We start from the raw sequence: 57,671 nt of genomic DNA, 5'->3' as shown, positions 1-57,671 counted from the left end.
TGTGCCGTCATCGCGACTTTCCAAGCAGCGGTCGTCTCATTGCCGTCCGCCGGTCGGATAATGGAAATCCCCGGCATCGCGCGTAAAGAAGCAAGATGTTCGATCGGTTCGTGTGTCGGGCCGTCTTCACCGACGGCAATGCTGTCGTGAGTGAAAACATACGTGACCGGCAATCCCATTAACGCAGACAAACGCACCGCTGGACGCAAGTAGTCGGAGAATACGAAAAACGTGCCGACGAACGGTTTCAAACCGCCGTGCAAAGCCATTCCGTTTGCTGCCGCTGCCATTGCGAATTCACGAACGCCGAACCAGACGTTTCGTCCATCGTAACGGTCCGCACTGAAATCATCCGAACCTTTCATCAATGTCTTCGTCGAGGATGCAAGATCGGCAGATCCGCCGAACAGTTCGGGCACTTGTTTTGAAAGAGCGTTGATGACTTCGCTGCTTGCAGCGCGCGTTGCCAGTTCATCAACACCGGCTTCGTAAGCGGGAAGCTCTTCCTTCCAGTCACCCGGCAATTCCCCGTTCATGACTCGACGCAATTGAGCACCTAGTTCCGGATAACGATCGCAGTAGTCATTGTACTGTTCATCCCATTGGTCGTTCGCGCGTTTTCCATTTTCCGCAGCCGAGCGGAAATGGTCATACACTTCATCCGGTACATAAAAAGGATCGTATGCCCATTGATAATGTTCTTTCGCGCCTTTTGCTTCTTCAGGTCCGAGCGGGGCACCATGAGAATCTTTCTTGCCCGCTTTCGTCGGGGCTCCGTATCCAATCGTCGTCTTCACTTCGATGAATGACGGACGTTCCGTGTCGGCTGACGCTTCTTCAAGTGTTTTGTTGATCGCCGACAAATCGTTCCCGTCTTCAACGTGCAACACTTGCCATCCGTAAGCTTGAAAACGGTCCCGTGTTTTTTCGGAAAACGATTTGTTCAAATCGCCGTCAAGCGAAATGTCGTTGGAATCGTAGAGCACGATCAGCCGCCCAAGGCGCAAATGCCCCGCCAACGAAGCAGCCTCCGCCGAAACGCCTTCCATTAAGTCGCCGTCACCGCAAATGCAATACGTGTGGTGGTCAATCAACGGAAAACCTTCCTTATTGTATGTCGCCGCCAAATGCCTTTCCGCCATCGCCATCCCGACACTCATCGCAATTCCTTGCCCGAGCGGCCCCGTCGTTGCTTCGACGCCGACCGTGTGGCCGAACTCGGGATGCCCAGGCGTTTTGCTTCCCCATTGGCGAAATTGCTTCAAATCCTCGATCGTAAGACCGTAGCCGAAAAGGTGAAGCAAACTGTACAACAACATCGATCCGTGCCCGGCAGAAAGAACGAATCGGTCGCGGTTGAACCAGTTTGGATTTTCCGGATTGTGACGCATATGGTTTGCCCAAAGCTGATACGCCATCGGGGCGGCGCCCATCGGCATCCCCGGGTGTCCAGAATTCGCGTTCTCGACACTGTCCAGAGACAATGTGCGGATGGTATTCACCGAAAGCTGTTCGATTGAATCTTTCAACAGTCTGTCATCCTTTCCCTCAGTCACTTTTTCAACTTCTTAAGTTTAACATAAAACGAGGTACGCCATCACAAAAAGCGACTGGGTTCGCGTCCTGTCATCCTTTGTGTTTTCGTTTACTCTTGTTCAACTTGTCCGGTGTGACGTCGCTTCCTTCCGGGTCAACCACCTTAATCGAATGCAGCTGGCGGTCGAACGATTTGCGAAACGCTTGCAAATACTCGTTCCGCAAATCTTGCTGTTCTTTCTTCTCCTTCTTCGATAAGCCGTCCGCTTTCGATTTTCGCGAAAGTTCATTGATGCGGTTCAATTTATCTCTCGTTAACATCGGCCATCCCCTTCATTGCGTTTTCTTTCATCTTAACGCAAGAACGGAATCGGAAACAAACGATCGCTTTTCGACGGGAATGAGCAATGTTTGTCCGGGAATCAACTTTCGGCTTCTTACGTGATTCATTCGTTCCGTCCATGCAATAAACTGTTCATGCGGCAAGGATGTGAATGCCTCATATTGTTCGGAGATTTCCCACAGCGTGTCACCTGGCTGCACGGTGATCTGAATGTATTTGTCCGGATCGGCTGCGGACACGGAAGTTCTCAATACGAAAAACGCGAGTATTAATAATGCAATAAATAAAAGGATATAAGACCAACCGGTTTTGCTTTGCGAATGTACGTTCATCGTTCGTTCACTCCTAAATACGAATTTATGTTCTCGTTTTATCATAAGGCGAACAAACATTCTTGTCAACTAAAAATTCGAACTTATGTTTGTCTTTTTTTTCAACCTTTGATATAATTTTTTTAAATTGAGCGATACGACGATGAGGTGAATCTATGAAGAAGATGTCGAAACGACAAAACGATATTTTACAATTTATAAAATCAGAAGTTTTGAAAAAAGGGTACCCGCCTTCGGTAAGAGAGATCGGAACAGCTGTCGGTCTCGCTTCCAGTTCAACCGTACACGGCCATTTGGACCGATTGGAGAAGAAAGGACTGATCAGACGCGATCCCACGAAGCCGCGCGCAATCGAGGTGCTTGACGACGATCTCAATTCGAACGTGCGGAAAAGCGGTTCCGTTCAAGTGCCGGTTGTCGGAAAAGTAACGGCCGGTGAACCGATTACGGCCATCGAAAATGTTGAGGAATATTTGCCGCTGCCGGAACGGTTTTTCTCGGAAGATGACAATGTATTCATCTTGAACGTCGTCGGCGACAGTATGATCGATGCGGGAATCCTCGACGGCGACATGGTCATCGTCAAGCAGCAGCCGAACGCAAACAACGGCGATATTGTCGTTGCAATGACGGAAGATTACGAGGCGACGGTGAAACGGTTTTACAAAGAAAAAGACCATATTCGTCTGCAACCCGAAAATGAAGCGCTCGAACCGATCCTTTTGGACAACGTGACGATCATCGGTAAAGTGATCGGCGTCTTTCGAGCGGTTTATTGATGGAGGCTGTACGGCGAGTGGAATGAGAAAAACGCAAAAAGCGCGGCCGCACGGCCGCGCCTTTCATTTATTGATTTCGTCGCCGAAATTCGTCCATGAAATCCCGCAATGTTTCGCATTGTTCCGGAGAAACGGCATTGTATAGAGAAACGCGGCAGCCTCCGACCGAACGGTGGCCGTTCAAACCAACAAATCCGTACGATTTGGCTTCCTGCAGAAACTGACGTTCGAGCGCTTCGGATTTGAGCCGGAACGTAATGTTCATGAGCGAGCGGCTGTTTTCTTCCGCATGACCGGCATAAAAGCCGTCACTTTCATCAATCGCGTCGTAAATAAGACTCGCTTTCCATTCATTCCGTTTTTCGACCGCTTCCAGCCCCCCTTGCCGCTGCACCCACTCTGCCATTAATCCGAGCATGTAAATCGAAAACGTGGGCGGCGTGTGGTACAATGAATTTTTTTTCGCATGCGTACTGTATTTTAAAATGTTCGGCGTCTCGTTCTTCTCTTTCGTCAACATCTTTTCATGCAGAATGACCAATGTTACGCCGGATGGACCGAGATTTTTTTGCGCCCCTGCATAAATGAGCGAAAACTTGTCCACCTCTATTTTTCTCGATAAAATATCGCTCGACATGTCGGCTACGAGTGGAATGTCCTGCGTATCTGGGAATTTCCTCCATTGTGTACCGTAGATCGTATTGTTTGATGTCACGTGGACATATTCGGGTTTTCTGTCCTCGGCGAACAACTTCACGCGATCGGGAATGTTTCGGTAGCTGTTCTCTTTCGATGAGCCGCCGACAAACGTTTCCCCGACGACATTCGCTTCCTTCTGTGCTTTTTCCGACCAGCTTCCGGTCAACAAGTAGTTGGCATATTGCCCGCTTCCTAGAAAATTGAGCGGAATCATGCCAAACTGCAAACTTGCTCCGCCTTGCAAGAAGAGGACCTTATACTCGTCACTAATGCCGAGCAATTCGCGAAGCCTGCGGATCGCCCCGTTGTGAATCTCTTCGTAAACGGCACTGCGATGGCTCAATTCCATCACCGACATGCCGGTGTTTCGGTAGTTCATGAACTGTTCCCGTGCTTCACGAAGCACCTCCGGCGGCAACGCCGTCGGGCCCGGATTAAAATTCAAAGCTCGGTTGATTTGTTTATCCATTCACTCCACTCCTCGTTCTCTGTTATGTTTTTGTATCTCAATTGTATAGAACATTCTTGAAAATGAAAATAACGCCTACCGATTTTTTTATTTTTTCCGGCAAACTACACTTCCAATTTTTCATTGGGAGCCGATGATTCGTTTCCGTCCTTCACCGCGAATAACCTGCTTCGCTTTCAATCATTAGCCAATCCTTCCCCTCGTTCGTACGTCAATCTTTATTTTAGTGAGTGAATCCATTGCCGCAGATCGATTTATAAAATAAAAACCCCTCAACACCAAGGGTGTCAAGGGATTCAAAGCTTAATAAGAAGTCAAATACTGTTCGCGTTCCCACGGATGCACTTGCGTGCGGAACATGTCCCACTCAATTTCTTTCGCTTCGATAAAGTGTTCGGAAGCATGAGCGCCTAACGCTCTCAACAGCACTTCGTCTTTCCGGAAATGCTCCAATGCACCTTTCAACGTCGCAGGAAGCTGCTTAATGCCTTCCTTCTCGAGTTCCTCGTCGTCCATGACGTAAATGTTGCGGTCGACCGGTGCCGGCGGTGTCAACTTGTTTTCGACACCGTCAAGACCTGATGCCAACAAGACAGCCATCGCCAAATACGGGTTAGCCGATGGATCAACGCTGCGAACTTCGATTCGCGTGCTCAATCCGCGCGAGGCCGGAATGCGAATGAGCGGGCTTCTGTTTCTCAGCGACCAAGCGATATAGGACGGCGCTTCATAGCCGGGAACCAATCGTTTGTACGAATTGACGAGCGGGTTCGTAATCGCGGTGAATCCTTGGGCATGCTTAATGATGCCAGCCAAAAATTGCATCGCGGTTTCGCTCAAACCGAGCTCGCTCTTCTCGTCATAGAAAGCATTTTCCTTTCCTTTAAATAGCGACATGTTTGAATGCATGCCCGATCCGTTAACGCCGAACAATGGTTTCGGCATGAACGTCGCATGCAAGCCATGCTTGCGAGCGATCGTTTTCACGACGAGTTTGAACGTTTGAATGTTGTCGCATGTCGTCACAGCATCCGCATATTTAAAATCAATTTCGTGTTGTCCCGGAGCGACTTCATGATGAGAAGCTTCGATTTCAAAGCCCATGTCCTCAAGCTCAAGCACGATGTCGCGGCGGCAATTCTCGCCGAGATCCGTCGGCGCCAGATCGAAATAGCCGCCTTTGTCGTTCAACTCAAGCGTCGGTTCCCCGTTCTCGTCCATCTTGAACAAGAAAAATTCCGGTTCCGGTCCGATATTGAAATCGGAAAACCCGAGTCTTTCCATGTCTTTCAGTACTCTTTTCAAAATGCCGCGCGGATCCCCTTCAAAAGGCGTTCCGTCCGGATTGTGTACGTCGCAGATTAAACGGGCGACTTTTCCCTTTTCCGGCGTCCACGGAAATATGACCCATGAATCGAGATCGGGAAACAATTTCATGTCGGATTCTTCGATACGGACGAAGCCTTCGATCGATGATCCATCAAACATCATTTCGTTGTCGAGTGCTTTCCCCAATTGATCGACTGGAATTTCCACGTTCTTAATGATGCCGAGCATGTCCGTGAATTGCAAACGAATGTAACGAACGTCTTGCTCATCGGCAATTTTCAAAATGTCTTCCCTTGAATAGTTACCCATCGGCAGGTTTCTCCTCCTTAAATTTCATACATCTCGTCCTATTTTCATTAATGAAAAAACCTAGACAATTCACCTTGAATGAGCGAAGCCTTCCCTTGTTTCCCTGCATGGATTAATTCTTTCTTCAAATACTTCATTAACTGTTCGTCACTCATCTTTTCTTTCGTCGTTTCCACTGCTGCCGGCAATGCTTCAGCCTCTCTCTTCATGTTGAAAATTTGTTTAATGCCTGCCAAGTTTACCCCGTCTTCAACGAGTTTCTTGATCTCAAGCAAAGTATCAACATCACGGAAAGAAAACAACCGTTGATTGCCTTTCGTTCTTGTCGGGTGGATTAATCCATGCTGTTCATAATAGCGAATTTGCCTTGCAGAAAGCTCCGTCAGTTGTATAACGGTTCCGATTGGAAAAAGCGGCATGTTACGGCGAACTTCATCATTCACGCTCTATCCCTCCTTCCGTTTGCTATGTACCGCATGCCCTTTTCGCTTAGTTACAGTTTACGACAACTCCACTTACTTGTCAAGAGATGTTAGGAAAGCTTACATTCCAAACAACATTTGTTTAGCGGCTTCCGTAACAGCAATTTTTACATGTTCATAGGTCAATCCGCCTTGAACATAGGCAGTGTACGGCTGTCGGAGCGGCCCATCCGCGGACAATTCGATGCTTGATCCTTGGACAAACGTACCGGCCGCCATAATAACTTCACTTTCGTATCCAGGCATCGGACTCGGCTGAGGATTCACGTATGCGTTAACCGGTGAAGCGGCTTGTACGGCTTGACAAAAGGCAATCATCCGTTTGCGATCATGAAAATGAACGGCTTGAATTAAATCCGTTCTCGGTTCGTTGTATTTCGGGCTCGTTTCAAACCCGCAATGTTCTAACAAAGCAGCTGTGAAAACTGCGCCTTTTAAGGCTTGTGCAACGACGTGCGGCGCCAAAAAGAAGCCTTGAAACATATCCGGAAGCGCAGCGAGCGTCGCTCCCGTCTCTTTTCCGAGTCCGGGTGCGGTCAGGCGACACGCGCATCGCTCAATCAACTTCGCCTTGCCGGCGAGATAACCGCCGGTTTTTGCCAGACCGCCTCCGGGATTTTTGATCAACGAACCGGCCATTAAATCAACGCCCACATTCGTCGGTTCCAAAGGTTCAACGAATTCGCCGTAGCAATTGTCCACAAATACGACGATGTTCGGATGTCGCTCACGAATCCCTCGTACGGCCGTTTCGATTTCCGCAACCGTGATCGAAGGTCGTTGATCGTACCCGCGTGATCGTTGAATCGCTACCATTTTCGTGTTATCGTGAATCGCATCATTCACCGCCGGCAAATTGATGCCGCCCTCATCATTCAATTCGACGATCCGGCAATCGATTTGAAATTCCCGCAATGAACCGCTCGCCGTACCACGAAGTCCAATAATTTCTTCGAGCGTGTCATAGGGTGTGCCGGAGATGAACAACAATTCGTCGCCGGGCCGGAGTACGCCGAACAGGGCTGTCGTGATCGCATGGGTTCCCGATACGATTTGCGGCCGGACAAGCGCCTCTTCCGCTCCGAAAATATCTGCATATACCGCCTCGAGGGTATCTCTTCCTGCATCATCATAGCCATAGCCGGTCGACGGGTGAAAATGCGATTCGCTCACTTTTCGGCGCCGGAACCCGTCAAGAACTTTTTTTTGGTTGATTTCAGCGATCCGTTCAATTTCACGATGGATGGGCGCAATTTTATGCTCCGTTTCGCGTAAAGCTTGGTCGAAATTTTTCTTCTTCATCTTCCATGCTCCCGAATGAATGGTTTTAATTGCTCATGCAGCGGTCGATCCCGAAACGTATACCCTTTCACGCTGATCGTTTCACGTTCCTCGTTCGTCGTCTGTTCCGCAACGACGGCGCGTGTCCGCAGTTTCGCTAGAAATTTTCCGTTTTCGAGCGGGATCGATGCCTCAAAATAAACCATTTCATCTTTCACGCACCGTTCGATTTCGTCCTTCAGCCGTTCGACATCCCGGTCACTTTTGGCGGACATTCGGATCGCTTTCATGCCCGGCGAGGGAATGAACGTTTCGTCCACCTTATCCGTTTTGTTGTATACCGCCAATGCTGGCAGATGGCCGGCATCTAGATCGTCCAGCAAATCGAGAACCGTCTTCTCGTGTTGGAGGAAATCCGGATGCGAAGCGTCAATGACATGTAAAATAAGATCTGCTTCTTTCACTTCCTCGAGCGTGGACCGAAAAGCAGCGACGAGAGAAGTCGGCAAATCTTGAATGAAACCGACGGTATCGCTTATGACGACTTCAAGGCCGGAAGGCAGTTGAAAGCGGCGCGTCAACGGATCCAACGTGGCAAACAGCTGATTTTCCGCCGTGCCGCCAGCGTCTGTTATCGCATTGAACAACGTCGTCTTTCCGGCATTCGTGTAGCCGACGAGTGCGATTTGAAAAAGCTGGTTGCGCTTCCTTCGTTCTCGATACCGTTCTCGATGCCGCACGATCGTATCGAGTTGACGTTTAATATCGGCAATCCGCCGACGAATGTAACGGCGGTCTTGCTCAAGTTTCGTTTCGCCCGGACCTCTCGTTCCAATGCCGCCTCCGAGCCGTGACAATGCTTTGCCTTTACCCGACAAGCGCGGCAATAAATAATTCAGCTGCGCCAACTCCACTTGCAATTTTCCTTCCCGCGACCGTGCGCGCACCGCGAAAATGTCAAGAATGAGTTGGGTTCGATCGATGACATGGACGCCGATCCGGCCGGAAAGATTGACAAGTTGGGACGGAGTAAGCTCTCCGTTAAAAATTACCGTCTCCGCTTCCAACTCGTCCACTTTTTCCGCGAGTTCGGCGACTTTTCCTTTTCCGAGCACAAAGGCCGCATCTTTTCGCGCCCTTTTTTGTGTAATGACTGCCGCGACAACGCCGTTTGCGGTCTCGGTCAACGCTTTCAGTTCTTCCATGGAAGAAGCGAATCGTTCATCCGATTGTGTAAGCAATTGACAGCCGGCGAGAACGACTTTTTCCCGCCGGAGATGATTCTTGTTCGTCAATTCGTTTCCTTCCTTCTGCTTCGTCATGGTAACAAGTTTTCTTTGAACGGAATATCCTCCGGTCGCAACGTAATGAGACGCTCTTTGTCGTGGTCCCCTTCTCTCAACAAGCGGACACTTTGATTGCGGATCGCTTTCTCGATCAAATTCCGCACATACCTGCCGTTGCTGAACGTTCGGTATTGCTGGTTTTTCACTGCGAGCAATTGTTGTTCGATTTTCTGTTCCGCTTCCAACGTTAACACATAATCTCTTTCCGCCGCCATTTTTTTGGCGATGCTCATCAATTCGTTCACTTTGTAATCAGGAAAACTGATGAGAATCGGAAACCGTGAAGGCAAACCGGGATTTACCGACAGAAACTGTTCCATTTCCGATGAGTAACCAGCGAGAATGAGGATGAATTCATGCTGTTCGTCTTCCATATGTTTGACGAGTGTGTCGATTGCTTCTTTTCCGAAATCCTTTTCCCCTCCGCGCGCAAGCGAATAGGCTTCGTCAATGAACAATATACCGCCTTTCGCTTTTTTGACGAGTTCCCGTGTTTTATGGGCCGTGTGTCCGATATATTCCCCGACAAGATCCCCTCTTTCCACTTCGACCAAATGCCCTTTCGACAAGACGTTCATCTCATAAAACAGCTTCCCAAGTAATCTCGCCACTGTCGTTTTCCCTGTCCCGGGATTGCCTTTAAACACCATGTGAAGCGATTGTTTCTCCGTTTTCAAGCCGTTATGTTCGCGCCGTTGATTAATGTACAGCCACGCGTAAATTTCTTTTATTAATTTTTTCAATTCCTGCAGCCCGACGAGATGGTCCAATTCCTTTTGTATTTTCTCAAGCGGATAATGTTTTTTCCGTTCAGCCTCGCTCGTAAAGAAATCCGGCGGTTCGCTCTCCGTATCTTGATTCAAAATGACATGAATTTGTCCTTTTCGTTTCGTTGTAAAGGCTTCGTTCAAGGAGAATCACCTCTTCCGATTCGGTTCACCCACAGTATACGGCGGCGTCGGTACAATTGTGACAAACGCCCAGCGAACATTTTTTCGTTTTCAGATTTCGTCGAACAAAGACGAGAAAGCCCCATTTTTAGTCGAATCATTACCCGCATTGAATGTATTTTGTCAATTTTTGCGCTTACCTGGGAAATAATTGCCCAACGGTGGCAACATTTCCCCGCCTTGCTATAATGGTTGCAAGGGGGTGGGACATGTGGATGTAGTCAACAAACGTTCACTGCCGCAAGCTGCACAATCCTTTTTCTCGGAGTTGGAAAAAACCGGCCGTCGTCCATCAACGATACGAAGGTATGCATATGATCTGGAAAATTACTTTATGTGGGTTCGTGCCGCGTTTGCCGAAAAAACTTGGCTGCATTGCACCACGGAAGATGTGGCATCGTATCTCGCTTATTTAACAGAAACGAAGCGGTATTCAAAACGAACGGTTGCGCGGGTGACCTCTGTTTTGAAAAGATTTTACGAACATTTTCTGACCCTCGGTATGGTCGCCGAAAATCCCGTCGAACCAATGGACGTTTCGAACAGCAATGAAGACACTTTCACCGCAGCCGATTTCATTTCCGATCAAGAAGCGGCGCAATTGCTTGAGTCGATCCCCTCCCTTTCCGGACTAAGCGATCAGCAAATCGAATCGCGAAGCTTTTTGGCAAGCCGAAACCTCGCGATCGTAAGCATCGTTCTTTCCTGCGGCATGACGCTGGCGGAATTGACGGCGATCAACATGAAAGATGTTCATTTCGAGAAGAAAACCGTCGACATTGCACCGACCGGACACTCAGCCCGCACGCTGCACCTGAAACCCGAGGACATGAAGCTCGTGTTCGCTTATTATAAAAAAATCCCGCCGGCGGTAAGGCCGCGCAGACGAAGCCGGGACCCATTGTTTGTCGCTTTCGATTATCAAAGAAATACGTATCGCTGGGATTATTCGGAAGATGCGCCGAAACGGTTGACGGAGATCGCCGTACAAAAAATGATCCGCCAAGAAGTGAAACGCGCGGGGCTGAGAGCCGGCATTTCGTTGCAGCATTTGCGCCGTACTTGCATTTTGCGGCGGCTGCAAGCGGGTGAAAACGCCAAAGATGTGCAAGCGTTGACAGGAATGAAAACCATCGTTTCGTTAAAAAAATACATCGCAGCCGCCGCAAACGACGAACTCCCCCGTTTTCGGGGGAGTTAAGCGGAAGGGTGTTAGACGCTCGCCGATTCTTCGTTTCCCTCTTGCAAAGAAATGCGTTTATGAGGCGAGAACGTGGATATCGCGTGTTTAAAAATGAGTTGTTGTTTGCCGTCGGATTCCACTAGGACGGTAAAGCTGTCGAATCCTTTGATGAACCCTTTCAATTGAAATCCGTTGAGCAAGATCACCGTCACGTATACGTTTTCTTTGCGCAACTGGTTTAAAAACTGGTCTTGAATGTTGACGGATTGCTTCATTTTGACAGTCCTCCCTTTTTCCATTACTAACTAGTTCGCGATCAATTAGAACGTTCCTGCCACAAATTCGAGGATGGCGGGAATTTTTTCCCTCGGACCGTCCTTTGTTACATGAAACCATTGAACGTCCATTTGATGACGAAACCATGTATATTGTTTTTTCGCGTATCTTCGCGAATTTTTCTTCAACATTTCGATCGCTTCCTCTTTTGAACATTCCCCGCGCAAATACGCATAAACCTCTTTATAACCGATCGCCTGCACGGACGGACAGTTTTGCACGCCGGCATCGAACAAACGCTGCGCTTCTGCAAACAATCCATTTTCCACCATGTGATCGACGCGGCGATTGATTCGTTCGTACAACAGGTCGCGCTCCATCGTCAACCCTACAGTCGCCAGCCGATAACGCGGCTTCGTTTCCCGGCGGCGCTGCTCGCTTGCCGGTTTTCCTGCCGTTTCGTATACTTCCAAGGCGCGAATCACCCTTCTCACATTGTTCGGATGAATCTTTCGCGCGCTTTCCGGATCCACCGAAACCAATTTCTCATGCAAAGCTCGTTTTCCGTTTTCTTCGGCATATTGCTCCATTTCCCGCCGTAACGACGGATTTGCATTCGTTTCGGCAAAATTGTAATGGTGCGTGAGCGCTTTTATGTACATTCCCGTTCCGCCTACGACAATCGGCAGCCGCCCGCGTTCGTTGATTTCGGAAACGAGCGGAATCGCCAGCTCCTGAAACTCCGATGCCGAAAATGGCTCGTTCGGTTCTTTAATATCGAACAGATGATGCGGAACCCCTTGTTTTTCGGATTGCGAGACTTTTGCCGTGCCGATGTCCATCCCCCGGTACACTTGCATGGAATCGCCGTTAATGATTTCCCCGTTCAGACGCTTTGCGACCTGAACGCTCACTTCCGTTTTTCCAACTGCCGTTGGACCGACAATTGCCGCCAACCGTTCCATCATAACCGTCCCACCTAGTCGTGCTTACAACGTATCTTTCATTGTCGCCATATTTTCTTTGATTCATAACCTTCTTTAAGCCGCAGCGAAAGCCGGTTGATTAATCCAACAAATACATCGGAATTTTGATTTCCGGCAGCATGTCGATGAAAAGATGAACGAGCTCCGAATCAAACTGTTTCCCCGCCTGCGCCATCAGTTCGCTCACGGCCTGACCCGAATTGAATTGATCCTTTTTGTAAGACCGGTTATCAAGCGTCATCGTATCATACGCGTCACAAATGGAAATGATTCTACCTTGAATTGAAATTTCTTTCCCTTTCAACCCGCGCGGATACCCGGCGCCGTCCCACCGTTCATGATGATCACGCACGTATTCCGCCGCTTCCGGGAAGCCGAGATAATTTCTCACAATCCGATTTCCTGTATGTGGATGCGTCTTGATGATTTCCATTTCAAGATCGTTTAATCGGTCCGGTTTAAATAAAATTTCTTTAGAGATGCCCATTTTCCCGATGTCGTGAAGCATGGCGGCAATCCGCAAATTTTCATCATAACAACCGTATCGTTTCCCGAGTGAACTGGACAAGAGCATGACTCGCAAACTATGGTTTTTAAAATAATGAATGACGACGTTGTCTTGTGCTATGTCATGAAATAGAGATTCCGGATCCGTCATCTAATCCCCCCGTTTCATCGGCGTTATCCATAGAACTTCTTCATTACTTCTACAAACTTGGACAAAATCCTTGTTTTCACATAACCCTTTTGAACATTTTCTCTAAGTCGTATCCAGAAAAACGAACGATGACCGGCCGCCCGTGCGGGCAAGTGAACGGATCCTCGCACGTTCGCAAGCTTTCCAGAAGGGCGATCATTTCATCTTCGCGCAAGTGGTGGTTCGCTTTAATCGATCGTTTGCAAGACATTAAGATCGCGGCTTCTTCACGCAGCCTGCCAATATCAATCATTGAGTTTTCAGTTACTTGGTGAACAAGATCCTCAATCGTTTCTTTCTCAAACCCTTCGGGAAACCAATCTGGATGAGAACGAACGATAAAGCTGCTCGGTCCAAACGGCTCCAAAAAAACCCCGACATGCCGCAAATCAGCGAGATGTTGTTCGACCACCGATGCTTCCGACGCCGTAAATTCAAACGTCATCGGCAACAGAAGCTCTTGCACTTGTCCGTTCGTTCTACGTACTTTTTCCCGATAAAACTCATATTTAACCCTTTCTTGCGCCGCATGTTGATCAATAATGAAAAGGCCGTTCTCATTTTGCGCCAAAATGTACGTTCCGTGAAGCTGTCCGATTGGAGAGAGATACGGAATCCTTTCCGTCCGCCTTTCGGTGTCAACAGCCGTTTCTTCACTTTCGGAAGGAACAGAAGAGACGTCTTCGCCGAATTTGCTTTCATAACCATCTTTGCTCTCTCGAACAGCGGTTCCGTTTTCTTGCTTCGGAAGTGAACGAGCCGTTCCGCTGGACGCATCTTTCGGGATCTCCTTGTCTTGCCGCGGGTGAAACAAAAATTGTTGCTGGTCCGATTGTTCGCGATGCTGCTTCGGGGCAGGTGCTTGCGGAATCAATTGTAACCGTTTTAAAGCATCCCCCACGGCTTGCTCAACAAGCCGACACAATTCCCGTTCTTTGCTCAAGCGCGCTTCAAGCTTCGATGGATGAACGTTGACGTCAATGAGCGTCGGGTCCATTTCAATGTGTATTACCGCGATCGGATAGCGACGAATCGGAAGCAGCGTATGAAAAGCCTCCAATACCGCTTTCGTCACCGCGTAATTTCGTATGTACCGGCGGTTCATGAACAGCTGCATATGCTGGCGCGAAGCACGTGTCACTTCGGGCTTGGCAATGTAACCCGTCACGTCGAAGTCAATCGATTTCGCCGCAACGGGAACCGTCTTTCTCGCGGTATTGAGCCCGTAGATCGCGGCCAGCACTTGACGTACGTCACCATTGCCGTTCGTTTGAAAACTGCGCTTTCCGTTGTGCGAAAGCCGAAACACCACTTGCGGGTATCCTAACGCAAGCCGGTAAACGACGTCGGTAATGTTGCCAAGCTCGGTATGGACCGTCTTCAAATGCTTTAGCCGGGCTGGCGTATTGTAAAAAAGCCGCGTCACTGTTATTTCCGTCCCTTTCCTGCCGGAAGCCGGCCGCTGTTCCACCATTTTCCCGCCTTCGATGACGACATGCGTCCCCGCATGCTCCCCCGTTCCCGTTTTCATTTCGACTCTCGCCACCGAAGCGATACTCGGCAGCGCCTCCCCGCGAAACCCGAGCGTCTCGATATGAAACAAATCTTTCTCGTCTTTAATTTTGCTCGTCGCATGTCGATCGAACGCAAGCTCCACGTCCTCAGGTTCAATGCCGGACCCGTTGTCGACGATTTTAATTTTACCGAGCCCGCCGTCTTCCACCTCGATTTCGACCGTCGTGCTTCCAGCGTCGACGGCGTTTTCCGCTAACTCTTTTACGACGGATGCGGGCCGTTCGACGACTTCTCCCGCGGCAATTTTATTTGATAACCGATCGTCAAGCCGAACAATCCGGCCCATACGCCTCACCCTTTCTCGTCCACCATTTTTTGCAGCTCGTACAACTTGTTCATCGCCTCAAGCGGCGTCAACTCCATCAAATCGATCGTTTGCAGTTTCCGGATCAATTGCCCTTCTTTCTCCGACATCGCTTTTCGCTTCGGGTGTCCCCCGGAATCGCGCACGAAAAACGACAATTGCTTACCGAGATCCCGTTCTTCCGACCGGCGATCTTGGACGCTCGCGGCTGCTTGCGACGACGTCTCCAACTCTTTCAAAATGACGCGCGCCCGCGCAATGACTTCGTCGGGCAATTCCGCCAACTGCGCGACGTGGATGCCGTAGCTCTCATCCGCGGCCCCTTCGATCACTTTATGGAGAAACACGATGCGTCCTTCGTCCTCCATTGCCCCGACGTGAACGTTTACGAGCCGGTCGAGGGTTTTGCCTAGTTTCGTAAGTTCATGGTAATGGGTCGAAAACAGTGTCGTCGCTTTGATCGTGTCGTGAATATGCTCAATGATCGCCTGGGCAAGCGCGATCCCGTCGTACGTCGACGTTCCCCTGCCGATCTCATCGAGCAAGATGAGACTATGTTCGGTCGCCTTTGCGAGCGCATCCTTCGTTTCGAGCATTTCGACCATGAACGTGCTTTGACCGCCGACGAGATCGTCGGCCGCCCCAATACGCGTGAACACTTGATCGAAGATCGGCAAACGGGCTTCCGCCGCGGGAACGAAACAACCGACCTGCATCATTACGGCGGTCAGCGCGAGCTGGCGCATATACGTGCTCTTTCCCGCCATGTTCGGTCCCGTGATCAGCAGCATGTTCCGCTCGCGGTTCATCTCGAAATTATTGGCAACATACGTGCCGTCGTCGAGCACTTTCTCAACGACGGGATGCCTTCCGCCGCGAATCATGATTTCCCGGTCGCGGGAAAATTCCGGGCAGCAATACTGCCTTTCTTCGCTCACAACCGCGAACCCTTGCAACACGTCGAGTTCGGCGATCTGTTTCGCAAGAAGCTGCAAATCAGGTATGTACGTTTTCACTTGTTCGCGAATCGCCAAGAACAGTTCGTATTCAAGGTCAAGCATTTTCTCCTCAGCCTCGAGAATCAGCACTTCCTTTTCTTTCAATTCAGGGGTGACGTACCGTTCCGCATTTGTCAACGTTTGTTTTCGTTCGTAACGGCCTTCCGGAATTTGGCCGAGGTTCGCTTTCGTCACTTCGATATAATAGCCGAACACTTTGTTAAAGCCGACTTTCAGCGACTTGATGCCTGTTTCTTCCCGTTCTCTCATCTGCAGGGCGGCAATCCAATCTTTCCCGTTCCGTGCCGCTTCGCGGTACTCGTCCAACTGGCGGTTGTAACCGTCCTTAATCAGTCCGCCGTCTTTTACGGAAAGCGGCGGGTCGTCGGCGATGCCAGCTTCAAGCAACGCGACGAGCGATTCGCACAATTCGAGACGGCCGAACCTTTCCTGAACCGGCAATTCCTCAAGCTCATTGACGACCGCGACAATCCCCGGAACCCGCTGCAGCGATTTCTTCAATTGCACCAAATCCCGCGCGTTGACGTTGCCGAACGCCACTCGCCCCGCCAATCGTTCAAGGTCGTACACGCCTTTCAACTCTTCGCGCAACGCTTCTCTCTGAAAGAATTGGTCCTTTAACGCAGCGACAACTTGCAGCCTTTCGGCAATCGCCTGCCGGCTCACGAGCGGGCGTTCGATCCATTGCTTCAGTTTTCTTGCTCCCATAGCCGTCGCCGTCTCATCAAGGAGCCAGAGCAGCGACCCTTTTTTCCCTTTGTTGCGGATCGTCTCGACGAGCTCCAAATTTCGTTTCGAATGCACGTCCATTTTCATGTATTGGTTCGGTTCAACGACTTCCACCGGCTGCAAATGATCGAGTGACCGTTTTTGCGTCCGCAGCAAATAGTTCAGCAATCGACCGAAAGCAAGGATCGATGAATCGTCATCGAGCTTTTCCGTCAACGGCCGAAACGACTCGTGAACGTCCGTTTCCGCTTCGACCGACAATGTAATGTCCAACTGCTGCCGCATCCGCTTGGCGTGTTGTTCGGGAAGGTCGGGAGGCACGACGACCTCCCGCGCATCGACCGCGTCAATTTCCCGGATAACCTCGTCCCAATCGCCGGAAACGATCGTCAGACGGTTTTCCCCCGTCGTCAAATCGTTCATCGCCAAGCCGTAGGAGCGATCATCAAACATCGACAAAGCGACGATAAAATTGTTTTGTTTTTCACTGAGGGTTTTCCCTTCCATGATCGTCCCGGGGGTGATCAGCTGGACCACCTCGCGCCTGACCATCCCTTTCGTCACCTTCGGATCTTCCATCTGTTCGCAAATCGCAATCTTGTATCCTTTTTCGATCAACTGGTTGATGTAAGCGGAAGCGGAATGATAAGGCACCCCGCACATCGGAATCCGCTCGTTTCCGCCTCCGTCCCGCGAAGTCAGCGTAATCTCAAGTTCTTTGGAAGCACGCTTGGCGTCCTCGAAAAACATCTCGTAAAAATCGCCGAGACGGAAAAATAAAAAGGCATCCTTGTATTGTGCCTTAATCGACAAATATTGTTGAATCATCGGAGTGTACGCCATGCTTCGACATCCTTTCGCCTGCATCTGCAAGTATTATAGCATACTCTGTTTCTAGCGAAGCAACCGAAAAAAAGGCGTCGCGATGCACTTGTAATCGTCCGCAGGCAACATGTCTGCACAAATGCCTTCAAGGCAGGCAGCCGTTTCTTTCAACAGGTCGATCGAATGAGCATTATAGCTTTCGAGAATCGTTGTCGAAAATGAGAGATACGGCAGGCGGTCATAGTGCCGCACGAGGTAACAAAACCAACGAAACATCGGGAGCAGTTCCGGAATCCTATCATACCAAGAAGCAAGCACCCGATATTCAAAGCCGTCAAAGTCGTTGGCACGCACGGAGCCAAACCTTCCGAACCGTTTCCGCCGCATCGTCGGATCGCCCGGTTCGATCAGCGCCATCGGCAAGGCAAGAAAAACATCGAGACGGCGAACGAGCGAAAACGAAGGCCGAACGCCGCCAATATGCAAATGGCCGCCGAGGGACAATCGCCCGCGTCCTTCGGAAACGGCGCAAAGCCCATTTTTTCGTAAAAATTGTTCCAACCGGACATACAGTTTGCTCACATTGATAAACAATTGATCCCCGTCGGCCGCCGGCTCCGGCCGCAATTCGACGATCGGCCGCAAAACTTTGTTGCCTTTCAATGCGACCGCATCATCGTAACCGATCGCACCGTTTCTTCTCAGCCATTGCGAAGCCGGTACTAGTCGATGACTGCCTCGCCTCACAACTAAACATTCGACATCCGCGCCGTATGTGATGATTCCCGACGGCGGCCGGCGTTCGTTCCTGTCAGCCTTGCCGCTTACCTTGAACAGATGGTATTCATCATCCGTCTCCCGCTGAACAATACATTCGCCGTGCGGAAGGTCGCAAACGTACAAAACATGGACCGCCGTCTCGATTCCTTTGCGGAATCGAAACCGCTCCTCGCGATTCGCCGGCTGCCAACCGTCGGTTTCCCCTGGTTTCTTCCATTCCACTTTAATGGCTTCAAACTCATCGTTGATCACACGTAACGTAATTTTCCTATCGTGGAGCACATGCACGCGCCGGAGCGGCAGTCCGGAAATGTAATTCGCCAACGCTTTTTTCATCGCTCTCCCTCGTTATACGGAAAAAACCGGGGAGAAGGGCCCTTCTTCCCGGTTATTCTTCAAGATCTCCGACGAGAAAATTCGGATCCAAATCTTCGAATTCTTCATCTTCGAGTTCATAGTCCCAGTTTTTGTCCTCAACGTCTCCGATGCAGCCGTCCGGATTGACCGCTACGCACATTTTCGTCTCGCCGATGACTTCAACGATTACTTCGCGTTCCGCCTGGATAATGATTTTATTGCCGTTTGGAGAAATGTTCGCCTCCAAGCAATTCGGCTCTTGCAAGATTCGAACGTGCACGTCTTCGAACTTATCGCAGTTTTCATCTTTGGCCGAAAGCGGAACAACGTCTTTATAAGAGACCGTTTCCGTCGCAACTTCGGTTTTCGTATTCTTATTATGGGAATACCACGTATTCGTGTCATAGCTTCCTTCGATGACGACGACATCTCCGTCTTTTCTCGCTCTGTACTTATGGTTGATGATCCAGCAGCCAAGGATGCTTGACGGACGATGCGCCGGAGAAACGGTGTGCGCGCTTTGCGAAAATTTTCTTCCTTTGCCGACGACCGCCTTTGTGATAATTTCTCGATAGTTTTGTTCATGATCAAATGACATTTTCTTGTTAATACCTCCCCTTCCAATCTCAATCCCATCTTATGCAGGGCGAATGACTAGTGTGCAATGTCGATCTTCCCGATGATCATGCAGTTTTCGGCACGCGAGAGCTCCTTCCCCATGAAAAAAACGCCCCGGCCGGGGCGTTCGTTCACGTTATGATTTTAAATCGAGCTTTGTTTCATTGGATTCGCTCGCTTTAATGATTTCTTCGGTAACGGTGTTGGAAATCGTCTTGGAAATGAGCTGCAGCAACTGATTGATCCTCGACTGGGAATCTTTGAATTCCTGTACGATCGGAATGCCTTCGAGTTCATCCGTCAGCTCATCAATTTCCGCTTCCACCTTTTTCAAAGCTTCGTGTTTCCCAAAATGCTGCAAATTGACGGCTTCTTTTTGTTTCAATTTAATTTGCGCGATCAATCCGCTCACTTTCTCGTTTTCGTTAATTTGCTGTTCCGCTTTTTGAAAGAATTCGACTTCTTCGGTTTCCGAAATCATCCGCGCGAGTTGTTTCGCCTTGCCGATGATTTCCACTCGTGAATATTTTTCCATTATCGACTCACCTCGACTGCTGTGGCCAGTTCTCCGTCTAACGACCAAGTTTTCGCCTGCTTGATCTTCACGGGCACAATTTCCCCGATGAGGGAAGGATCCCCGCGGAAGTTCACCACTTTGTTAGTTCGCGTATGTCCAGACAAAACGTCCGGATTTTTCTTGCTTTCCCCTTCGACGAGCACTTCGACGGTTTTGCCTTCGTATCGTTTGCTGCTCTTGGCCGAAAGTTCGTTAACGAGCGCGTTGAGCCGCTGCAACCGCTCTTTCTTTACGTCCATCGGCACATCATCTTTCATTTTCGCCGCCGGTGTCCCGGGACGCGGCGAATAAATGAACGTGAACGCGCCGTCAAATTGGCACTCCCTTACGAGCGACAACGTATCTTCGAACTGTTCTTCCGTCTCGTTCGGATAACCGACGATGATGTCGGTCGTGAACGATGCGTTCGGAATCGCCTTCTTCAGCTTATGGAACAACTCGAGGTATGACTCGCGCGAGTAATTGCGGCCCATGATTTTTAAAATGTCGGAATTTCCGGATTGAACCGGCAAATGAATGTGTTCCGCAAGGTTGCCGCCTTTGGCCAGCACTTCGATTAAATCATCCGTGAAATCCCACGGGTGACTTGTCGTAAAACGCACGATCGGAATGTCGATCTTGCGAATATCATCCATCAAGTGGCTGAGGCGGTACGTCTCGCCTTCCAAATCTTTGCCGTAGGCGTTCACGTTTTGCCCGAGCAGCGTGATTTCCTTATACCCTTGGCGTGCGAGCTCGCGCACTTCGCTGATGATTTCCTGCGGTTTGCGGCTCCGTTCTTTGCCTCTCGTGTAAGGAACGATGCAATACGTGCAAAACTTGTCGCAGCCGTACATGATGTTCACCCATGCACGAATGTTCCCTTTGCGCGCTTTCGGCAAGTCCTCGATCACGTCGCCTTCCTTAGACCAAACTTCAAGCACCATTTCTTTCGAAAAGAGCGCTTCTTTAATGAGCTGCGGCAAGCGATGAATGTTGTGCGTGCCGAAGATGAGGTCGACGTGCGGATGCTTTTGGAGAATCCGATTCACGACCGCTTCCTCCTGCGCCATGCAGCCGCAAACGCCGAGAATCAACCCCGGCTTTTCTTTTTTCAAATGGGTCAAATGACCGATTTCCCCAAACACTTTGTTTTCGGCATTTTCCCGAATTGCACATGTGTTCAACAAAATCACATCGGCCTCTTCCTCAACTTCCGTCGCCGAATAGCCGATTTCTTCGAAAATGCCTGCCATCACTTCTGTGTCATGCTCGTTCATTTGGCAGCCGTACGTGCGAATTAAATAGTGCTTGCCTTCCCCGAGTCCTTGAATGTCTTCGGGAATGCTGAAATCGTTTAAATGTTGAACGGTGTTTCTCCGACGCCTTCTTGCTTCTTTCAAGTTCGGCGCTTGATACGTATGTTGAAAATATTTCGCGTAATGATCGGTCGATTTTGTTTTTTCGGACGAATGAGTCATCTTCCTTGCGTCCTCCTTGTTGCAGCTTCGGTCTCTAACTTGTTCATTATACCAAAACCAACAATAAAAAAAAACCGATAAACCGCCGGTTCGGCGGTGTATCGGTTTAGATGAGACGAAGTTTTTTGCCGACTTTTTCATAAGCGTCAATCGCTTGCTGCAACTCCTCTTTCGAATGTTGCGCCGTAACGATGTTGCGCACGCGGGCAGCCCCTTTCGGTACAGTCGGGAACGCAATGCCTTGCGCAAATACGCCGTGTTCAAACAGTTGATCGGACAACTCATGCGCTTTCGCGCCGTCGCCGACAAGCACCGGCGTAATCGGCGTTTCGCTGTTGCCGATATCGAAGCCGAGATCTTTCAACGATTGCTTGAAGAAGCGCGTATTGTCCCAAAGCTTTTCGATCAATTCCGGCTCCTCTTGCAGCACGTCAATCGCCGCGCTGCAAGCCGCAGTGACTGCCGGCGGATGAGAGGTGCTGAATAAGAACGGGCGGCCTTGGTGAATCAAATAGTCACGCAGCGTTTGCGTACTTGCGACATACCCGCCGAGCACGCCGATTGCTTTGCTCAACGTACCGACTTGAATGTGTACGCGGCCGTCGAGACCGAAATGATTGACCGTGCCGCGGCCGTTTTTGCCAAGCACACCGCTGGCGTGTGCATCGTCAACCATGACCATCGCGCCGTATTTCTCGGCCAATTCGACAATTTCCGGAAGCGGTGCGATGTCGCCGTCCATCGAGAAAACACCGTCGGTAACAACGAGCTTCGTACGATAGTCTTGCGAAGCTTTCAGCGCTTCTTCGAGCGATTGCATGTCGGAATGCTTGTAAATTTTTCGAGCCGCTTTCGTCAAACGAATGCCGTCGATAATCGAAGCGTGGTTCAATTCGTCGGAAATGACGACGTCGCCTTCGCTAAGAATGGAGGAAAGCACCCCTTGGTTCGTCGTAAAGCCCGATTGGAAGACGAGCGCCGCTTCCGTGTGCTTAAATTCAGCCAATTTTTCCTCAAATTCATTGTGCATCGCCAGCGTTCCAGCAATCGTACGTACGGAACCGGTGCCGACACCGTATTGTTCAACCGCCTTTTCCGCTGCAGCCATCATCTTCGGATGATCCGTCAAACCGAGGTAGTTGTTCGAAGACAACTGAATGACTTCTTTCCCTTTAATCGTTACCTTCGAGCCTTGTTTCGACTCGAGCGGAATGAGCTCGCGAAAAACGCCTTCTTTCTTCATGTCATCAAGACGCTCTTGTAAGTATTCAAAGCCTTGCATGGGCCATGCTCCTTTCTTGTTTTTAAAATATGAACTTATGCTCACGGATGAAGAACGACCTTCCCGCATTTCCCTTGAATCATCAGGTCAAACCCTTTTTCAAAGTCTTCGAGTTTAAACGAATGCGTGATCATCGGTTCAACGTCAACCGATTTCGTTTCAAGGAAGCTGGAAACTTGACGCCATGTTTCAAACATTCTTCTTCCGGTAATGCCTTTCACGGTCACACCTTTAAAGACGATGTCATTCGTGACATCGAGGGTGATCGGCTTCGTCGGCAAGCTGAGAATCGAGACGCGGCCGCCGTAGGAAACCATCTTAAACGCTTGGTCCATCGCAATCGGGTTGCCCGACATTTCGCAAACGACCTCTAATCCGTTTCCGCCGGTATGTTTGTCCACGACTGCGAGCGGATTTTCGTTCATTGAATGCACGGTTACATCGGCACCCATTTGTTTCGCCAAATCAAGCCGATAATCGTTCACGTCAAAAGCAAATACGTTCGCCGCACCCGCAGCCTTCGCAACACCAATCGCAAGCAACCCAATCGGACCGCAGCCAACGATACCGACCGTTTTCATCGTTACATCACCGGATAAAACGGTGTGAACCGCATTTCCCATCGGTTCTTGAATGGATGCAATGTCATGCGGCGTCTCTTTGCTGTTGTGCCAAATGTTTTCCGCAGGAACGGCCACATATTCTGCAAAACATCCGTTCACGTCCACGCCGAGAATTTTCGTATGCTGACAGACGTGATGATCTCCTCGCAAACATTGTGGACATCTTCCGCACACAAAATGCGTCTCTGCCGAAACATGATCGCCGACTTTCACATCGATCACATTTTTGCCGGTTTCCACAACAACACCAGAAAACTCATGTCCGAACGTATACGGTGTTTGAATCCGGCTTTGCGCCCATTCGTCCCATGTATATATGTGAACATCGGTTCCGCAAATGGATGTAGCTTTCACCTTCACGAGCACTTCGTTATCCGAAATCGAAGGAATCTGGACTTGCTTCAATTGGGCTCCACTCCCTCGTTCACTCTTAACGAGTGCCTTCATCATTCCTTCCACGGTGTACACCCCTTTCTCCAAAAAACGTATAACCAAAACTATTCTAACACTATTTCGGAAGTTCGTAAAGATACGTGTCCACTCCATACGCACAAATGTAACCGTAAGGAAAACGCTTTCAAAATTCCTTGAAGCAAACAAACTGAAATCCCTTTCAGCGGCGTTAAAAAGAAAAACCCGGCCGGGCGGCCGGGCTTTCCGATCAAGTTACATGAATTCTGCACAAAGTTGCTCAAACTTGCGTTCGTTGATCGACAAATCAGCGTCGATGAGCGGCTCCTTACTGTATCCGTGTGCGACGTCTTGGTAAGACGGGCGTTTTTCATCCTGGTAAATGACTCCGGTTACAAAGCCGTTGTGCTCCATCAATGTTTGCATTGCTTGTACGCGATTCGACGGATCATAATTTTCGACTGAATCTAAAGAGACGAGCGTTTCTTTAAACCAATCGTACGTGTTGATTTTGTTATAAGTGACACACGGACTGAATACGTTCAAGAAAGAAAAGCCTTTATGATGCACCGCTCGTTCAATTAAATCGGTCAGTTCTTTTACGTTCGTGGAAAACCCTTGGGCGATAAACGAGCCGCCGGCGGTTAACGCCATTTCCATGACAGACATCGCCGACTCCACCGAGCCTTCGGGCGTGCTCTTCGTCTTAAACCCTGCTTCGCTGCGAGGAGACGTTTGCCCTTTTGTCAACCCGTATACTTGGTTGTCCATGACGATATACGTGATGTCAATGTTCCGACGAATGGCATGAAGGGTGTGGCCGAGTCCAATCGCGAAACCGTCGCCGTCTCCACCTGCAGCGATGACCGTCAAGTCCCGGTTAGCCATCTTCACGCCTTGCGCAAGCGGCAACACACGTCCGTGCGTACCGTGAAAACCGTACGTGTTAACGTAACCCGAAATGCGTCCCGAACATCCGATGCCGGAAATCAGAGCCATATCATCCGGTTCGAGGCCGAGATTCGCGGCCGCACGCTGAATGGAAGCTTGTACTGAAAAATCGCCGCATCCCGGGCACCAATTCGGACGCACCGTATTGCGAAAATCTTTTGCCGTTGCCATGTTCATTGCTCCTCTCTATTGCGTAACCGCTTTTTTGTCCAACACTGTCTTGAATTGTCCATAAAGTTCCTTCGGCAAAAACGGTGTACCGTCGTATTTCAGGACGTTCTCGATTTTTTCAGCCTGTCCAACGTTCGTCTTGATGATGGACGCCAATTGCCCCGTTGCATTATTTTCCACGACCGCGATCCGTTTCGCTGTGTCCATCAACGCTTTCATTTCATCGGCCGGGAAAGGATGAACGAGACGGACGTGGGCATGGTTGACCTTCCAGCCGTCGTCTTCCAATAGCGGAATCGCTTCTTCAATCGCTCCCCGACTCGAACTGATGCCGACAACGAGCAAATCGGCCTCCTGATGTTTTGCGTTCCGATAAATCGCTTCCGGGTAAGAAAGATTTTGCAGTTTGCGCAACCTTTTATTCATTTGCTTAATTCGGTTTTCCGCATTTTCCGACGGTTTTCCAGTTTCATCATGCTCGACGCCTGTCGCGTGGAAAATGCCGTTTTTCGTTCCCGGCAACACGCGCGGAGAAATGCCGTCTTCCGTCGTTTCGTACCGTTTGAAATATTGCTTGTCTTCTTGTTCCGAAAGTTCTCCGTCTTTCAGCAGGCGCCCGCGATCGACCTTGATTCGTTTCAAGTCAAGCGGTTCAACGGTTTGTTTGCCGAGCGACAATTGCAAGTCGGAAAGGAAAATGACTGGACATTGATAGCGATCGGCGAGATTGAAAGCTTCCGCGATATCGTAAAAAGCTTCCTCGACCGTGCTCGGAGCCAAAACAATTTTCGGGATTTCCCCGTGCGTGCCGTGAATCATTGCCAAAAGATCCGAATGTTCCTGTTTCGTCGGCAGCCCCGTGCTCGGGCCGCCGCGCTGTGTATCGACGACGACAAGCGGTGTTTCGGTCATGCCGGCAAGCCCGATTGACTCCATCATTAAGGAAAGCCCGGGACCGGCGGACGCTGTAAAAGCCCTCGTCCCAGCATAGTTGGAACCAATACACATCATGCAAGCAGCGATTTCATCCTCTGTTTGAATGACCGTGCCGCCGAACTCGGGCAGTTTTTTAATCAAATATTCCATAATGTCGCTCGCCGGTGTGATCGGATAAGCCGCCATGAACCGTACCCCGGCGGTTAAAGCGCCAAGACCGATCGCGTCGTTGCCGATCATGTACATGCGTTTCTTGCCGTCGGCTTTTGCGAGTTCAAGAAACGGGTTTCCGCCTAATTTGAGAAAGTGTTCCGCACCGCGGCGAATCGCTTCACGGTTTTTTTCGACGACCGCTTGCCCTTTGCGGCCGAATATTTCTGCGACGATTTCGTCATAAAAGTCAGGCGGCAAACCAAGCGCGGCTGCCGACGCTCCGAGCGCGACCATATTTTTCATTAACGAAGTTCCAAGTTCCGTCGCGATTTTCGTGAACGGTATCGAATAGAGCTGTGCTCCGGAATCATCCGGAACGTGAGGTTTCACCTTTTCATCGGCTAAGACAATGCCGCCTTCATTCAATTCATGGACGTTGACATCAATCGTTTCTTGATCAAAGGCGACAAGCAAATCGAGATCATCCGACATGGAACGCACTTGTGTCGTACTTACGCGAATTTTGTTGTTCGTGTGCCCGCCTTTAATTCGCGAAGAAAAATGACGGTAACTGTACAAATAATAACCTGAGCGGTTCAACGCGGAGGCGAAAATTTCCCCGGTGCTTTCGATCCCTTCACCTTGCTGTCCGCCCACTTTCCAAGAAAATTGATTAACCATCGTCACACCCCTTTTTTCGGAATATTTCGCTAACAAAAGAAATACTCCTAAACGATTTCAATATAGCCTTTTTCGTCACAATATTCAACCCTTTTGAAATGTTTCAAGTAGATCAAACTCTTTCTACCCTAACGCGGGAAGGCATTTGCGAAATTCTGAAAACAAAAACCGTCGACCACGCTTGCCGGGTATCTCTTCAACAAGGCTTCGACCAAGTCGGGGTATTTCCCGTAATGTTCGAGTTGTTTCGGCACGCGATCAATGCCGTCAAAATCAGATCCGAACCCGAGGTGCGAAGCGCCGCCGAGTTCACATACGTATTCGACATGACGCAGCACGTCGTCGATGGAAGCATGCTCATCGTCGCGCAAAAAGTGAGGCGCAAACACGATCCCGATGCAACCGTCTTTATGGATTAACGCTTTGATTTGGGCATCGGTTAAATTCCTTGGGTGGCTGCAAAGGGATTTCGCATTCGAATGAGAAGCGATCGGAAAATCCGCAGTCTCGATGACGTCCCAAAACGCTGCTTCCGACAAATGGGAAACGTCGGTCCAAATACGGAAGCGATTATTCAGTTCGACGACTTGTTTGCCAAAATCGGTAAGCCCTCCTTGACGCGGCTCTTTCACGCCGTCGGCGCACGCGTTTGCATGATTCCACGTTAACCCGACGGAAACAACGCCAAGCCGGAACAACGTTCGAAACTTCGCCAAATCAACGTCGACGGCGTCGCATCCTTCAAGGGTCAGCATCGCACCAATTTCATCGTCGCCGAGAGCTTCGATGTCTTTTTTTGTACGTATATGCTTCATGTTGGGAAAACGTCCCAAAATGCGTTCATGAAAAATATCAGCCATTTGCACCGCAGTCTCGAATTTCCCGGAAACCGGCACGGTCTCCGGAACGAAAATCGCAAAACATTGCACTTTCGCGCCGGCTATCGTCAATCTCCGCATATCGATATGCAATGCGTTGTCGGCGAAATCAAGATGTTCGTCCCTCCACATATGCAACAGGACGTCACAATGAGCATCGAATAATTTCATCCTTACCCTCTCCTTCAACAAAAAAACCTGTTCGGTCGCCCAAACAGGTCGGTTCGTTCTTATCTCGGTTCGACAATCAGCTTTATGGCCGTTCGTTCTTCTCCGTCGATGATGATGTCTGTAAACGCAGGAATACAAATGAGGTCCACTCCGCTCGGGGCGACGAATCCTCTTGCAATCGCTACTGCCTTTACCGCTTGGTTGAGTGCGCCGGCGCCGATCGCCTGGATTTCGGCACCGCCCCGTTCGCGAAGAACGCCGGCAAGTGCACCTGCTACGGAATTAGGGCTCGATTTTGCTGAAACTTTTAATACTTCCACTTCTCGGGTACCTCCCTTGAAAAGAAAGATAATGACGCCATTATAACCCTATTCGCCATCAAGCCCGTGTATTCCTGCTTATTTTGGAAAAGTTTCTAATAGTTTAACATTATTCAAAAAAAGGTTGTTCATCGGTAATCGCAATGCGTTGAATCGATTTTGCCGTTCCGGACGATCGATCAACCTCGATCAACACACCGTTTAACTGCTCCCTCCCGGAGGCCACTTCAAAACGCACGGGCAAATGGGTGAGGAATTTCTTCATGACCGCGTCGCGGTCCATCCCGATAATGCCGTCGCGCGGACCCGTCATTCCCGCATCGGACAAATAAGCTGTGCCTTTCGGAAGGATTCGTTCATCGGCCGTTTGCACGTGCGTATGCGTACCGATCACCGCCGTAACGCGGCCGTCTAAATACCAACCGAGCGCTTGTTTCTCGCTCGTCGTTTCGGCGTGAAAATCGACGATGACAATCGGCGTTTTCTTGCGGGCTTGCTCAATGAGCGCATCAGCCGTCGTGAAGGGGGATTCAAGCGGCGCCATGAACGTCCTTCCTTGCAAATTAACGACGGCAACTTGAACATCGTTAATTTTGACGAAGGTTAAGCCTTTCCCCGGGGTACCGGAAGGGAAATTGGCAGGTCGGATCAGCCACGGAGCATCGTCAATAAATTCGAAAACTTCACGGTTGTCCCACACATGATTGCCAAGCGTGACGACTTGCGCACCGAGATCGAGAAATTTTTTATAAATGGTTTCAGTGATGCCTTTCCCGCCCGCAGCATTTTCACCGTTGACGATCGTCAACGTCGGTTGATATTTCTGTTTCAGTTTCGGCAAATAATCATCTAAGATTCTTCTTCCCGGACGTCCGACGACGTCGCCGATAAATAATACTTTCATCGAAATCTCCTAACATTCATGAATGGTTTATGTTTATTGTACCAAAAAAAATAAAGTGGTCGATCAACCACTTTATTTAGCATATTCGACGGCCCTCGTTTCACGAATGACCGTGATTTTGATATGACCCGGATAATTCAATTCGTTCTCGATTTTCTTTGTAATTTCGCGGGCGAGACGATAAGATTCCGTGTCGTCGACCTTATCCGGCTGCACCATGATGCGAATTTCACGGCCGGCTTGAATCGCGAACGATTTCTCGACGCCTTCGAACGATTCCGAGATTTCTTCAAGCTTTTCGAGACGGCGAATGTACGTCTCCAGCGTTTCTCTTCTCGCTCCCGGACGCGCGGCCGACAAAGCATCTGCCGCGGCAACAAGCGTCGAGATCACCGACGTCGATTCCGTGTCGCCATGGTGCGAGGCAATACTGTTGATGACGACCGGATGTTCTTTGTACTTCGTGGCAAGTTCAACGCCGATTTCGACATGGCTGCCTTCCACTTCATGATCAATGGCTTTCCCGATATCGTGCAGAAGACCGGCGCGGCGCGCCAACTGCTCGTCTTCGCCGAGTTCGGCCGCCATTAATCCAGTCAGATAAGCGACTTCCATCGAATGTTTCAACACGTTTTGGCCGTAGCTTGTACGAAATTTCAACCGTCCCAATATTTTCATCAAGTCCGGATGAAGTCCGTGGATGCCGACCTCAAACGTCGTTTGCTCCCCATACTCGCGAATGGCTTCATCCACTTCGCGGCGGGAACGTTCCACCGTCTCCTCAATTCTCGCCGGATGAATCCGTCCGTCCTGGACGAGTTTCTCTAACGAAACGCGCGCAATCTCGCGGCGGATCGGGTCAAATCCGGACAGAATGACGGCTTCGGGCGTGTCGTCAATAATCAGGTCAATGCCTGTCAATGTTTCCAACGTGCGAATGTTGCGACCTTCGCGGCCAATAATGCGGCCCTTCATCTCATCATTCGGCAAGTTGACGACGGAAACGGTCGTTTCCGCTACATGATCGGCAGCACAGCGTTGCAATGCCGTCGACAAAATCCCTCTCGCTTTCTTGTCGGCGTCCTCTTTCGCACGCGACTCGATTTCCTTGGCCATCATCGCCGTTTCATGTTCAGTTTCCCGGCGAACTTGTTCAAAAATAATCTCGCGTGCTTCTTCTTTCGTCAAACTGGAAATTCGCACAAGCTCGTTTTCCTGCTTCTGCATCATTTGTTCCACTTTGCTTTTCATCTCTTCAATTTGTCGTTCTTTTTTGGCCAGAGAATCCTCCTTCTTGTCGACCGTTTCTTCCTTCTTGTCCAAGGTTTCGCTTCTTCGATCAAGAATCTCTTCCTTTTGAACAAGACGATTCTCCTGTTTTTGAAGTTCCGCTCTGCGTTCACGAATTTCATTCTCGGCTTCCGTCCGAAGCGTATGAATTTCGTCTTTCGCCTCCAGAAGCGCTTCCTTCTTGGCTGCATCAGCCGCGCGCTTTCCTTCTTCAATTATCTGTTGCGCTGCATGTTCCGCACTGGACAATTTCGCTTCAGCAATGGATCTTCTTATAAAGTATCCAACCAGCACACCGACAACTAACGAGACAAGCAAAGTGGAGATGAGAACAGACATACCAGCCATACTGTCACCTCCTCTTGCTATCTGCGGTTGCATTTCCAACTGTACCTTTGTAACTGCAATCTTTCATATACAGCACTGAATAAAGTAAACTTTTAATTTCAAATGAAATCAAAAATATACGATTTAATTGTAAGCTTTCCGGTCGGTCAATGTCAAGACAAGGCAAGAGACTTTGCGGCAAAAGAAAAACACCCTTGCGGGTGTTTTTCGCTCATGAAACTGGATCTTCCTGTGCGGGTTCTTCTTGTACCGGCGTTTCCAGATGATAATGTTGCCGGATTTGCTTGCGAATTTGTTCGGCGATTTCTCCATTTTCCTTTAAATATTGCTTTGCGTTTTCTCTTCCTTGGCCGAGCCGCTCGCCATCATAGGAATACCAGGCTCCGCTTTTTTGAACGATATCCTCAGCCGCCCCAATATCAAGCATTTCGCCTTCTTTGGAAATGCCTTCACCATACATGATGTCGACCTCGCATTTTTTGAACGGCGGCGCCACTTTGTTTTTCACAATTTTGATTCGTGTACGGCTGCCGACCATTTCATCGCCTTGTTTCAACGTTTCCGCACGGCGCACTTCAAGCCGCACCGACGAGTAAAACTTCAAGGCTCGTCCCCCTGGCGTCGTTTCCGGATTCCCGAACATAACGCCGACTTTTTCGCGAATTTGGTTGATGAACATCGCAATCGTATTTGACTTGCTGATCGCGCCGGACAGTTTCCTAAGCGCCTGCGACATAAGCCGCGCCTGCAGACCGACGTGCGAATCGCCCATTTCTCCTTCGATTTCCGCCCGCGGCACGAGCGCTGCAACCGAGTCGACGACAATGATGTCAACGGCTCCGCTCCGCACCAACGCTTCGGCAATTTCGAGCGCTTGCTCGCCGGTATCCGGCTGCGAGAGCAGCAATTCATTCGTGTCGACGCCTAACTTCTCCGCATAAACGGGATCGAGCGCATGTTCCGCGTCAATAAATGCCGCTTGCCCGCCGTTCTTTTGCACTTCAGCGATCGCATGCAAGGCGACCGTCGTTTTCCCTGATGATTCCGGCCCGTAAATCTCGACGATGCGTCCGCGCGGATATCCGCCGACACCGAGCGCCACGTCAAGCGTAAGAGAGCCGCTCGAAATGGCTGATACGCGGCGGTCCGCCTGTTCTCCGAGCTTCATGATCGACCCTTTTCCGAACTGTTTCTCAATTTTATTCAAAGCTTGATCCAACGCTGCTTTACGATCACTCATTGCTTGTCACTCCTCATTTTTGGTCCACGTCTTTACGCGATTTCTACCTCTATCATAGACCGTTTTTCTTCATTTGCCAACCATTTTATCGAACATTCATTCGGATTTTTCGTGTTGCAAATGTTTCAGCAAGTAAAAGAATCCGTGCTTCACGGCCAAGTTTCGTATCCGGTTTCGGTTGCCTGCAAGCAACAACGAATGGACTTGTGTCCGCTTGCCGCTTTCAGCTATCGCCACATAGACGATCCCCGGTTCTTTTCCTTCGCTCGCATCGGGTCCAGCCACTCCTGTAAACGAGATGCCGACGTCTGCATGGAAAAGGTTTATGCAGGTTTCCGCCATCAATTTTGCACAAGTTTCGCTTACAGCACCTTCGTTGTCGAGAACGGAGCGAGGAATGTGAAGCAGATGTTCTTTCGCTTGATTCGTGTAACCAACCACCCCCCCGTTCAACACACCGGAAGCTCCCGGTCTATCGGTGAGCGTTTTTGCAAACCAACCGCCGGTCAAACTTTCTGCGCAAGCAAGCGTAAGACCGCGATTTTTCAACATTCGGAATACCTCGTTGTCAAGGCTCGTGTCGTCATAGCCGTAGAAAAACCGGCCGACACGACGCATAATTTTCTGTTCGAGAGCATCGAGCGATTGGAGGTTATCTTCGGAGGAGGGGCTTTTCGCAGTAAGCCGGAGGATGACTTCGCCGAAACCAGCCAACGGGGCGATCGTCGGGTTCGTCTGGCTGTCGATCAAATCAAGAATTTCTGTTTCAAGTTTCGATTCTCCGATTCCGAAAAACCGCAAAACTCGCGAGGTAATCCTTTCTCTTTTTTGCAACTTTCTCATCAAGTAAGGTTTCCCGTAATTCGCATACATCGGTTGCAGTTCTCTCGGAGGTCCGGGAAACAACATGTACGTTTTATCATCAACATGGAGAGCCATGCCGGGAGCCATACCGTGATCATTCGCCAACACTTCGGCGTTTTCAAGGACGAGCGCCTGCTTTTTGTTGTTTTCCGTCATCGGCCGCTTCGTCTTTTCAAAATATTTCGTGATCTGATCCATCGCCAATGAATCGTAAACGAGGTTTCGACCTAAACATTCGGCGATCGTTTCTTTCGTAAGATCGTCTTTCGTCGGACCAAGACCGCCGGAAAAAATGATTAAATCGGCACGGTTTTGCGCGTGAGTGATGGCGTTGCGCAATCGATCACGGTTGTCACCGACGACGGTATGGTAATACACATTAATGCCTAATTCAGCAAGTTCTTTTGATAAAAATTGCGCATTCGTGTTGACAATTTGGCCAAGCAGCAACTCCGAACCGACCGCAATGATTTCAGCGTCCATGCCGATCCTCGCTTTCATTTAAAAATGATCGATCTGTTCCGGTAAAAATAATCCCATCCGGAAAGAACCGTCATGACGACGGCCAACCAAAAACATAAGGAAGCAAACGGAAACGAAAAATAGGCAAAAAACGCATTATGTAAAAGTAACGCGGCAACGGCGACGATTTGGGTCGTCGTCTTCCATTTGGCTAAGCCGCTGGCAGCGATTACGTCACCGTTGGCGGCGGCAATCTGCCGTAAGCCGGAAACCGCGAATTCACGCGCAAGAATAATAATGACCGCCCACGCCGGCACGGCATTCATCGCGACGAGTGCAACAAATGCGGCGGTGATCAGCAGTTTATCGGCAAGCGGATCGACGAATTTGCCGAAGTCGCTGACGAGATTTAATTTCCTTGCATAATAGCCGTCAAGCCAATCCGTGCACGAGGCAACGATGAAGATTAAGGCAGCCGTGAGATCGGCAGCCGGCATGTGTACGCCGGCGAAAGCGACGCTCCCCCAATTCCACGGAACAAGCATAAGAATCATGAATATCGGAATTAAAGCAATGCGAGAAAGCGTGATTTGATTCGGTAAATTCCACATAACGTCCCCCATTGATTAGGAAACTTCGTCGGGTCGTTCATAGGTGAATAACAATTTCTGCACGATTGCGTCGCTCGGTAATTCGAACGGTTTCCCGTTGATCGATAATTTCACGTGAGGCGAACTGCCGATTTTTACGAAAATCCGCTCCGCGCCGCTTAAATCATGTGTAATCGTTTTCCCAGCTTTGAACGTGTCCCATTCGAGCTTTTCCCCGTTCGCGTCGTCTTTGCGAATTTCAACCCAGCTCGCTCCGTCGACGACCTTGAGTTTCAACACGAATTCGTCCGCGTTTTTCAAGGTATATTCGGCAATACCGTTTGTTACACCTGTCTTCACGAGTGAAAAACTTGATTGTTTTTCGGAAGGAGTCTGTTCATCTTCCTCTTCATTTGGCTTTGCCTCTTGATCGACGCCGTTGTCTTTGGAATCGTCCGCTTCCTTCGTCGCATCGAGGTTTTCGGAAAACTCGATGTCGGAATCATTCATTTTGTCCGCCGTGCCTGCTTCCGGTTCGACGGTTGAATGTTGGTACGCGGCCCAAATGGCAAACAGGACTCCGATGACGAGCAAAGCGACAAGAAGCTTTGGAAACAAGGAAGCCCACTTCGAAGGTTCCGTAGACCCCGTTCTTCGCTCACTTCGCTGCGAACGCGAAGGCAAAGTCTCCGGTTGTTCTGACGTTTTCGGAATATCTGCGTTGAATTGTTCAAACAAATTCCGCGGATCGAGACCGACGGCTTCGGCATAACTTCGAATAAATGCACGGGCATAAAAATTTCCGGGAAGCATCGAGTAGTTCCCGTCCTCTACTGCCTGCAAATAGCGTTTTTGAATTTTCGTCGAAGCTTGCAGTTGTTCGAGCGTAATTTCCTTCTCTTCGCGCGTCGAACGCAAAACGTCGCCCAATTCGCTCATGTTTATCACCTGCCCGTTAATCAAAATCGTACGAGGAAAAACTATTGTCGACCATATCGTAATTAATTTCTTCATCGCGATGGTTTCTTAACTCGATGAAATAATCAAAGTCTTCCATAGCGTATTCCGATCCTTGCACGAATATGTCCGGATGCTCAATCACTTTTGTTGTCGGCACGCGCATCACTTCCCTCAACAGCTCCCAATGTCGTTCCGAAGCTCGTCGAGTGGACACGATCCCGTCGATGATGTAAACGTAATCCTCGCTCAATTCATCAGCCGCAAGCTGGGTGCGAACCGTTTGCTTGAGCAAAGTGGAAGATACAAACAACCAGCGTTTGTTTGCGCTGACGCTCGAAGCAACGACCGATTCCGTTTTGCCGACTCGCGGCAATCCGCGAATGCCGATCAGCCGGTGGCCGTCTTTCTTGAACAATTCGGCCATGAAGTCGACAAGCAAACCGATCTCGTCGCGTACGAAACGAAAGGTTTTCCGATCGTCTGCATCCCTTTCAATGTATCGACCGTGCCTTACCGCGAGCCGGTCGCGCAATTTCGGTTCGCGGGATTTTGTCACGGTTATGTTGTCCATCGTATTGATGATCGATTGAAGTTGTACAGTCTGTTCCTCATTGTCGGTCAAAACGAGCATGCCGCGGCGTTGATTGTCGACGCCGTTGATCGTTAAGATGTTAATGCCGATCATCCCAAGCAAGGAAGCGATGTCACCGAGCAGGCCGGGGCGGTTTTTATGTATTTCGTATTCTAAATACCATTCTTTTTTCGCCAAGGCGATGACTCCTCGCTGGAAGTTTGTCGAATGCTAATCCTTTACATTTATATGATAACATCATTTGTTCGGAGAAAAAAGGTCGAATGTTGCAGAATGATGCAGAAATACGTCCAAATAAGATGAAAAAAGGGATGTCAGCATTGCCAACATCCCGTTGCCTTAACGATTGGGGGTATTTTGCACCATTTTCACCATCGTGCTGGCCAATGCGTGTTTTTCTTGTTCATCGGCTGATTTCCACAAGTCGGCCAACACTCGCTCTTCGTCGTTTCTCGGATCCACTTTTTCTGCGAGATATCCGCCGATTTCCGTCGCGATATTCGTGATCGTATCCTGATTAACGCCCTTGTTTTCCGCATTGTCGATGCGATTGTTCAAGAATTCCTTCCAATTGCTGAAATTGTCGAGAACAGACATATGTTACCCTCCTTGAAATAGTATTCTTTTCTAGCATGTCAAGGAAAGCAACAAATTATGCATCTTTATTGCCAAGCGCCGTCAATCGTGACAATTTCTCCGTTAATGTACGCGGCCTTTTCCGAGACGAGGAATGCCGCAAGATCGGCGATTTCATCGGGGGCGGCAAAGCGCCCCATCGGGATTTCGTCCTTAAGTGATTGCTTTTCCGCCTCGGTAAGATGATCGAGCATTTTCGTGTCCACCGCCCCGGGAGCAATTCCGTTCACCGATAGGCCGCTTGGAGCAACTTCTTTCGCAAGGGATTTCACGAATGAATCGAGCGCGCCTTTGACTGTGGAGTACAAAACTTCCGTGGAAGCGCCGACCCGCCCCCAAACGGATGAAACGACGACAATTTTCCCGCTTTTTCTATGAATCATTCCGGCGAGCAGCTGCTTCGTAAGCAACACCGGGCTCGTCACATGCAGCTGCACAAAATCACGCACTTGTTCGTCACTCATGTCGGTAAGGAGACCGACGAAACTCGATCCGCTGTTGTGAACAATGACGTCGATGGGATCGTTAATTTGCGCCAGCAATCGGCGCGCCCCGTCTGTTAAAGACAAATCCGCCTGAACTTTCACCGCAGCGCAGCCGAGTTGACTCAGTTCAACCAGGACATCGTCAATCGCTTGCCGATTTTGATTGTAATGCAAGTACAAAGAAAAGCCGTCTGCGGCCAGCCGCCGCGCCACCGCCGAACCGATGCCGCCGCTCGCACCTGTGACGAGCGCAAACTTCCTCCCGCTCATCCAGTTATCCCTTCCTCGGTTTCACTTGGCAAACCGTGAACCCGGCTTCATCAAAATGTTGATGCAAGACTTCCGCAAACACATCCGTGGACAAACTTTCCAACACGGGAACGACGTTGAATAAGTTCATCCCGTTAAACTGATAACGCGTAAATTGGTTGGCGATAAATTCCGGCGCGTTGAGGGCCGTCAAAAACGAGCCGATCTTTTTCTTTTTCGCACGTGCGATCGACGCTTCGTCCAACGGTTCGTTCTTGAATCGTTCGATCATTTCGAAAAGCCTTTGCTCGAGTTGATCTGGATGACTTGTATCGCCACCAAGCATCGAAAAGCCAAAATGTTCTTCTTCGGTGTAATCGAACGAAAAGGACTCGTCGATCAACCCTTCTTCATACAATTGTTCGTAATTCTCGCTGCTTGGACCGAACATCAAATCGAGCAATATGTTGACCGCCAGCTCGTGCCGCAGCAAAGTTTCGCCTTGCCGGCCCGGCTGCTGTTCCTTGTAACCGATCATGCATTTCGACGTTTGCACCGGCATCTCGATCACTTTTTTCAAGCGGGCGCTTTCGTTCGGTTCTTTTTCAAACCGTCGTTCAATCGGCGGCTGCGCTTCATATTTTTTGTTGCTCTGATTCTCCCGTACGAACGCGATCATTTCCTCCGGATCGACGGGACCAACAATGAACAGCACCATGTTACTCGGATGATAAAACGTTTCGTAACATGTATAGAGAAGATCTTTGTTGATTTCGGCGATCGACCGCTCCGTACCTGCAATATCGATTTTTACAGGGTGATGATGATACAGGTTGTCAATCAGACCGAAGAACAGCCGCCAATCAGGCAGGTCGTCATACATTCGAATTTCCTGGCCGATGATGCCTTTTTCTTTCTCAACCGTTTCCTCGGTGAAATACGGGGTTTGCACGAAATCCATCAACGTCTCGAGGTTTTTCTTCACGTTGGAAGTGGCCGAAAATAAGTAAGCCGTCCTCGTAAACGAAGTGAACGCATTCGCGGAAGCCCCTTGTTTGCTGAACTGCTGAAAGACGTCGCCGTCTTCTTTCTCGAACAGTTTATGTTCGAGAAAATGAGCGATTCCGTCAGGCACTTGAATAGGTTCCTTACCGTTTAAAGGGACGAACGTGTTGTCCACCGATCCGTATTTCGTCGTAAAAGTGGCGTATGTTTTATGAAAACCTTGTTTCGGCAGCGCAAACACTTCAAGGCCGTTGTCCATCGTTTCATGGTACAACGTTTCTTTCAGTTGGTCGAATGCGAGTCGTTCCATCAAGATCCCTCCTTTCCCCTCAAAAAATACACCGTGTCCAGCTTCACTTGATTCGCAACACGAACGACGTCCTCAAGCGTGACCGCGTTAATCGCGTCTACCCAGTCTTCCACAGACACCGATTTCCCGGCAACGGTACCGTTGAAGAAAAATTCAACCGAGCCTGCCGCACTGTCGACCGTCTCGAGCACTTGATGGTTCAACATGTTTTTCGTCTGTTGAAATTCTTCGCCGCCGATTTCCCCGCGCCGCATTTTTTCCGTTTGTTCCTTGATGATCGAAACCGCTTTGTCATAGTTGGACGATTGAATGCCGGAAAACACGAGCAGTAAACCTTTATGGCTTTCAATTCGCGAAGAAGCATAATAAGCGAGACTCGCTTTTTCGCGTACGTTCATGAATAACTTGGAGTGCGGGAATCCGCCAAATATCCCATTGTAAACCACGAGCGGAAAATAGTCTTCGTCACCAAAAGTAATGTTCGTGCGATAACCGAGATTCAATTTGCCTTGTTCGATATCTTCGGTTTCGGTAATTTCCTCGGTTTCTTCAGAAGCGGCATGCGAAAGAACGTGAACCGTTTGTTCCGATCCGACATGTTTCGGAAAACGAAATACGTCTCGAGCCAATCCCCGAACGTCATGTTCATCGATGTCTCCGACGATGAACACGTCGATTAAGTTATCGGCAAGCAATTGCCGATAATATGTAGTCAACTGTTCCGGAGTGATTTCATTCAACCGCTCTTCTTCTCCGTAGGCATGAAGGCGATACGGCTCATTTTTACACATTTCTTCGATCAATCGTGTCGTCGCATATCGCATTTTATCGTCGCGAACCGATTGCATGCGCTGTTTCAGCGTGCGTTTTTCCCGCTCGACAATCTCAGGATCAAAGTGACCGTCAACGAGCTTCGGCGACAGGATGATCTCGCCAAGCAGGCGGAGTGCGTTTTCGAGCAGCGGCGTGGAATCCGACAAAAATTTTTCGTTGGCGACTTCCATTTTGAAAGAAATCACGTGCGTGTCGCCTTTTTTCGCCAATTGCGCCGACAACTGGGCTCCATAAAGCTCGTTTAATTTTCTCCGCAACTGTTTCGCTGAAGGCAACGAGGCTGTTGCCCGCTGCAATACGTAGGCAAGCAAAGCGCGCATCGTCACGGTGCGCTCGTCAAGCGGGGCACGCAATTTCAAAACGATTAAATTCGTTTTATATTTATCCGTTTTTACCGTATGAAGACGAACCGGGCTCAAATCATGGCGGTTCAGTCTCAAAATGGCCATGGGTAACTAGCTCCTTTCCTTTCCAAGTTTTATTATATGCAACAAGTGTACCGTTTTATATGAAAAAGATGAAGAAACTTCGGTTGATTCTCCATCTTTTCCGCGTCATTCAGACGAATGCGGTGTCATGAGAAAGATAAACGAACCGCTGCATAGAAATAAAAGGAACGACGGTCACGACAAATAAGCGGAGGTTCCGAACATTCAATCGATTCGCTTCGAATCGCTGCCGAGCAAAAAAGGGGCTTTCGCCCCCATAATCTTATCGTTCTCCCTTTATATAGTTAACGCCGTTTGCTTTAGGAGCCTCCGCACGTCCGATGAATCCGGCCAAAGCCAAAATCGTTAAAACATACGGTGCAATCAGCAAATAGACGCTCGGAATGTTTTGCAGGAGAGGAATCGAAGCGCCGATCACACTGAGCGACTGGGCAAACCCGAAAAACAGGGCCGCAGCGAGTGCACCGAGCGGATTCCACTTTCCGAAGATCATTGCCGCCAATGCCATGAAGCCTTGTCCGGCAATGGTTGAAGCACTGAAGTTCGTTGAAATCGAAGTCACATAAACGGCACCGCCAAGCCCGCCAAATACGCCGCTCAACATAACGCCGACGTAACGCATTTTCGTTACATTGATTCCCATCGTGTCCGCCGCCATCGGATGCTCCCCGACGGAACGAAGCCGCAACCCGAACGGTGTTTTGAAAATGACGAACCAAACAACGAATGCCAGAATGATCGCCAAGTAAGAAGTTAAATAAGCATGTTGAAACAACAACGGACCGATAACAGGAATGTCCTCCAATACCGGAATATCCATTTTGTAAATACGGTGGTCAATGTAAGGGCTTTGCCCGGAATTGAAAATCTTCTTTGTCAAGAACAAACAAAGTCCCGTTGCTAAAAAATTGATCGCCACACCGCTCACGACGTGATCAGCGCGAAAGGTAACCGTCGCAATCGCGTGCAATAAGGAAAACAGTCCTCCCCCCACCGCAGCGACGATTAACGAAAACCAGGGCGACCAGGCTCCGAACCCCCAGTTTTGCGCAAACAAAGTGAACGTAGCTCCGATGAAAGCGCCCATCACCATTAACCCTTCAAGACCAATATTAACGACGCCTGCGCGTTCGCTGAAAACGCCGCCGAGCGCGGTTAAAATTAAAGGAGCTGCCGAGAAAATTGCCGCCGGAACGATGATTTCAAGAATTTCCATCAATCCCATCTCAGTTCTCCCCCTTTCTGAAGCGTCCGAGGAGCCAGCGAATGAAGTAACTCGAACCGACGAAGAAAATAATCATCGCCATAACGGTTTTAATGACTTCCGGAGGGACACCCGCCTGCGCCTGCATGTTTGAGGCACCGAATTCAAGACTTCCGAATAAAATCGCTGCCAGAACAACACCGGCTGCGGTATTTGCTCCTAACAAGGAGACAGCGATCCCGGTAAAACCGATGCCGATAAACCCTGCCGAATTGATCGTCATGTACTGATACGTTCCGAGACCGAGCATCGCTCCGGCAAGCCCGGCAAAGGCGCCGGAGATCGTCATCGACAAAACAATGTTTCGTTCAACGTTCATGCCTGCATACTTCGAAGCATCCGAACTGAAGCCGACGGAACGTAATTCAAAGCCGAGCGTCGTTTTCCGCAAAATCCACCACATGACTACCGCCGCACACAAAGCAACGATGATTCCATAATGCACGCGGGAATAATCTGTGACTTGTTGCAAAAACGGCGAAGCGAGCGAGGCGGACTGCTGAATTTCATTTGTGCGCTCGGCATTTTCGGCCTTCAAATAATGGCGAATCCATTCATTCGTCACATGAAGAGCAATGTAGTTCATCATAATTGTCACGATGACTTCATGTACTTTCCACCTGGCTTTTAAAATACCGGGAACGACTCCCCATAACGCACCAACGGCAGCCGCCGCCAATAACGCCAACGGCAAGTGGACAACCTTCGGCGCGTGTACAGTAATCCCGATAAACACGGAAGCAAACCAACCGACGATAAATTGTCCTTCAGCCCCGATGTTAAACAGTCCCGTTCGAAAGGCAAAGGCGATCGATAATCCTGTCAAAATTAACGGTGTGATCGTGCGGATCGTTTCACCGATAAAATAAGGCCCGCCGACGACGCCTTGAAAAAGGGCAACGTAAGCTTTCAGCGGGTTGTATCCGCCCGCAAGCATGATGATACCGCCGACAATCAAACCGAAAACGACCGACAATACCGGAACCATCAATGACGTCCAACGGATATTTCTCATTGATCTCGGCCTCCTTCCGTAGCGGCCGTCTTATCTTTGTGCCCGGCCATAAGCAACCCGAGCTCTTGCTCGTCCGTTTCGGACGGATCAACCTCTGCCAAAATTTCGCCGTTGTACATGACGGCAATGCGATCGCTTAAATTCATAATTTCGTCCAGCTCAAAAGAGACGAGCAAGACGGCTTTGCCGTTGTTTCTTTCTTCGACGAGTTTCGAATGAATGAATTCAATCGCCCCGACGTCCAACCCGCGCGTCGGTTGAGCGGCAATTAACAAATCAGGAGACCGGTCAACTTCGCGCGCGATAATCGCTTTTTGCTGATTTCCGCCGGACAATGCACGTGCCGGGGTCGTTTCACTTGGCGTGCGCACGTCAAATTCGGCAATTAATTTTTTCGCGTGGGCAAAAATTTGCTTATAGTTCAACAATCCTTTGTTTGAATAAGGGGATTGATAATACGACTGCAAAACCATGTTTTCTCCGATCGAAAAATCAAGAACGAGGCCGTGCTTATGTCGGTCTTGAGGAATATGGCCGACGCCGGATTCGAATACTTTTCGCGGCGTTATCGAGGTTATGTCCTTTCCGTTCACCTGAATCGATCCGGATTTTACTTTGCGCAGCCCGGTAACGGCTTCAATCAGTTCCGTTTGACCGTTCCCGTCAACGCCGGCAATCCCGAGAATTTCTCCGGCTCGAACGTTCAAGTTCAATTGCTTGACCACCGCGGTTTTTCCTTCATCTCCTACAACGAGATCCTTCACTTCAAATACGGTCTCCCCAGGCTTCGAAGCAGCTCTTTCGACTTCGAAATTCACCTCTCGTCCGACCATCATCATCGCAAGCTTGTCCGGATTCGCTTCGGATACGTTCACCGTATCGATGCTTTTTCCGCGGCGAATCACTGTACAGCGATCGGCAACCGCCATGATTTCTTTCAATTTATGGGTAATCAAGATAATGGATTTCCCCTCGGCGACAAGCCGTTTCATGATCGCCATTAACTCTTCGATTTCTTGCGGCGTCAACACCGCTGTCGGTTCGTCAAAGATCAAAATATCGGCGCCTCGATAAAGCGTTTTCAGGATTTCGACACGCTGCTGCATGCCGACCGAAATGTTCCCGATTTTTGCTTTCGGATCTACCTGAAGACCGTATTGTTCAGAAATTTTGCGAACATCTTCCGCGGCTTTCTTCTTGTTCATCGTCAACCCTTTTTTCGGTTCGTTGCCGAGAATGATGTTTTCCGTCACCGTGAATTTTTCCACGAGCATGAAATGCTGGTGCACCATTCCGATTCCTAACGCGTTCGCTTCATTTGCATCAGTTATGTGCACTTTGTTTCCGTTCACATAGATTTCCCCGCGGTCGGGCTGGTACAATCCGAATAATATATTCATCAACGTTGACTTACCAGCGCCGTTTTCGCCCAACAACGCATGGATTTCCCCTTTTTTGACTTGCAAATTGATATCGTCGTTGGCGACGACGCCGGGGAATTCTTTCCGAATGTTTTTCATTTCAATGACAAAACTCACGATTCCCACCTCCCCGAATCATAGACTTGAAAAAACGTCTGCAAACCAACCATAACGAACGGAAGGTTGTTCATGCAGACGTAATCGTGCTTTCCTTCATCCGGATGACCCCCGATCCTTACGAATCGGGGGACAACCTTCATTGTACCTTACTGATTGGTCTTGTATTGTTCCCATTCTTCCTTAGTGCCGGGAACTTGGATATCGCCGTTAATGATCTTTTCTTTGTAAGCTTTGATTTTTTCAAGCGCTTCGTCGCTTAAATTTTCCTTGTGCGGAGCAATGCCGACTCCGTCTTCCTTCAACCCGAGCAACACGTGCTTGCCGCCGGGGAAGTTACCGTTCATCGTTTTTTTCGAAACGTCGTAAACCGCCGTGTCTACATGTTTTACCATCGACGTCAACGTGACATTTTCCGGCAAACCTTCTTCGTATTGGTCGCGGTCAACGCCAATGACCCATACTTTGTCTCCGTTTTTCGTGCGGTTTTTCGCTTCCGTGAACACACCGTTTCCGGTTGCGCCGGCTGCCGCAAAAATAATGTCTGCCCCTTTGCTGTACATCGTGTTGGCGATTTGTTCGCCTTTCGCTGCGTCCGCAAAGCTTGCCGCATATTGGCTGTAAATGACCGCGTCAGGATTGACGGCTTTCACGCCCGCCATGAACCCGTACTCGAACCGAGAAATGACCGCGGATTTCACACCGCCGATAAATCCGACTTTATTCGTTTTCGTCATGATTCCGGCTGCGACCCCGACAAGAAAAGAGCCTTGCTGCTCTTTAAACGTAATACTCGCAACATTTGGCAACATTTCTCCGTTGTCATTCGTTACGACAGAATCAATGATTGCTAGTTTCGCATCGGGATTTTGCTGGGCGATCGTCTTGACCGCATCCGCCATTTTATAACCGATTCCGAAAACGAGGTCATAGTTGTGATGGATCAACTGATTCAAGTTCGGTTCGTAGTCCGTCGCATCCTGAGATTCTAAGTATTTCACTTCGGATCCGATCTTCAAGTCATGATCTTTCGCGAACTTTTGCAGTCCTTCCCATGCGCCTTGATTGAACGATTTGTCGTTGACTCCGCCTGTATCGGTGACCATCGCCACGCGAAAATCTTTGTCTCCCCCGTTACTTCCGTTTCCTTCACCCTCTGACGTGTTTCCTGTCTTTGTTCCTCCGCTTCCGCACGCAGAGAGAATCGTGCTGACCATCAGCAAGAAAACGAGTGTCAGCGCCATTTTTTTCAATCGCATAGTGATCCTCCTCATTGAATTTACAGGCCTTCGACCTGAACCGACAATAACTATAACATGTTTTCTAGTAAAATTAAAACAAAATTACCATGACATTAGCGGGACGCGGTTTCATGATCGGTTTGCGTCACAAGCACTTTACGCGGCTTGCTTCCTTCATACGGACCGACGATGCCGTTGGCTTCCATCGCATCGATCAAACGGGCCGCACGCGTATAACCGATGCGGAAACGACGCTGCAGCATCGATACCGACGCCGAATCCATTTCGGTTACGAGTTGTACGGCGTCGTCATAGTATTCATCCTCAACCTCCGTTGTCCGCTCTTCACGTTCGGCTGGTATCATTTCCTCTTGGTACTGTGCTTTTTGTTGGTCAATGACATAGTCTACGATGCGATGCACCTCGTCGTCGGACAAAAAGGCTCCTTGGATTCGCGTCGGTTTCGACGCGCCGACGGGCAGAAAAAGCATGTCTCCTTGGCCAAGCAGTTTATCGGCTCCCCCCATGTCAAGAATCGTACGTGAATCCGTTTGCGATGAAACGTTGAAGGCGATGCGGGAAGGAATATTTGCCTTGATGACGCCGGTAATGACATCAACCGACGGACGCTGGGTGGCAATGATCAAATGAATGCCTGCGGCACGAGCCATTTGCGCCAACCGCGTGATCGTGTCTTCCACATCTTTAGAAGCCACCATCATTAAATCCGCCAATTCGTCGATCACAACGACGATATAAGGCAGAAGCGGCGTCGGTTCCTCGCTTTTTTCGTTTTCGCGCTTGAGCCAATTGTTGTAGCCTTCGATATTTTTCGTTCCGGTATCGGAAAACCGTTCATAACGGCGCTCCATTTCGTCAACGATTTTGCGCAGCGCCTGCGAAGCCTTTTTCGGATCCGTGACGACTGGCGTCAACAAATGCGGCACGCCGTTATAGACGTTCAGTTCGACCATTTTCGGATCGATCATCATCATTTTTACTTCATGCGGCTTTGTGCGAATGAGTAAACTGATAATCATCGCGTTGATACAGACGCTTTTCCCGCTGCCCGTCGCACCAGCGACGAGCAAATGCGGCATCGTTGCGAGGTCGGCGAGAACCGGGTTGCCGGAAATGTCGCGGCCGAGCCCCATAAGAAGTTTTGACGATTTCGTGTCTTTTTCTTTCGACTCCAACACTTCCCGCAGCGATACCATCGAAATTTCTTTATTCGGCACTTCAATACCGACTGCCGATTTCCCCGGGATCGGCGCCTCGATGCGAATTTCTTTCGCCGCCAATGCAAGCGCAAGGTCATCGTGCAGCGACACGATTTTACTCACTTTCACGCCGACGTCCGGATACACTTCATATTTCGTCACGGCCGGACCGACGTGAACTTTGCGGATTTTCGCCCGCACACCGAAACTCTCGAACGTTCTTTCCAGTTTTCGCGCGTTTTCTTGTATGTATTGCTTGTGCAAATGCTGACCGCCCTTTTGCGGAGGAGCGAGCAATTCAAGCGTCGGAAGTTCGTAATCTTCGTTTTCGATTTCCGACGTTAAAAACGCCGGTTCTTTCACTGTTTCTTCGACTGCACCTTGTCCCGCCGGTTCCCGTTTTTCCGGATCGGCTTCCGTTTCTGCCGGCGCGTATTCATTAAAATCGTGAATGATTGGTTCTGCAGTTTGTTCCTCATTTGGAGCCGATACAACTGTCGGCTCGACTTCCTGAACGACGTTGGTTTCCTCAACGGCTTTTCCCTTGCGCTCAGCTGCCGTTTGTTTCTTGTTTTTCGCCCGCCTTGAAGCGACATCGTTTTTCCAATCGATCAGTTCCTGGCGCAATTGTTCCGTTTGTGTTTTGACAAACGCCGCCATACTGGAGGTCACCGATGACAACAGAGCACCGAACGATTTTCCGGTAATCAGGATGAACGACATGATCATTAAAATAATCGCGACGAGTTGCGTCCCTTCCGCATCGAACAATACGTAACAAAAAGCAAAACCGAGCGCTCCGATCATTCCGCCGCCGAGATCGTTCGTTGCAACGATTCCGTGCAATTGGTCCCAGTACAAACGCCAAGTGCTGACTATCACCGAACGATTGCCCCAGTCCCCGTTCGCCGTCAAGTTTTCAAACAACTGTACATGACTTAACAGCAAAATCGCAAACGTAAACAAATAGCATCCCGTAAGACGTCTTGTCCAAAAATTAGGCCGTTCCCGTTTCCAGATTAAATGGAACGACGTCAAGAACAGTCCGACGAGAAACAGGCTGTACCACGATCCTGCAAAAAAACGAAAAAATTCCACGAATGCTTTTCCGGCAGCACCAAGCCGCGCAAGCGCGATTGAGGAGAGGGCAAACAATGCCAACCCGGTCACTTCATACGCAAATTGGCGCGTCCATGTATGTCTTTGTTTTCTTCTTTTCCGTTTCGCCATATCCATTGACCTCCATGACAGAAAAAGCAGCCGCGCAGGCTGCTTCTCCTTCAGGCTTTTCGTTTTTATTATAGCACAATTAACCATCGCTTTGGGGACGCATTGGAATGATGTTGCCGGGTTGGAAACGCACATTTAAATAATCTTGCGGATCGGTGGAAAAAAGACGAACGATTTTATATCCGTCCGTTGATGAAGGTTCAACGAGCAAGCGGCGCCCGCCGAACTCAACATATCGTAGATTTTTCAAAGACTCGTCGACTTCGTCTTCTTCCGGCATAATCACATAATCGGGCAAGACGGTATGCAAAATCATTGGATCACCTGCTTTTCGTTTCCATTTTGCCGCCGCTGTTCAATCAATTGCTCCAGTTTCAACATCCCGGTGCCGATGCCGCCGACTTCGTCCATCATTCCGTAAGAAACCGCGTCCGTACCGACAACGTTCGTTCCGATATCCCGCGTTAAATTGCCTTTCGAAAACATGAGCTCTTCCAACTTTTCTTTGCTGATGCGGGAATGACCGGTTACGAACTTGACGACTCGTTCCTGCATTTTATCGATATATTCGAACGTTTGCGGCGCTCCGATCACGAGTCCGGTCAGACGAATCGGATGCACAGTCATCGTAGCGGTTTCGGCGATAAAGCTGTAGTCCGCGGAAACGGCGATCGGAATGCCGATCGAATGTCCTCCTCCGAGCACGATGCTGACTGTCGGCTTCGACAATGAAGCAATCATCTCCGAAATCGCCAGACCCGCCTCGACGTCACCGCCGACTGTATTGAGAATAATCAACAACCCTTCGATGTTTTTGTTTTGCTCAACGGCAACAATTTGCGGAATCAAATGTTCATATTTCGTGGTCTTGTTTTTCGGCGGAAGCTGAATGTGCCCCTCGATTTGTCCAATAATGGGCAAACAATGAATATTTGACTGTTCGACCGTCGGAACGGCAGTCTGTCCAAGATTTTTGATTTGCTCAACGATATTCGGATTCGCTGCATCGTTCGGAGAAACATTCGGCTGCGGAGGCTGCGTTTCATCGGTCGTTCCGTTTTTGTAATCCATGGTCCGCTCCTTTCGCATACAAGTGCTGTTTATACAATTAGGATGAACAAAAGCAAAAGGAAATATGAAAACGGCGCATCGTTTTTTCGAACAAAAAAACCGCCGGGAGTCTCCGTGCGGTTCCAAAAGTTAGAATTGTTCAGAAGGAATTGTCGTATGCAACACCCGTTGCAAGGCAAGCCGCTCTTCCTCGTTCAACGGCACGAGCGGTAAGCGTACACCTCCGACGTCCATCCCCATCATTTGCAGCGCGGTTTTTACCGGCGCAGGACTAGGAGCAGCGAATAAAGCCCTCATGAGCGGAAGCAGCCTCCGATGAGCAGCCGCGGCTTCTGTAACCTCTCCGCGGGTATACGCCAAAATCATTTGTCGCATTTCGCGGCCAATGATGTTGGCCGATGTCGATACAACACCCGTTCCGCCGACGGCCATGATTGGCAGCGTCAAGCCGTCGTCTCCGCTGTATAAAGCAAAATCATCATCGGTTTCCCTGATAATTTCGGTGATTTGGTCAAGGTTTCCGCTCGCCTCTTTCACCGCCGTTATGTTTTCAATACGCGCCAGACGAATGATGGTCTCCGCGTTCATGTTAACGACGGAACGGCCGGGGATGTTGTAAAGCATCACCGGGAGGTCGGTCGATTTTGCAATTGTTTCAAAATGACGGTACATGCCTTCTTGATTCGGTTTAATATAGTACGGGGTCACGGCCAAAATCCCGTTAATCCCCGTTTTTTCGGCTTTTTTCGTTAATTCGACGGTCGCGTGCGTATCGTATGTGCCGGTTCCCGCAATTACCGGCACGCGGCCAGCCGCCACTTTGACGACGTGGGCAAACAGCGCCAGCTTTTCCTCCGTAGAAAGCGTCGCCGATTCTCCCGTCGTACCGGCCACAAGCAAACTGTCCGAGCCGTGTTCGATTAAGTATTCGACTAAACGGGTCGTTCGTTTTAAATCCAAATTCCCTTTCCGGTCAAAGGGCGTCACCATCGCCGTGCAAACATAACCCCAATTCAAAGAGGTCACCCCTTTCAGCCTACATCATCTGTTTTGCGTTTTTTTCTCGTTGTTCACTTTATTTAATTCGAACGTGTCATGGAGCGCATTGACCGCCTGCGCCAAATCATCTTGTCTGACGAGTACCCAAATCGTCGTGTGAGAGTCCGCAGACTGCAATATACGGATGTTTTTCGCCGACAACGCGCCGACAATGCGAGCCGCCACGCCTGGAACCCCGTTAATGGCCGCCCCGACGGCGGAAACTTTTGCACAACCGTGAATCGCTTGAGGCTCGTAGCCGATTTGTTTCAACGCGTGAACCGCCCGATCGGCATTCTCCTCTTTGACGGTATAAACGACTCCGTCTGGATTGATATTGATCATATCAACGCTGATACCGAGATTCGCCATCGTTTCAAACACAACCGACTGGACGTCAAAACGCCCTTCTCTTTCCGGAACTTTCATTTGACAAACCCCGGTTGTATGCGCAATTCCCGTGATCAACCGATCTTGCACGTCGCTCCCCGGCCGTCCGTTTCCGATTGCGGTGACGAGTGTACCGGGATCGGAGGAATGCGTGGATCGGATGCGAATCGGAACTTTCGATTGCATTGCGATCTCTACGGCGCGCGGGTGAATGACCTTCGCCCCTTGATGGGCCAAATTGGAGATTTCCGTATACGTCACGACGGACAATGGCTGCGCCTCTTCGACGATGCGCGGGTCTGCCGTCATAATGCCTTCGACGTCGGTAAAGATGTCAATCCATTCGGCCTTGAGTGCCGCGCCGAGTGCGGCGGCCGATGTATCGCTTCCGCCGCGTCCGAGCGTTGTCACGTCACCGTTTTTCTTGCGGCCTTGAAAGCCGGTCACAACGACGACATCAGAATCGTTCAATTGATCACGCAGCCTTTCGCATTTCATGTCAATGATTTTCGCGTCGCGATGTTCGTCATTCGTTCGAAACCCGGCTTGCGCACCAGTCATCGCTGCCGCCTTCAATCCCATCTTGTTCAGCTCATTGGAGAAAACGACGGAAGAGATGACCTCCCCGCACGACACGAGCATATCCCACTCGCGATCCGTGATCTCCGTTTGTTCGCCCCCGACGAGTCCGAGCAATGTATCGGTGGCATATGGATCACCGGCACGTCCCATGGCGGATACGACGACGACGACTTTATGGCCGTCTCCGACCGCTTCTCTTACGTGAAAAGCCGCTCTTTCGCGATCCTCTTGCGTTTTTAAAGAAGTTCCGCCAAATTTTTGTACGATGATTTTCATGCCAACACCCTTTGATCTTATTTTAATAGATTTAAGCGCATCAAGCTTTCAGAAATTTGCACAGAATTCCATGCTGCGCCTTTCAACAAATTGTCGGACACAATCCAGAGATGAAATCCGCTCGATTCATCCGGATCTTTGCGGATTCTGCCGACAAACACGTCTTTTTTTCCTGCTGCGTCGAGCGGCATCGGGTAAACTTGTTCGGACGGATCGTCCTGCAGCGTGACCCCAGGAGCTTCCGCCAGCAATTCCCGCAGCTGTTCGACCGTAACATCGTCACGGTTCAATTCGATATACACCGATTCGGCATGCCCCGTTTCAATCGGCAGTCGCACGCAAGTCGCCGAAACCGGAAGCTCGCTTTCATGAAAGATTTTCTTTGTTTCGTTGATCATCTTCATTTCCTCGAATGTATACCCGTTATCTTGAAACTTATCAATCTGCGGAACGGCATTGAATGCGATCGGGTAATGCTTTCTGTCGCCTTTCACCGGCAAAATTTCCGGTGCGTACGAACGACCTTCCAACATGGCGCGGCTTTGTTCTTTCATCTCGTCGACGGCTTTGGTTCCCGCACCGGAAACCGCCTGATACGTGGAAACGAGTACCTTTTTCAATCCAAACGCTTTCCGAATCGGTTCGAGTCCGGTCACCATTTGAATGGTTGAACAGTTCGGATTGGCGATGATGCCGTTATGATCGTGCAAGTCCGCTTCATTCACTTCCGGAACAACGAGAGGCACGTCCGGATCCATACGAAAAGCACTCGTATTGTCAACAACGATCGCTCCGCGCTTGACCGCCTCGTGTGCTAACTGTTTCGAAACCGATCCGCCCGCACTAAACAAGGCTAAGTCGACACCTTCAAAAGCTTCCGGAGCGGCCTCGCGAATCGTCCATTCTTCGCCTTTGAAACGCACCGAGTTTCCCGCCGACCGTTTCGACGCAAGCGGAGAAAATCGGGACACGGGAAAGTCTTGCTCCTCCAGCATTTTCACCATTTGTTTTCCGACGGCACCGGTTACGCCGACGACCGCCACATGAAACGTTTCTCTCATCCAACTTCTCCTTCCGCGGTAAATTGTTTATAAAAAGGAGAAACCCACGTTTCTCCTCAATGCTTCCATTCTTTCAAGAACCGTTTTTATTTTATCATATTCCGTGTCCGAGAAGAAGTTGAACCTGTGCGAAGTTTAAATCAGTCGCGAAATTTTTCGATCAAGACCGGTTGAAATTGTTGCCCATTGATGGCCGCTTCGATCGTCTCGACCATCGCCTCCATCCTCGATACGAGCGAGGTCGGCTTACGTTCCGGGTTATCCTGTCCGAACGGAATGAAATAAATATGCTTGGCAGCCATCAATCTCATAATGTTGATCCCGTTTAACCCGAGCGCATCATTTGTCGAGATGCCGAGCACGACGGGACGGCGATTACGCATCGTCGCCTTCGCCGCCATCAGTACTGGGGAGTCAGTCATCGCTTGCGCAAACTTGCTGATCGAATTTCCCGTCATCGGTGCGATCACCATACAATCCAAAGGTTTTTTCGGTCCATACGGCTCGGCGTCGACCAGTGAATCGACGACTTTCTTTCCCGTAATGTCTTCAACCTTCTTGATCCAATCACGCCCGTCTCCAAACTTCGTTACCGTGTTTTTTACGGTGTACGTAACAAACACAGTGACGTCTGCCCGTTCGTCGACAAGCCGTTGAACTTGGGGAACGACTTGATCATAGGTGCAATGGGATCCCGTCATGCCGAGACCGATTTTTTTGCCTTCAAGACTCATTTTTCCGTTCCTCCTTCAACAATGAATGCAAAACTTTCGCGAGAATGCCTCCTGCCGTCTTCGGTGCGACGATTCCCGGCAACCCAGGTGCCAACAATGCCTTGATGCCCCTTTTGTCCGCATATCGAAAATCCGTTCCTCCAGGTTTCGACGCAAGATCAACGATCAATGCGTTCAGCGGCATTTGCGACAAAACGCTCGCCGTAAGGACTTGATCCGGAATCGTGTTGATACAGACGTCGATGTTTGTGATTTCTTCGGCGACCTTTTCCGTGTAAAACGGAGTCAACCCCATCTCCGAAATGCGCGCAAGATGTTCCGACCTGCGTGCGCCGACTTTCACCTTCGCTCCAAGCGCGTCCATCATCCGTGCAACGGTCATCCCCGTCCTTCCAAATCCAAGAACCGCAACATTCGACTGATGAATCGTCACATCCGTGTTTTGAATGACCATCATAATTGTCCCTTCCGCCGTCGGAATGGAGTTGTAAATGGCAACGTCGTTTCGCTCAAACAATTTTACGAGTTTGCGCCCGGCCGCGGCGGCAGCGTTTTCCAAGTAATCGTTGCTGATTCCGCTGTACACGACGCATCGTTCCGGCGTTCTTTTCAAATGATTGTCAGTCAACACGAGTTCTTCGTCGGAAAAGATCGTCTCCACTCTCCCTTGTTGGTTCGTGCCGCTCACCGGCAGCAATATCGCGTCAAACGACTCGAAATGGGCTTGATCCAATTTCGCTTTCGCCGAGCCGGTCATATCTTCATCGAGCTGCTCGAACCCGATTAATACAAGATTCGCATCCCTCTCGCTCAGTTGCCGAATAACCTCAAGTTGCCTCGCGTCGCCGCCGATGACGGCAATCGTAAGTCCCGTTAGCATCGATGCCCTCCTTTAGCTTGCAAAGTCCGTGATCGCGAGAGAACGGATTCCTAAGTACGCCAGAAATGCCGGCGTCTGCGATACAATATGTGACAACCGCCCAATTTGTGAAAAAGGCATAAAAAAAAGCAAGTCCCGTTTAAGAACTTGCTTCATTCAATCATCTATTCGTTAAACTTGCAAAACGCGCGGAAGCTTTCCGCCCGGACTGACGATGGAACAAGAGAAGTCTTCACTGAAAATCGCTTCGGCCATTGCGTTGACGCGTGTTTTCGTGACGGCGGCAATGTCTTCGGTCATTTCATCGAGCGTTCGGTGGCGTCCGAGGAACATTTCGTTTTTCGCGTTCAAATTCATGCGGCTGTTCGTGCTTTCCAAGCCGAGCATCAAGTTGCCTTTGATTTGTTCCTTGCTGTTTTCCAGTTCACTGTCAGTAACACCGCCTGACCGTAACTTTGCCAGCACTTCGTGGACAGTTGTGTACATTTCATCGACGCGGTCAACCCCTGTGCCGCCGTAAATGCTCAATACACCGTTGTCTCGGAAAGCGGAATGATAGGAAAAAATCGAATAAGCGAGCCCACGTTCCTCCCGCACTTCCTGAAATAACCGGCTCGACATGCTTCCCCCGAGAATGTTGTTCAAAACCGCCAGTGTAAAAATTTCTTCGTGATTCACAGGCAACCCGCGAAAGCCGACACAAAGATGCGCTTGTTCGGTGTCCTTCCTGCGCGCCAATTTGTCCGTGCGGAAAACCGGCGATTCCGTTGGCGCCGCTCCAGATTCCCCATGAAAGCCGCCGAAAAATTGTTCCGCATACGTGATGATCGATTCGTCGATATGACCCGCTATCGAAATCACGACGTTGTCCGGCGTATAACTTTTTTTCATGTAATCCCGAAGCGTTCGGCTGTCGAAAGAATCAAGCACCTTCTCGCTTCCCAAAATCGGGTAGCCGAGCGGATGGTCTCCGTAACAAGCCTGTCCGAGCAAATCGTGAACCATCTCGTCGGGTGTGTCTTCGTACATTTTGATCTCTTCATGAACGACGGACTTTTCTTTGATCATTTCGTCGGCGGAAAACGTCGAATGAAAAAACATGTCTGCCAAAAGGTCCAAGGCATGCTCGGCATGTTCGTCAAGTACTTTTGAATAAAAACAAGTATATTCCTTTGAAGTGAAAGCATTCACATGACCGCCGATCCGATCGAATGCTTCGGCGATCTCTCTTGCATTGCGCGAGGTCGTGCCTTTAAAGAACATATGCTCCAAAAAATGAGAAACCCCGTTGTTTTCTTTCGTCTCGTTACGGGATCCAGTACCAACCCAAACACCGATCGATACCGAGCGAACTGCAGGAATCTTTTCCAACACTATCGTCACGCCATTCGAACATCGATGTCTCGTAATCAAAAGATCCCCCCTCTATTCCCTAAGCTATGACCACTATAGCAGGAAATCAACGCATCATCAATCGTTAAAGTCGATCTTCATCCAGCAGTGCGGACACTGTGCCGATCTGATATCCGCGTTCCCGAATCCCATGAATCATCGCTGCAAGCCCTTCCGCCGATGCCTTGGTGGGATGCATTAACACGAGCGACCCGGAACCGATGTTTTGCAACACCCTCATGACCATCGCATCGGGATTCGGATTTTTCCAATCGACCGTGTCGACCGTCCACATAATCGTTTTCATTCCGAGCGAATCGACCACTTTTACCGTTTGTTTATTGTAACTCCCGCTCGGCGGAGCAAACAGTTTCGGCTTCATTTCCAGCGTGGAGCGAATCACTTCGTTCGTTTTCACGATCTGTCGGCGTGCCGCCTCGGCGGATAAAGCTTTCATATCCGGGTGGGAATAAGCATGATTGCCGATTTCATTTCCGGCTTCCGCAATCATTTTGGCAAGGTCCGGATTTTTCTTCACCCAAGAACCGTCGAGAAAAAACGTCGCGCGCACATGCTCCTGTTTTAAAACTTTCAACATTTTCGGGATGTATTCATTTCCCCACGCAACATTCACCATCAAGCTGACCATCGGCTTGTTCGGATTGCCTTTGTAAATCGGCGCCGGCTTCAAATCGTTCAAATGTACATCCGGCTCGACTTGGCGAAACACGAGACGATCGTTCGCGAATCGCTGTCCGTCTTTCATCATTTTTTTATAGGAAGCCGCGACATCGACCTTGATGCCATTATATCCCGGAACCGCTTTCCAAACAGGATCGATTTTCGCATCAATCGCCGGTTCGTTGTATTTCTCCGCAGCCTGAACGATTTTTTCGTACAACGGATTGTTTTGATCTACCGAAACGACAGGATCTTGTTTGAGATCATGAATGTAACGAGACGTCCACGGATTTTGCACCGTCCCGAAGGCAAACAAAAAAATTAGAACGAACGCCGTCCAGTGCACGATCAGTTTTTTCATCGGATTCCCTCCTCACAAAAAACTATGAATGGAGGGGACAACTTATACTTGACCAACAAAAAAATACTCGGGAGTCAAATTCAAATCCCGAGTTTTTTTATGAAATATGCCGTTTTACGCTCCTCATTTAACAAAAACTTTTGCTTATAAATTTTGTCATATTGATACCATTATTCGTATAGCGCATCCGTACAAAGAGTTCTTTTTCCATTATACGGTCAATGGTCCACCCCTTTTTTTCTATATCCCTTATATCAGTATCTAAAGCATTATTGAGCAACTTGTAATGATCAATAAAACACTTATTATTAGTATAATTTTAAAAAAACTCATTCTTCCCTCCGAAACAAAAAAAGCTGGGATGCCCAGCTTCTAGTTCTGTTCTTGCTTTTCCTTTTCGGCTTTTTCCTGGTCGAGAAGCACCGCTTTTCGCGATAGTTTCACCCGTCCTTGATTGTCGATGTTGATGACTTTGACGAGAATCTCGTCACCGATGGAGACGACGTCTTCGACTTTCCCAATGCGTTCTTTCGCCAACTCAGAAATATGCACGAGTCCGTCTTTGCCGCTGAACAATTCCACGAAAGCTCCGAATTTCTCGATCCGTTTCACCGTGCCGAGGTAGATTTCCCCGACTTTCGCTTCACGAACCAAGTCCTCAATGATTTTCTTCGCCTTTTCGTTCATTTCTTGATTGGTGGAAGAAATATAAATGCTCCCGTCTTGTTCGATATCGATTTTGACGTCCGTTTGTTCAATAATCTTATTGATCGTTTTTCCGCTCGGTCCGATAACGTCGCGAATTTTGTCCGGATCAATGTTCATGATCAAAATCTTCGGCGCATACTTCGAAAGTTCTTTGCGAGGCTCGGCAATCGCTGTTTTCATGTTCTCGAGAATTGCCATGCGGCCTTCCTTCGCCTGTTCAAGCGCCGTTTTCAAAACCTCACGGTCAATGCCGGATATTTTGATGTCCATTTGCAAAGCCGTAACGCCTTTTTCGGTTCCGGCCACTTTAAAGTCCATGTCGCCAAGATGGTCTTCCATCCCCTGTATGTCTGTCAATACCGTTACCCGGTCGTCTTCTTTCACGAGGCCCATTGCGATTCCCGCAACCGGCGCCTTCAACGGTACGCCCGCATCCATCATCGCCAACGTACTGCCGCAAATGCTCGCCTGAGAAGTCGATCCATTCGATTCGAGCACTTCAGAAACGAGCCGGATGGTATAAGGGAATTCTTTTTCAGACGGAATCACCGGTTCAAGCGCACGTTCGCCGAGCGCACCGTGCCCGATTTCCCTGCGGCCCGGCCCTCTCATTGGCCTCGCTTCCCCGACACTGAACGGCGGGAAATTGTAATGGTGCATAAACCGTTTCGATTCTTCCAAATCAAGCCCGTCCAAAATTTGCACGTCGCCGAGCGCACCAAGCGTGCAAACGCTGAGCGCCTGGGTTTGTCCGCGCGTGAATAGTCCGGAACCGTGTGTCCGCGGCAAAACGTGAACTTCGGAAGAAAGCTCGCGAATTTCATTCACCTTCCGACCGTCGGGACGTATTTTCTCGTTCAGAATTAATTCACGAACTTCTTGTTTCACAATCTTGTGAACGATTTCTTTCGCCTCTTCGGAACGGTCCTCATCCTCCGCTTCAGAAGCAAACTGCTCCGCGGCTTTCGTTTCGACCGCTTCGATCGCTGCTTCGCGCGCTTGTTTTTCCGTTACCTTAACGGCTTCTTTAATGTCTCCTTCGACAGCCGCACGAACTTTCGCTTCCAATTCTGCATCAAGCTCGTGCAACTCGACTTCCATTTTCTCATTGTGCACAGTCTCGACAATCGATTCCTGGAACTCGACGAGGCGTTTAATTTCTTCGTGACCGAACATCATCGCATCGAGCATCACTTCTTCGGGAACTTCATTCGCACCTGCTTCGACCATGTTAATCGCATCTTTCGTTCCGGCCACCGTCAAATGAATGTCACTCTTCTCCGCTTGTTCGGAAGTCGGATTAATGACGAATTTTCCGTCGATTCTGCCGACGATCACACCGGCAATCGGTCCGCCGAACGGAATGTCGGAAATGCAGAGCGACAACGAGGAACCGAGCATAGCCGCCATCTCCGAAGAACAATCTTGATCGACGCTCATCACCATGTTGACGACTTGCACTTCGTTGCGAAATCCGTCAGGAAACAAAGGGCGTATCGGACGGTCGATCAGTCTCGCCGACAAAATCGCTTTGTCGCTCGGTCTTCCTTCCCGTTTAATGAAGCCTCCGGGAATTTTCCCAACGGCATAGAGACGTTCTTCGTAATTGATCGTCAGCGGAAAGAACGGTAAATCTTTCGGCGTCTTCGATCCTGTAGCCGTCGATAACACTGCGGTGTCTCCATATCTGATCATGGCGGCACCATTGGCTTGTTTGGCAAGTTGTCCAATTTCGACGGACAATTTACGACCCGCTACGTCAATGGAAAAAACTTGTTTTCCGTGACCCATGTCCTTTGTGAACTCCTTTCTGTCAAAACCTTTCATTATAAACCAAAAAGCGGGAAGGTTTCCCGCTTTTGCAAACTAACGACGCAAACCAAGTTTGTTGATGAGCGTACGGTAGCGCTGTATGTCCTTATTGCGCAAATACGTCAATAAGTTCCGGCGTTT

53 protein-coding genes (2 of these 53 cut by a window edge) are annotated in these 57,671 nt (G+C 49.6%); 2 read left to right on the top strand and 51 right to left on the bottom strand.

The features are described from left to right. The 3 genes from tkt to VFK44_12340 form a co-directional block, all read right to left on the bottom strand. A protein-coding gene (gene tkt, locus VFK44_12350) for a transketolase (GenBank protein HET7629155.1) crosses the window boundary here: on the bottom strand, positions 1–1,529 show its 5' portion. Its footprint begins 469 nt before the window's first position; only the first 1,529 of its 1,998 coding nucleotides appear in the window; its start codon is at positions 1,527–1,529; the stop codon falls past the left edge of the window. Positions 1,530–1,626: 97 nt separating this feature from the next. Next, complete coding sequence (locus VFK44_12345; protein ID HET7629154.1) at positions 1,627–1,857, bottom strand: DUF896 domain-containing protein; 231 nt, start codon at positions 1,855–1,857, stop codon at positions 1,627–1,629. Positions 1,858–1,884: 27 nt separating this feature from the next. Beyond that, positions 1,885–2,211 carry a LysM peptidoglycan-binding domain-containing protein gene (locus VFK44_12340; GenBank protein HET7629153.1) on the bottom strand — a complete coding sequence of 109 codons (327 nt, stop codon included), beginning with the start codon at positions 2,209–2,211 and terminating at the stop codon, positions 1,885–1,887. Between the two features lie 155 nt (positions 2,212–2,366). Between VFK44_12340 and lexA the strand changes: the two genes are divergently transcribed. After that, positions 2,367–2,990 (top strand): transcriptional repressor LexA, encoded by a 624-nt coding sequence (lexA, locus tag VFK44_12335; protein ID HET7629152.1) that lies wholly within the window; start codon positions 2,367–2,369, stop codon positions 2,988–2,990. 67 nt (positions 2,991–3,057) lie between these two features. On the opposite strand, the gene serC is transcribed toward lexA, so the two are convergent. From serC to spoVK, 6 genes are all read right to left on the bottom strand, one after another. Next, the gene (serC, locus tag VFK44_12330) at positions 3,058–4,158 is read right to left on the bottom strand and encodes a 3-phosphoserine/phosphohydroxythreonine transaminase (protein ID HET7629151.1); all 1,101 of its coding nucleotides are present in this window, start codon (positions 4,156–4,158) and stop codon (positions 3,058–3,060) included. 303 nt (positions 4,159–4,461) lie between these two features. Beyond that, positions 4,462–5,796 carry a type I glutamate--ammonia ligase gene (gene glnA, locus VFK44_12325; protein HET7629150.1) on the bottom strand — a complete coding sequence of 445 codons (1,335 nt, stop codon included), beginning with the start codon at positions 5,794–5,796 and terminating at the stop codon, positions 4,462–4,464. Between the two features lie 47 nt (positions 5,797–5,843). Next, on the bottom strand, positions 5,844–6,239 hold the full coding sequence (locus VFK44_12320; GenBank protein HET7629149.1) for a MerR family transcriptional regulator: 396 nt from the start codon (positions 6,237–6,239) through the stop codon (positions 5,844–5,846). Between the two features lie 99 nt (positions 6,240–6,338). After that, the gene (locus tag VFK44_12315; protein ID HET7629148.1) at positions 6,339–7,580 is read right to left on the bottom strand and encodes a methionine gamma-lyase family protein; all 1,242 of its coding nucleotides are present in this window, start codon (positions 7,578–7,580) and stop codon (positions 6,339–6,341) included. Next, positions 7,577–8,881, bottom strand: coding sequence for a GTPase HflX (hflX, locus tag VFK44_12310; GenBank protein ID HET7629147.1), 1,305 nt, complete (start codon positions 8,879–8,881; stop codon positions 7,577–7,579). The genes VFK44_12315 and hflX overlap by 4 nt, the downstream gene beginning before the upstream one ends. Then, positions 8,878–9,768: a stage V sporulation protein K gene (gene spoVK / locus VFK44_12305; protein HET7629146.1), complete on the bottom strand. Its 891-nt coding sequence runs from the start codon at positions 9,766–9,768 to the stop codon at positions 8,878–8,880. The genes hflX and spoVK overlap by 4 nt, the downstream gene beginning before the upstream one ends. A gap of 298 nt (positions 9,769–10,066) precedes the next feature. On the opposite strand from spoVK, the gene VFK44_12300 reads away from it, so the two are divergent. Then, positions 10,067–11,056 carry a tyrosine-type recombinase/integrase gene (locus VFK44_12300; GenBank protein ID HET7629145.1) on the top strand — a complete coding sequence of 330 codons (990 nt, stop codon included), beginning with the start codon at positions 10,067–10,069 and terminating at the stop codon, positions 11,054–11,056. 11 nt (positions 11,057–11,067) lie between these two features. On the opposite strand, the gene hfq is transcribed toward VFK44_12300, so the two are convergent. The 42 genes from hfq to rpsO form a co-directional block, all read right to left on the bottom strand. Further along, positions 11,068–11,313 (bottom strand): RNA chaperone Hfq, encoded by a 246-nt coding sequence (hfq, locus tag VFK44_12295; GenBank protein ID HET7629144.1) that lies wholly within the window; start codon positions 11,311–11,313, stop codon positions 11,068–11,070. A 45-nt stretch (positions 11,314–11,358) separates the two neighbouring features. Then, the gene (miaA, locus tag VFK44_12290) at positions 11,359–12,282 is read right to left on the bottom strand and encodes a tRNA (adenosine(37)-N6)-dimethylallyltransferase MiaA (GenBank protein HET7629143.1); all 924 of its coding nucleotides are present in this window, start codon (positions 12,280–12,282) and stop codon (positions 11,359–11,361) included. A gap of 97 nt (positions 12,283–12,379) precedes the next feature. Beyond that, the gene (locus VFK44_12285) at positions 12,380–12,958 is read right to left on the bottom strand and encodes an HD domain-containing phosphohydrolase (protein HET7629142.1); all 579 of its coding nucleotides are present in this window, start codon (positions 12,956–12,958) and stop codon (positions 12,380–12,382) included. Positions 12,959–13,034: 76 nt separating this feature from the next. Then, a complete protein-coding gene (mutL, locus tag VFK44_12280; GenBank protein ID HET7629141.1) occupies positions 13,035–14,858 on the bottom strand; it encodes a DNA mismatch repair endonuclease MutL in 1,824 nt (607 codons plus the stop codon). Positions 14,859–14,863: 5 nt separating this feature from the next. After that, entirely contained in the window at positions 14,864–17,467 is a 2,604-nt protein-coding gene (mutS, locus tag VFK44_12275; GenBank protein HET7629140.1) for a DNA mismatch repair protein MutS, read from the bottom strand. 51 nt (positions 17,468–17,518) lie between these two features. Further along, on the bottom strand, positions 17,519–18,565 hold the full coding sequence (locus VFK44_12270) for a hypothetical protein (GenBank protein ID HET7629139.1): 1,047 nt from the start codon (positions 18,563–18,565) through the stop codon (positions 17,519–17,521). A gap of 52 nt (positions 18,566–18,617) precedes the next feature. After that, positions 18,618–19,184 carry an outer spore coat protein CotE gene (gene cotE, locus VFK44_12265; protein HET7629138.1) on the bottom strand — a complete coding sequence of 189 codons (567 nt, stop codon included), beginning with the start codon at positions 19,182–19,184 and terminating at the stop codon, positions 18,618–18,620. 156 nt (positions 19,185–19,340) lie between these two features. Next, on the bottom strand, positions 19,341–19,739 hold the full coding sequence (locus VFK44_12260; GenBank protein ID HET7629137.1) for a YlbF family regulator: 399 nt from the start codon (positions 19,737–19,739) through the stop codon (positions 19,341–19,343). Beyond that, a complete protein-coding gene (gene miaB, locus VFK44_12255) occupies positions 19,739–21,241 on the bottom strand; it encodes a tRNA (N6-isopentenyl adenosine(37)-C2)-methylthiotransferase MiaB (GenBank protein ID HET7629136.1) in 1,503 nt (500 codons plus the stop codon). Before miaB ends, VFK44_12260 begins: the two co-directional genes overlap by 1 nt. A 106-nt stretch (positions 21,242–21,347) precedes the next feature. Next, complete coding sequence (locus VFK44_12250; protein HET7629135.1) at positions 21,348–22,523, bottom strand: glycine C-acetyltransferase; 1,176 nt, start codon at positions 22,521–22,523, stop codon at positions 21,348–21,350. Positions 22,524–22,564: 41 nt separating this feature from the next. Beyond that, positions 22,565–23,596, bottom strand: coding sequence for an L-threonine 3-dehydrogenase (gene tdh / locus VFK44_12245; protein ID HET7629134.1), 1,032 nt, complete (start codon positions 23,594–23,596; stop codon positions 22,565–22,567). A 216-nt stretch (positions 23,597–23,812) separates the two neighbouring features. Then, entirely contained in the window at positions 23,813–24,679 is an 867-nt protein-coding gene (locus VFK44_12240) for a 2-oxoacid:ferredoxin oxidoreductase subunit beta (protein ID HET7629133.1), read from the bottom strand. A 15-nt stretch (positions 24,680–24,694) separates the two neighbouring features. Then, the gene (locus tag VFK44_12235; GenBank protein ID HET7629132.1) at positions 24,695–26,449 is read right to left on the bottom strand and encodes a 2-oxoacid:acceptor oxidoreductase subunit alpha; all 1,755 of its coding nucleotides are present in this window, start codon (positions 26,447–26,449) and stop codon (positions 24,695–24,697) included. Between the two features lie 128 nt (positions 26,450–26,577). Then, on the bottom strand, positions 26,578–27,498 hold the full coding sequence (locus tag VFK44_12230) for a dipeptidase (GenBank protein HET7629131.1): 921 nt from the start codon (positions 27,496–27,498) through the stop codon (positions 26,578–26,580). A 59-nt stretch (positions 27,499–27,557) separates the two neighbouring features. Further along, entirely contained in the window at positions 27,558–27,818 is a 261-nt protein-coding gene (gene spoVS / locus VFK44_12225) for a stage V sporulation protein SpoVS (protein ID HET7629130.1), read from the bottom strand. A gap of 109 nt (positions 27,819–27,927) precedes the next feature. Continuing rightward, entirely contained in the window at positions 27,928–28,722 is a 795-nt protein-coding gene (locus VFK44_12220) for a TIGR00282 family metallophosphoesterase (GenBank protein ID HET7629129.1), read from the bottom strand. A 72-nt stretch (positions 28,723–28,794) separates the two neighbouring features. Then, positions 28,795–30,360: a ribonuclease Y gene (gene rny / locus VFK44_12215; GenBank protein ID HET7629128.1), complete on the bottom strand. Its 1,566-nt coding sequence runs from the start codon at positions 30,358–30,360 to the stop codon at positions 28,795–28,797. Between the two features lie 211 nt (positions 30,361–30,571). Then, the gene (gene recA / locus VFK44_12210; protein HET7629127.1) at positions 30,572–31,600 is read right to left on the bottom strand and encodes a recombinase RecA; all 1,029 of its coding nucleotides are present in this window, start codon (positions 31,598–31,600) and stop codon (positions 30,572–30,574) included. Between the two features lie 96 nt (positions 31,601–31,696). Next, positions 31,697–32,947, bottom strand: a complete 1,251-nt coding sequence (locus VFK44_12205; protein ID HET7629126.1) for a competence/damage-inducible protein A — start codon at positions 32,945–32,947, stop codon at positions 31,697–31,699. 14 nt (positions 32,948–32,961) lie between these two features. Further along, positions 32,962–33,537 (bottom strand): CDP-diacylglycerol--glycerol-3-phosphate 3-phosphatidyltransferase, encoded by a 576-nt coding sequence (gene pgsA, locus VFK44_12200; GenBank protein ID HET7629125.1) that lies wholly within the window; start codon positions 33,535–33,537, stop codon positions 32,962–32,964. 15 nt (positions 33,538–33,552) lie between these two features. Beyond that, positions 33,553–34,455: a RodZ domain-containing protein gene (locus tag VFK44_12195; protein ID HET7629124.1), complete on the bottom strand. Its 903-nt coding sequence runs from the start codon at positions 34,453–34,455 to the stop codon at positions 33,553–33,555. A gap of 16 nt (positions 34,456–34,471) precedes the next feature. Beyond that, entirely contained in the window at positions 34,472–35,245 is a 774-nt protein-coding gene (locus tag VFK44_12190; GenBank protein HET7629123.1) for a DUF3388 domain-containing protein, read from the bottom strand. Positions 35,246–35,407: 162 nt separating this feature from the next. After that, positions 35,408–35,665 carry a DUF3243 domain-containing protein gene (locus tag VFK44_12185; protein HET7629122.1) on the bottom strand — a complete coding sequence of 86 codons (258 nt, stop codon included), beginning with the start codon at positions 35,663–35,665 and terminating at the stop codon, positions 35,408–35,410. A gap of 65 nt (positions 35,666–35,730) precedes the next feature. Then, positions 35,731–36,459: an SDR family oxidoreductase gene (locus tag VFK44_12180; GenBank protein HET7629121.1), complete on the bottom strand. Its 729-nt coding sequence runs from the start codon at positions 36,457–36,459 to the stop codon at positions 35,731–35,733. A 4-nt stretch (positions 36,460–36,463) separates the two neighbouring features. Continuing rightward, a complete protein-coding gene (locus tag VFK44_12175) occupies positions 36,464–37,753 on the bottom strand; it encodes a pitrilysin family protein (GenBank protein ID HET7629120.1) in 1,290 nt (429 codons plus the stop codon). Beyond that, a complete protein-coding gene (locus VFK44_12170) occupies positions 37,753–39,036 on the bottom strand; it encodes a pitrilysin family protein (GenBank protein HET7629119.1) in 1,284 nt (427 codons plus the stop codon). Before VFK44_12170 ends, VFK44_12175 begins: the two co-directional genes overlap by 1 nt. Before the next feature lie 262 nt (positions 39,037–39,298). Further along, positions 39,299–40,261: an ABC transporter permease gene (locus VFK44_12165; GenBank protein HET7629118.1), complete on the bottom strand. Its 963-nt coding sequence runs from the start codon at positions 40,259–40,261 to the stop codon at positions 39,299–39,301. Position 40,262: 1 nt separating this feature from the next. After that, entirely contained in the window at positions 40,263–41,315 is a 1,053-nt protein-coding gene (locus VFK44_12160) for an ABC transporter permease (GenBank protein HET7629117.1), read from the bottom strand. Next, complete coding sequence (locus VFK44_12155; GenBank protein HET7629116.1) at positions 41,312–42,853, bottom strand: ABC transporter ATP-binding protein; 1,542 nt, start codon at positions 42,851–42,853, stop codon at positions 41,312–41,314. The genes VFK44_12160 and VFK44_12155 overlap by 4 nt, the downstream gene beginning before the upstream one ends. Before the next feature lie 149 nt (positions 42,854–43,002). Beyond that, entirely contained in the window at positions 43,003–44,112 is a 1,110-nt protein-coding gene (locus VFK44_12150) for a BMP family ABC transporter substrate-binding protein (protein ID HET7629115.1), read from the bottom strand. A 95-nt stretch (positions 44,113–44,207) separates the two neighbouring features. After that, on the bottom strand, positions 44,208–46,544 hold the full coding sequence (locus VFK44_12145) for a DNA translocase FtsK (GenBank protein HET7629114.1): 2,337 nt from the start codon (positions 46,542–46,544) through the stop codon (positions 44,208–44,210). 79 nt (positions 46,545–46,623) lie between these two features. Continuing rightward, complete coding sequence (locus VFK44_12140; protein ID HET7629113.1) at positions 46,624–46,860, bottom strand: YlzJ-like family protein; 237 nt, start codon at positions 46,858–46,860, stop codon at positions 46,624–46,626. Continuing rightward, entirely contained in the window at positions 46,857–47,615 is a 759-nt protein-coding gene (locus tag VFK44_12135; GenBank protein HET7629112.1) for an ATP-dependent Clp protease proteolytic subunit, read from the bottom strand. Before VFK44_12135 ends, VFK44_12140 begins: the two co-directional genes overlap by 4 nt. 129 nt (positions 47,616–47,744) lie before the next feature. Next, complete coding sequence (dapA, locus tag VFK44_12130) at positions 47,745–48,605, bottom strand: 4-hydroxy-tetrahydrodipicolinate synthase (protein ID HET7629111.1); 861 nt, start codon at positions 48,603–48,605, stop codon at positions 47,745–47,747. 51 nt (positions 48,606–48,656) lie between these two features. Continuing rightward, positions 48,657–49,901 carry an aspartate kinase gene (dapG, locus tag VFK44_12125; protein ID HET7629110.1) on the bottom strand — a complete coding sequence of 415 codons (1,245 nt, stop codon included), beginning with the start codon at positions 49,899–49,901 and terminating at the stop codon, positions 48,657–48,659. Between the two features lie 17 nt (positions 49,902–49,918). Further along, positions 49,919–50,962 carry an aspartate-semialdehyde dehydrogenase gene (asd, locus tag VFK44_12120; GenBank protein ID HET7629109.1) on the bottom strand — a complete coding sequence of 348 codons (1,044 nt, stop codon included), beginning with the start codon at positions 50,960–50,962 and terminating at the stop codon, positions 49,919–49,921. A gap of 140 nt (positions 50,963–51,102) precedes the next feature. Further along, a complete protein-coding gene (gene dpaB, locus VFK44_12115) occupies positions 51,103–51,696 on the bottom strand; it encodes a dipicolinate synthase subunit B (protein ID HET7629108.1) in 594 nt (197 codons plus the stop codon). Then, entirely contained in the window at positions 51,686–52,576 is an 891-nt protein-coding gene (dpaA, locus tag VFK44_12110) for a dipicolinic acid synthetase subunit A (protein ID HET7629107.1), read from the bottom strand. The genes dpaB and dpaA overlap by 11 nt, the downstream gene beginning before the upstream one ends. Positions 52,577–52,747: 171 nt before the next feature. Next, positions 52,748–53,989, bottom strand: coding sequence for a pitrilysin family protein (locus VFK44_12105; protein HET7629106.1), 1,242 nt, complete (start codon positions 53,987–53,989; stop codon positions 52,748–52,750). A gap of 64 nt (positions 53,990–54,053) precedes the next feature. Beyond that, positions 54,054–55,010 carry a polysaccharide deacetylase family protein gene (locus VFK44_12100; protein ID HET7629105.1) on the bottom strand — a complete coding sequence of 319 codons (957 nt, stop codon included), beginning with the start codon at positions 55,008–55,010 and terminating at the stop codon, positions 54,054–54,056. 372 nt (positions 55,011–55,382) lie between these two features. Continuing rightward, positions 55,383–57,509 (bottom strand): polyribonucleotide nucleotidyltransferase, encoded by a 2,127-nt coding sequence (pnp, locus tag VFK44_12095; GenBank protein ID HET7629104.1) that lies wholly within the window; start codon positions 57,507–57,509, stop codon positions 55,383–55,385. A 75-nt stretch (positions 57,510–57,584) separates the two neighbouring features. Continuing rightward, a protein-coding gene (gene rpsO / locus VFK44_12090) for a 30S ribosomal protein S15 (protein HET7629103.1) crosses the window boundary here: on the bottom strand, positions 57,585–57,671 show its 3' portion. Its footprint extends 183 nt past the window's final position; the window shows 87 of its 270 coding nt (coding positions 184–270); its start codon lies off the right edge, out of view; the stop codon is at positions 57,585–57,587.

It is taken from the genome of Bacillales bacterium, from assembly GCA_035700025.1.
Classification (GTDB): Bacteria; Bacillota; Bacilli; order Bacillales; family DASSOY01; genus DASSOY01.
This window is presented reverse-complemented; position numbering and strand designations above follow the sequence as displayed.

Coding starts and splice junctions, on each gene's coding strand:
- VFK44_12270 (HET7629139.1), bottom strand. CDS start 18,565: ATGAAAAAAGCGTTGGCGAATTACATTTCCGGACTGCCGCTCCGGCGC.
- mutS (HET7629140.1), bottom strand. CDS start 17,467: ATGGCGTACACTCCGATGATTCAACAATATTTGTCGATTAAGGCACAA.
- miaB (HET7629136.1), bottom strand. CDS start 21,241: ATGACTCATTCGTCCGAAAAAACAAAATCGACCGATCATTACGCGAAA.
- pgsA (HET7629125.1), bottom strand. CDS start 33,537: ATGTGGAATTTACCGAATCAAATCACGCTTTCTCGCATTGCTTTAATT.
- VFK44_12260 (HET7629137.1), bottom strand. CDS start 19,739: ATGGAAAAATATTCACGAGTGGAAATCATCGGCAAGGCGAAACAACTC.
- rny (HET7629128.1), bottom strand. CDS start 30,360: ATGGCTGGTATGTCTGTTCTCATCTCCACTTTGCTTGTCTCGTTAGTT.
- VFK44_12185 (HET7629122.1), bottom strand. CDS start 35,665: ATGTCTGTTCTCGACAATTTCAGCAATTGGAAGGAATTCTTGAACAAT.
- VFK44_12170 (HET7629119.1), bottom strand. CDS start 39,036: ATGGCCATTTTGAGACTGAACCGCCATGATTTGAGCCCGGTTCGTCTT.
- pnp (HET7629104.1), bottom strand. CDS start 57,509: ATGGGTCACGGAAAACAAGTTTTTTCCATTGACGTAGCGGGTCGTAAA.
- mutL (HET7629141.1), bottom strand. CDS start 14,858: ATGGGCCGGATTGTTCGGCTTGACGATCGGTTATCAAATAAAATTGCC.
- dapG (HET7629110.1), bottom strand. CDS start 49,901: ATGAAAATCATCGTACAAAAATTTGGCGGAACTTCTTTAAAAACGCAA.
- hfq (HET7629144.1), bottom strand. CDS start 11,313: ATGAAGCAATCCGTCAACATTCAAGACCAGTTTTTAAACCAGTTGCGC.
- miaA (HET7629143.1), bottom strand. CDS start 12,282: ATGATGGAACGGTTGGCGGCAATTGTCGGTCCAACGGCAGTTGGAAAA.
- VFK44_12315 (HET7629148.1), bottom strand. CDS start 7,580: ATGAAGAAGAAAAATTTCGACCAAGCTTTACGCGAAACGGAGCATAAA.
- lexA (HET7629152.1), top strand. CDS start 2,367: ATGAAGAAGATGTCGAAACGACAAAACGATATTTTACAATTTATAAAA.
- cotE (HET7629138.1), bottom strand. CDS start 19,184: ATGTCATTTGATCATGAACAAAACTATCGAGAAATTATCACAAAGGCG.
- VFK44_12160 (HET7629117.1), bottom strand. CDS start 41,315: ATGAGAAATATCCGTTGGACGTCATTGATGGTTCCGGTATTGTCGGTC.
- asd (HET7629109.1), bottom strand. CDS start 50,962: ATGAGAGAAACGTTTCATGTGGCGGTCGTCGGCGTAACCGGTGCCGTC.
- VFK44_12100 (HET7629105.1), bottom strand. CDS start 55,010: ATGAAAAAACTGATCGTGCACTGGACGGCGTTCGTTCTAATTTTTTTG.
- VFK44_12345 (HET7629154.1), bottom strand. CDS start 1,857: ATGTTAACGAGAGATAAATTGAACCGCATCAATGAACTTTCGCGAAAA.
- VFK44_12140 (HET7629113.1), bottom strand. CDS start 46,860: ATGATTTTGCATACCGTCTTGCCCGATTATGTGATTATGCCGGAAGAA.
- VFK44_12195 (HET7629124.1), bottom strand. CDS start 34,455: ATGAGCGAATTGGGCGACGTTTTGCGTTCGACGCGCGAAGAGAAGGAA.
- VFK44_12205 (HET7629126.1), bottom strand. CDS start 32,947: ATGGACGCTGAAATCATTGCGGTCGGTTCGGAGTTGCTGCTTGGCCAA.
- recA (HET7629127.1), bottom strand. CDS start 31,600: ATGAGTGATCGTAAAGCAGCGTTGGATCAAGCTTTGAATAAAATTGAG.
- VFK44_12220 (HET7629129.1), bottom strand. CDS start 28,722: ATGAAAGTATTATTTATCGGCGACGTCGTCGGACGTCCGGGAAGAAGA.
- glnA (HET7629150.1), bottom strand. CDS start 5,796: ATGGGTAACTATTCAAGGGAAGACATTTTGAAAATTGCCGATGAGCAA.
- VFK44_12230 (HET7629131.1), bottom strand. CDS start 27,498: ATGAAATTATTCGATGCTCATTGTGACGTCCTGTTGCATATGTGGAGG.
- VFK44_12135 (HET7629112.1), bottom strand. CDS start 47,615: ATGGATTACAAAAACGGAACGACCGATGAAACGCAGCCTCCGCAGCCG.
- VFK44_12240 (HET7629133.1), bottom strand. CDS start 24,679: ATGGCAACGGCAAAAGATTTTCGCAATACGGTGCGTCCGAATTGGTGC.
- serC (HET7629151.1), bottom strand. CDS start 4,158: ATGGATAAACAAATCAACCGAGCTTTGAATTTTAATCCGGGCCCGACG.
- hflX (HET7629147.1), bottom strand. CDS start 8,881: ATGACGAAGCAGAAGGAAGGAAACGAATTGACGAACAAGAATCATCTC.
- VFK44_12175 (HET7629120.1), bottom strand. CDS start 37,753: ATGGAACGACTCGCATTCGACCAACTGAAAGAAACGTTGTACCATGAA.
- VFK44_12235 (HET7629132.1), bottom strand. CDS start 26,449: ATGGTTAATCAATTTTCTTGGAAAGTGGGCGGACAGCAAGGTGAAGGG.
- tdh (HET7629134.1), bottom strand. CDS start 23,596: ATGATGAAGGCACTCGTTAAGAGTGAACGAGGGAGTGGAGCCCAATTG.
- VFK44_12180 (HET7629121.1), bottom strand. CDS start 36,459: ATGAGCGGGAGGAAGTTTGCGCTCGTCACAGGTGCGAGCGGCGGCATC.
- VFK44_12285 (HET7629142.1), bottom strand. CDS start 12,958: ATGACGGATCCGGAATCTCTATTTCATGACATAGCACAAGACAACGTC.
- dpaB (HET7629108.1), bottom strand. CDS start 51,696: ATGAGTCTTGAAGGCAAAAAAATCGGTCTCGGCATGACGGGATCCCAT.
- VFK44_12340 (HET7629153.1), bottom strand. CDS start 2,211: ATGAACGTACATTCGCAAAGCAAAACCGGTTGGTCTTATATCCTTTTA.
- VFK44_12250 (HET7629135.1), bottom strand. CDS start 22,523: ATGCAAGGCTTTGAATACTTACAAGAGCGTCTTGATGACATGAAGAAA.
- VFK44_12150 (HET7629115.1), bottom strand. CDS start 44,112: ATGCGATTGAAAAAAATGGCGCTGACACTCGTTTTCTTGCTGATGGTC.
- VFK44_12145 (HET7629114.1), bottom strand. CDS start 46,544: ATGGCGAAACGGAAAAGAAGAAAACAAAGACATACATGGACGCGCCAA.
- dpaA (HET7629107.1), bottom strand. CDS start 52,576: ATGCTAACGGGACTTACGATTGCCGTCATCGGCGGCGACGCGAGGCAA.
- VFK44_12165 (HET7629118.1), bottom strand. CDS start 40,261: ATGGGATTGATGGAAATTCTTGAAATCATCGTTCCGGCGGCAATTTTC.
- dapA (HET7629111.1), bottom strand. CDS start 48,605: ATGGTGACGCCCTTTGACCGGAAAGGGAATTTGGATTTAAAACGAACG.